This is a genomic window from Streptomyces sp. NPDC037273 (assembly GCF_055603625.1).
In genome coordinates this window covers 1-54,922 of record NZ_JBVJVO010000003.1, presented here as the reverse complement: position 1 = coordinate 54,922, position 54,922 = coordinate 1, and the positions used below count along the sequence as shown (strand labels likewise).

General features: G+C 72.8%; 53 protein-coding genes and 3 pseudogenes (1 of these 56 cut by a window edge). 25 read left to right on the top strand and 31 right to left on the bottom strand.

Going from position 1 to position 54,922, the window contains the following annotated elements; all coding sequences use genetic code 11:
* Positions 1 to 2,234: the 3' portion of a tetratricopeptide repeat protein gene (locus ACZ7G1_RS09575; protein ID WP_470877884.1), read on the top strand. Its footprint begins 328 nt before the window's first position; 2,234 of the gene's 2,562 nt are visible here — the last part of the coding sequence; its start codon lies beyond the left edge, outside the window; its stop codon occupies positions 2,232 to 2,234.
* 125 nt (positions 2,235 to 2,359) lie between these two features.
* Here the strand turns inward: ACZ7G1_RS09575 and ACZ7G1_RS09570 are convergent, their stop codons facing one another.
* The 13 genes and pseudogenes from ACZ7G1_RS09570 to ACZ7G1_RS09510 all read right to left on the bottom strand — a co-directional run bounded on the left by ACZ7G1_RS09570 (position 2,360) and on the right by ACZ7G1_RS09510 (position 11,503).
* Positions 2,360 to 2,968 carry an OmpA family protein gene (locus ACZ7G1_RS09570; protein WP_470877883.1) on the bottom strand — a complete coding sequence of 203 codons (609 nt, stop codon included), beginning with the start codon at positions 2,966 to 2,968 and terminating at the stop codon, positions 2,360 to 2,362.
* Between the two features lie 9 nt (positions 2,969 to 2,977).
* Entirely contained in the window at positions 2,978 to 3,550 is a 573-nt protein-coding gene (locus tag ACZ7G1_RS09565; RefSeq protein WP_470877882.1) for a hypothetical protein, read from the bottom strand.
* Between the two features lie 14 nt (positions 3,551 to 3,564).
* Positions 3,565 to 3,834, bottom strand: a complete 270-nt coding sequence (locus ACZ7G1_RS09560) for a hypothetical protein (protein WP_470877895.1) — start codon at positions 3,832 to 3,834, stop codon at positions 3,565 to 3,567.
* A gap of 228 nt (positions 3,835 to 4,062) precedes the next feature.
* A pseudogene (locus ACZ7G1_RS09555) lies at positions 4,063 to 4,236 on the bottom strand (pilus assembly protein TadG-related protein); the annotation flags it as partial.
* Positions 4,224 to 4,430: a Flp family type IVb pilin gene (locus ACZ7G1_RS09550; RefSeq protein ID WP_470877881.1), complete on the bottom strand. Its 207-nt coding sequence runs from the start codon at positions 4,428 to 4,430 to the stop codon at positions 4,224 to 4,226. The pseudogene ACZ7G1_RS09555 and the gene ACZ7G1_RS09550, both read right to left, overlap by 13 nt.
* A gap of 138 nt (positions 4,431 to 4,568) precedes the next feature.
* On the bottom strand, positions 4,569 to 5,456 hold the full coding sequence (locus ACZ7G1_RS09545; protein ID WP_470877880.1) for a DUF5936 domain-containing protein: 888 nt from the start codon (positions 5,454 to 5,456) through the stop codon (positions 4,569 to 4,571).
* An 11-nt stretch (positions 5,457 to 5,467) separates the two neighbouring features.
* The gene (locus ACZ7G1_RS09540; protein WP_470877879.1) at positions 5,468 to 6,409 is read right to left on the bottom strand and encodes a type II secretion system F family protein; all 942 of its coding nucleotides are present in this window, start codon (positions 6,407 to 6,409) and stop codon (positions 5,468 to 5,470) included.
* Positions 6,406 to 7,755 carry a CpaF family protein gene (locus ACZ7G1_RS09535; RefSeq protein WP_470877878.1) on the bottom strand — a complete coding sequence of 450 codons (1,350 nt, stop codon included), beginning with the start codon at positions 7,753 to 7,755 and terminating at the stop codon, positions 6,406 to 6,408. Before ACZ7G1_RS09535 ends, ACZ7G1_RS09540 begins: the two co-directional genes overlap by 4 nt.
* Positions 7,752 to 8,207 (bottom strand): TadE/TadG family type IV pilus assembly protein, encoded by a 456-nt coding sequence (locus tag ACZ7G1_RS09530; protein ID WP_470877877.1) that lies wholly within the window; start codon positions 8,205 to 8,207, stop codon positions 7,752 to 7,754. The genes ACZ7G1_RS09535 and ACZ7G1_RS09530 overlap by 4 nt, the downstream gene beginning before the upstream one ends.
* Positions 8,204 to 8,593: a TadE/TadG family type IV pilus assembly protein gene (locus ACZ7G1_RS09525; protein ID WP_470877876.1), complete on the bottom strand. Its 390-nt coding sequence runs from the start codon at positions 8,591 to 8,593 to the stop codon at positions 8,204 to 8,206. The genes ACZ7G1_RS09530 and ACZ7G1_RS09525 overlap by 4 nt, the downstream gene beginning before the upstream one ends.
* A 3-nt stretch (positions 8,594 to 8,596) precedes the next feature.
* A complete protein-coding gene (locus ACZ7G1_RS09520) occupies positions 8,597 to 9,862 on the bottom strand; it encodes an AAA family ATPase (RefSeq protein ID WP_470877875.1) in 1,266 nt (421 codons plus the stop codon).
* Between the two features lie 7 nt (positions 9,863 to 9,869).
* Complete coding sequence (cpaB, locus tag ACZ7G1_RS09515) at positions 9,870 to 10,583, bottom strand: Flp pilus assembly protein CpaB (protein ID WP_470877874.1); 714 nt, start codon at positions 10,581 to 10,583, stop codon at positions 9,870 to 9,872.
* Positions 10,580 to 11,503, bottom strand: a complete 924-nt coding sequence (locus ACZ7G1_RS09510; protein ID WP_470877873.1) for a hypothetical protein — start codon at positions 11,501 to 11,503, stop codon at positions 10,580 to 10,582. Before ACZ7G1_RS09510 ends, cpaB begins: the two co-directional genes overlap by 4 nt.
* Before the next feature lie 411 nt (positions 11,504 to 11,914).
* Between ACZ7G1_RS09510 and ACZ7G1_RS09505 the strand changes: the two genes are divergently transcribed.
* Positions 11,915 to 13,636: a chitinase gene (locus ACZ7G1_RS09505; protein ID WP_470877872.1), complete on the top strand. Its 1,722-nt coding sequence runs from the start codon at positions 11,915 to 11,917 to the stop codon at positions 13,634 to 13,636.
* 58 nt (positions 13,637 to 13,694) lie between these two features.
* On the opposite strand, the gene ACZ7G1_RS09500 is transcribed toward ACZ7G1_RS09505, so the two are convergent.
* Positions 13,695 to 15,200 carry a serine/threonine-protein kinase gene (locus ACZ7G1_RS09500; RefSeq protein ID WP_470877871.1) on the bottom strand — a complete coding sequence of 502 codons (1,506 nt, stop codon included), beginning with the start codon at positions 15,198 to 15,200 and terminating at the stop codon, positions 13,695 to 13,697.
* 90 nt (positions 15,201 to 15,290) lie between these two features.
* Between ACZ7G1_RS09500 and ACZ7G1_RS09495 the strand changes: the two genes are divergently transcribed.
* Positions 15,291 to 16,646 (top strand): M14 family metallopeptidase, encoded by a 1,356-nt coding sequence (locus tag ACZ7G1_RS09495; RefSeq protein ID WP_470877870.1) that lies wholly within the window; start codon positions 15,291 to 15,293, stop codon positions 16,644 to 16,646.
* Positions 16,647 to 16,702: 56 nt separating this feature from the next.
* Here the strand turns inward: ACZ7G1_RS09495 and ACZ7G1_RS09490 are convergent, their stop codons facing one another.
* From ACZ7G1_RS09490 to ACZ7G1_RS09480, 3 genes are read right to left on the bottom strand one after another with little or no spacing between them, the layout of a single operon-like run.
* Entirely contained in the window at positions 16,703 to 17,113 is a 411-nt protein-coding gene (locus ACZ7G1_RS09490) for a RidA family protein (RefSeq protein ID WP_470877869.1), read from the bottom strand.
* Positions 17,110 to 17,883: an IclR family transcriptional regulator gene (locus ACZ7G1_RS09485; protein ID WP_470877868.1), complete on the bottom strand. Its 774-nt coding sequence runs from the start codon at positions 17,881 to 17,883 to the stop codon at positions 17,110 to 17,112. Before ACZ7G1_RS09485 ends, ACZ7G1_RS09490 begins: the two co-directional genes overlap by 4 nt.
* Positions 17,880 to 18,959 (bottom strand): sugar kinase, encoded by a 1,080-nt coding sequence (locus ACZ7G1_RS09480; protein ID WP_470877867.1) that lies wholly within the window; start codon positions 18,957 to 18,959, stop codon positions 17,880 to 17,882. Before ACZ7G1_RS09480 ends, ACZ7G1_RS09485 begins: the two co-directional genes overlap by 4 nt.
* A 122-nt stretch (positions 18,960 to 19,081) precedes the next feature.
* On the opposite strand from ACZ7G1_RS09480, the gene ACZ7G1_RS09475 reads away from it, so the two are divergent.
* Together ACZ7G1_RS09475 and ACZ7G1_RS09470 are read left to right on the top strand one after the other, a co-directional pair.
* Positions 19,082 to 20,410, top strand: a complete 1,329-nt coding sequence (locus tag ACZ7G1_RS09475) for an alanine racemase (protein WP_470877866.1) — start codon at positions 19,082 to 19,084, stop codon at positions 20,408 to 20,410.
* Positions 20,411 to 20,425: 15 nt separating this feature from the next.
* Positions 20,426 to 22,024, top strand: a complete 1,599-nt coding sequence (locus tag ACZ7G1_RS09470; protein ID WP_470877865.1) for an N-acyl-D-amino-acid deacylase family protein — start codon at positions 20,426 to 20,428, stop codon at positions 22,022 to 22,024.
* On the opposite strand, the gene mptB is transcribed toward ACZ7G1_RS09470, so the two are convergent.
* Both mptB and ACZ7G1_RS09460 read right to left on the bottom strand, forming a co-directional pair.
* The gene (gene mptB, locus ACZ7G1_RS09465; RefSeq protein WP_470877864.1) at positions 21,986 to 23,446 is read right to left on the bottom strand and encodes a polyprenol phosphomannose-dependent alpha 1,6 mannosyltransferase MptB; all 1,461 of its coding nucleotides are present in this window, start codon (positions 23,444 to 23,446) and stop codon (positions 21,986 to 21,988) included. The two genes, ACZ7G1_RS09470 and mptB, sit on opposite strands and share 39 nt — an antisense overlap.
* Positions 23,447 to 23,509: 63 nt before the next feature.
* Positions 23,510 to 23,971, bottom strand: coding sequence for a hypothetical protein (locus ACZ7G1_RS09460; protein ID WP_470877863.1), 462 nt, complete (start codon positions 23,969 to 23,971; stop codon positions 23,510 to 23,512).
* Positions 23,972 to 24,094: 123 nt separating this feature from the next.
* On the opposite strand from ACZ7G1_RS09460, the gene ACZ7G1_RS09455 reads away from it, so the two are divergent.
* Entirely contained in the window at positions 24,095 to 25,306 is a 1,212-nt protein-coding gene (locus ACZ7G1_RS09455) for a pyridoxal phosphate-dependent aminotransferase (protein WP_470877862.1), read from the top strand.
* 93 nt (positions 25,307 to 25,399) lie between these two features.
* The gene (locus tag ACZ7G1_RS09450; protein ID WP_470877861.1) at positions 25,400 to 25,789 is read left to right on the top strand and encodes an SCO4983 family protein; all 390 of its coding nucleotides are present in this window, start codon (positions 25,400 to 25,402) and stop codon (positions 25,787 to 25,789) included.
* A 59-nt stretch (positions 25,790 to 25,848) separates the two neighbouring features.
* Here ACZ7G1_RS09450 and ACZ7G1_RS09445 read toward each other — a convergent pair whose 3' ends face one another.
* Positions 25,849 to 26,307, bottom strand: a complete 459-nt coding sequence (locus tag ACZ7G1_RS09445; RefSeq protein WP_470877860.1) for a hypothetical protein — start codon at positions 26,305 to 26,307, stop codon at positions 25,849 to 25,851.
* 100 nt (positions 26,308 to 26,407) lie between these two features.
* Between ACZ7G1_RS09445 and ACZ7G1_RS09440 the strand changes: the two genes are divergently transcribed.
* Genes ACZ7G1_RS09440 through ACZ7G1_RS09420 form a run of 5 tightly spaced genes read left to right on the top strand, consistent with a single transcriptional unit; the run spans position 26,408 to position 31,932 of the window.
* Entirely contained in the window at positions 26,408 to 27,544 is a 1,137-nt protein-coding gene (locus ACZ7G1_RS09440) for a hypothetical protein (protein WP_470877859.1), read from the top strand.
* Complete coding sequence (locus ACZ7G1_RS09435; RefSeq protein ID WP_470877858.1) at positions 27,541 to 28,755, top strand: toxic anion resistance protein; 1,215 nt, start codon at positions 27,541 to 27,543, stop codon at positions 28,753 to 28,755. Before ACZ7G1_RS09440 ends, ACZ7G1_RS09435 begins: the two co-directional genes overlap by 4 nt.
* The gene (locus tag ACZ7G1_RS09430; RefSeq protein ID WP_470877857.1) at positions 28,752 to 30,386 is read left to right on the top strand and encodes a substrate-binding and vWA domain-containing protein; all 1,635 of its coding nucleotides are present in this window, start codon (positions 28,752 to 28,754) and stop codon (positions 30,384 to 30,386) included. Before ACZ7G1_RS09435 ends, ACZ7G1_RS09430 begins: the two co-directional genes overlap by 4 nt.
* Positions 30,373 to 30,963, top strand: a complete 591-nt coding sequence (locus ACZ7G1_RS09425) for a hypothetical protein (RefSeq protein ID WP_470877856.1) — start codon at positions 30,373 to 30,375, stop codon at positions 30,961 to 30,963. Before ACZ7G1_RS09430 ends, ACZ7G1_RS09425 begins: the two co-directional genes overlap by 14 nt.
* Positions 30,964 to 30,996: 33 nt before the next feature.
* Positions 30,997 to 31,932, top strand: coding sequence for a poly-gamma-glutamate hydrolase family protein (locus ACZ7G1_RS09420; RefSeq protein WP_470877855.1), 936 nt, complete (start codon positions 30,997 to 30,999; stop codon positions 31,930 to 31,932).
* A gap of 164 nt (positions 31,933 to 32,096) precedes the next feature.
* On the opposite strand, the gene ACZ7G1_RS09415 is transcribed toward ACZ7G1_RS09420, so the two are convergent.
* Complete coding sequence (locus ACZ7G1_RS09415; protein ID WP_470877854.1) at positions 32,097 to 33,920, bottom strand: phosphoenolpyruvate carboxykinase (GTP); 1,824 nt, start codon at positions 33,918 to 33,920, stop codon at positions 32,097 to 32,099.
* Positions 33,921 to 34,117: 197 nt separating this feature from the next.
* On the opposite strand from ACZ7G1_RS09415, the gene trhA reads away from it, so the two are divergent.
* Both trhA and ACZ7G1_RS09405 read left to right on the top strand, forming a co-directional pair.
* Complete coding sequence (gene trhA, locus ACZ7G1_RS09410) at positions 34,118 to 34,804, top strand: PAQR family membrane homeostasis protein TrhA (RefSeq protein ID WP_470877853.1); 687 nt, start codon at positions 34,118 to 34,120, stop codon at positions 34,802 to 34,804.
* Positions 34,805 to 34,833: 29 nt separating this feature from the next.
* Positions 34,834 to 35,439, top strand: a complete 606-nt coding sequence (locus ACZ7G1_RS09405; RefSeq protein WP_470877852.1) for a TetR/AcrR family transcriptional regulator — start codon at positions 34,834 to 34,836, stop codon at positions 35,437 to 35,439.
* Here ACZ7G1_RS09405 and ACZ7G1_RS09400 read toward each other — a convergent pair.
* The 3 genes from ACZ7G1_RS09400 to ACZ7G1_RS09390 are packed head-to-tail and all read right to left on the bottom strand — an operon-like array spanning position 35,402 to position 37,604.
* Positions 35,402 to 36,427 carry a glycoside hydrolase family 26 protein gene (locus ACZ7G1_RS09400; RefSeq protein ID WP_470877851.1) on the bottom strand — a complete coding sequence of 342 codons (1,026 nt, stop codon included), beginning with the start codon at positions 36,425 to 36,427 and terminating at the stop codon, positions 35,402 to 35,404. The two genes, ACZ7G1_RS09405 and ACZ7G1_RS09400, sit on opposite strands and share 38 nt — an antisense overlap.
* 1 nt (position 36,428) lies before the next feature.
* Complete coding sequence (locus tag ACZ7G1_RS09395; RefSeq protein WP_470877850.1) at positions 36,429 to 37,082, bottom strand: vitamin K epoxide reductase family protein; 654 nt, start codon at positions 37,080 to 37,082, stop codon at positions 36,429 to 36,431.
* Between the two features lie 18 nt (positions 37,083 to 37,100).
* Complete coding sequence (locus tag ACZ7G1_RS09390) at positions 37,101 to 37,604, bottom strand: DUF5949 family protein (protein ID WP_470877849.1); 504 nt, start codon at positions 37,602 to 37,604, stop codon at positions 37,101 to 37,103.
* A 177-nt stretch (positions 37,605 to 37,781) separates the two neighbouring features.
* Here ACZ7G1_RS09390 and ACZ7G1_RS09385 point away from each other — a divergent pair, with 177 nt between their 5' ends.
* Together ACZ7G1_RS09385 and ACZ7G1_RS09380 are read left to right on the top strand one after the other, a co-directional pair.
* Positions 37,782 to 38,183: a tyrosinase family oxidase copper chaperone gene (locus ACZ7G1_RS09385; protein WP_470877848.1), complete on the top strand. Its 402-nt coding sequence runs from the start codon at positions 37,782 to 37,784 to the stop codon at positions 38,181 to 38,183.
* Positions 38,167 to 39,033, top strand: a complete 867-nt coding sequence (locus ACZ7G1_RS09380) for a tyrosinase family protein (RefSeq protein ID WP_470877847.1) — start codon at positions 38,167 to 38,169, stop codon at positions 39,031 to 39,033. Before ACZ7G1_RS09385 ends, ACZ7G1_RS09380 begins: the two co-directional genes overlap by 17 nt.
* Positions 39,034 to 39,098: 65 nt before the next feature.
* On the opposite strand, the gene ACZ7G1_RS09375 is transcribed toward ACZ7G1_RS09380, so the two are convergent.
* The 6 genes from ACZ7G1_RS09375 to ACZ7G1_RS09350 all read right to left on the bottom strand — a co-directional run bounded on the left by ACZ7G1_RS09375 (position 39,099) and on the right by ACZ7G1_RS09350 (position 43,366).
* Complete coding sequence (locus ACZ7G1_RS09375; protein WP_470877846.1) at positions 39,099 to 39,377, bottom strand: chaplin; 279 nt, start codon at positions 39,375 to 39,377, stop codon at positions 39,099 to 39,101.
* 277 nt (positions 39,378 to 39,654) lie between these two features.
* Positions 39,655 to 40,167, bottom strand: coding sequence for a hypothetical protein (locus ACZ7G1_RS09370; protein WP_470877845.1), 513 nt, complete (start codon positions 40,165 to 40,167; stop codon positions 39,655 to 39,657).
* A 113-nt stretch (positions 40,168 to 40,280) separates the two neighbouring features.
* Entirely contained in the window at positions 40,281 to 41,273 is a 993-nt protein-coding gene (locus ACZ7G1_RS09365; RefSeq protein ID WP_470877844.1) for a hypothetical protein, read from the bottom strand.
* A gap of 236 nt (positions 41,274 to 41,509) precedes the next feature.
* Positions 41,510 to 41,791, bottom strand: a complete 282-nt coding sequence (locus ACZ7G1_RS09360; protein WP_470877843.1) for a hypothetical protein — start codon at positions 41,789 to 41,791, stop codon at positions 41,510 to 41,512.
* Positions 41,792 to 42,015: 224 nt separating this feature from the next.
* Positions 42,016 to 42,846 carry a hypothetical protein gene (locus ACZ7G1_RS09355; protein ID WP_470877842.1) on the bottom strand — a complete coding sequence of 277 codons (831 nt, stop codon included), beginning with the start codon at positions 42,844 to 42,846 and terminating at the stop codon, positions 42,016 to 42,018.
* A 280-nt stretch (positions 42,847 to 43,126) separates the two neighbouring features.
* Positions 43,127 to 43,366, bottom strand: coding sequence for a chaplin family protein (locus ACZ7G1_RS09350; RefSeq protein WP_470877841.1), 240 nt, complete (start codon positions 43,364 to 43,366; stop codon positions 43,127 to 43,129).
* A 379-nt stretch (positions 43,367 to 43,745) separates the two neighbouring features.
* Here ACZ7G1_RS09350 and ACZ7G1_RS09345 point away from each other — a divergent pair, with 379 nt between their 5' ends.
* The 9 genes and pseudogenes from ACZ7G1_RS09345 to ACZ7G1_RS09305 all read left to right on the top strand — a co-directional run.
* Positions 43,746 to 44,807, top strand: a complete 1,062-nt coding sequence (locus ACZ7G1_RS09345) for a DUF3344 domain-containing protein (RefSeq protein WP_470877840.1) — start codon at positions 43,746 to 43,748, stop codon at positions 44,805 to 44,807.
* A gap of 1 nt (position 44,808) precedes the next feature.
* Complete coding sequence (locus ACZ7G1_RS09340; protein ID WP_470877839.1) at positions 44,809 to 45,945, top strand: glycosyltransferase family 4 protein; 1,137 nt, start codon at positions 44,809 to 44,811, stop codon at positions 45,943 to 45,945.
* A complete protein-coding gene (locus ACZ7G1_RS09335) occupies positions 45,942 to 47,393 on the top strand; it encodes an exopolysaccharide biosynthesis polyprenyl glycosylphosphotransferase (protein WP_470877838.1) in 1,452 nt (483 codons plus the stop codon). The genes ACZ7G1_RS09340 and ACZ7G1_RS09335 overlap by 4 nt, the downstream gene beginning before the upstream one ends.
* Before the next feature lie 2 nt (positions 47,394 to 47,395).
* A complete protein-coding gene (locus tag ACZ7G1_RS09330) occupies positions 47,396 to 48,724 on the top strand; it encodes an O-antigen ligase family protein (RefSeq protein ID WP_470877837.1) in 1,329 nt (442 codons plus the stop codon).
* A gap of 139 nt (positions 48,725 to 48,863) precedes the next feature.
* Positions 48,864 to 50,696: a lipid II flippase MurJ gene (locus ACZ7G1_RS09325; RefSeq protein ID WP_470877894.1), complete on the top strand. Its 1,833-nt coding sequence runs from the start codon at positions 48,864 to 48,866 to the stop codon at positions 50,694 to 50,696.
* Positions 50,593 to 51,393 (top strand): polysaccharide deacetylase family protein, encoded by an 801-nt coding sequence (locus ACZ7G1_RS09320; RefSeq protein WP_470877836.1) that lies wholly within the window; start codon positions 50,593 to 50,595, stop codon positions 51,391 to 51,393. The genes ACZ7G1_RS09325 and ACZ7G1_RS09320 overlap by 104 nt, the downstream gene beginning before the upstream one ends.
* Entirely contained in the window at positions 51,390 to 52,523 is a 1,134-nt protein-coding gene (locus tag ACZ7G1_RS09315; RefSeq protein ID WP_470877835.1) for a glycosyltransferase, read from the top strand. Before ACZ7G1_RS09320 ends, ACZ7G1_RS09315 begins: the two co-directional genes overlap by 4 nt.
* Before the next feature lie 14 nt (positions 52,524 to 52,537).
* Positions 52,538 to 53,215, top strand: coding sequence for a YveK family protein (locus ACZ7G1_RS09310; protein ID WP_470877834.1), 678 nt, complete (start codon positions 52,538 to 52,540; stop codon positions 53,213 to 53,215).
* A pseudogene (locus tag ACZ7G1_RS09305) lies at positions 53,212 to 54,342 on the top strand (GNAT family N-acetyltransferase); the annotation flags it as partial. The gene ACZ7G1_RS09310 and the pseudogene ACZ7G1_RS09305, both read left to right, overlap by 4 nt.
* A 181-nt stretch (positions 54,343 to 54,523) precedes the next feature.
* On the opposite strand, the pseudogene ACZ7G1_RS09300 reads toward ACZ7G1_RS09305, so the two are convergent.
* Positions 54,524 to 54,922: pseudogene (locus ACZ7G1_RS09300) on the bottom strand (glycoside hydrolase family 26 protein); the annotation flags it as partial.

Below are 54,922 nucleotides of genomic sequence, written 5' to 3'. Positions count from 1 at the left end.
CGGGGACAGCCGTCACGGTGGTGACGGGACTCCCGGGCGTCGGCAAGACCGCCCTGTCCCTGCACGCCGCCCAGCAGGCCGTCGCCCTCGGCCACTTCCCCGGCGGCACGCTCTTCGTACACCTCCGGGGCTACGCCCCCACCGGCGCGGTCGGCCCCGAGCAGGCCCTCGAGTCCTTGCTGCGGGCGCTGGGCGTACGGACCGATGACCTGCCGCCGACGGTCGAGGAGCAGGCCGGCCTGTACCAGTCGGAACTGGCCCGCCGCGCCAGGGACCACGGCCCCGTCCTGATCCTCGCCGACGACGCCTCCGCCGCCGGCCAGCTCCTCCCCCTGCTCCCCGCACACCCCTCCCACCACCTCCTCGCCACCTCCCGCGACGCCCTGACCGCCCCCGACTTCCGGCCCCGCCTCGTCCACCTCGACGAACTCGACACCGCCGCGGCCACCACACTCATCGCCACCGCTCTCACCGAGGTCCGCCCCGACGACCCCCGCGCCGGGGCGGAGCCCGAGGCCCTGGAGCGGGTGGCCGGCCACTGCGGCCGCCTCCCCCTGGCCCTGACGATCGCCGCCGCCCTCCTCACGGACGACCCCGGCCTTCCCATCGCCACGCTGGCGGACGACCTGGCCGACACCCGCACCCGTCTGGAGTCCCTCCGGTACGAAGCCGGCGACGGCCGGACCCTCGCGGTCCGCACCGCCTTCGACCTCTCCTATCGGCGCCTGCAGGAGCGCGACGCCCGCCTCTTCACGCTGCTCCCCCTCAACCCGGGCCCCGACCTCTCCACCGAGGCCGCCGCCGCCCTGAGCGGCTGGTCCGCCCGGGAGACCCGGTCCCGCCTGGCCGCCCTCGCCAGAGCCTGCCTGATCAGTGAGCAGCCGGTCGGGTCAGGCCGCTGGCGCATGCACGACCTGATCCGCCTGTACGCCGCCGCCGAACTCCCCCCGGAACAGGACGAGAACCGACCCCTGGAACAACTCGAGGAGTACTACCTCACCCACTGCGAGGCAGCCGGCGACCACCTGCACACCCTGCGCGGCCACCCCGCGCCCGAGACCTCGACCGGCGGGGCCGCCGCCCTGGCCTGGCTGGACGCAGAGCACGTCAACCTCCTCGCGACAGTCCCCGGCACCGTCACCGACCGCCCCCGCACGACCCTGCGCCTCGTCGACTGCCTGAACCCCTATCTGAACCAACGTCGCCAGTTCCACGACGTGATCACCATCAACGAGTACGCACTCGCCGCAGCACGCCAACTCGACGACCGTGACGGCCAATGCCGGGCACTCAGCTGGATCGGAAACGCCCTCCACGGGGTACGGCACTTCGACGAAGCCATCGCCGCCCACACCCAGGACCTGACGATCAGCCGCGAACTCGGCAACCGCCACAGCGAAGGCCGAGCACTCAACAACCTCGGCAACGCCCTCTCCGGAATGCGACGCTTCGACGAAGCCATCGCCGCCCACACCCAGGACCTGACGATCAGCCGCGAACTCGGCAACCGCCACGGCGAAGCCCACGCACTCATCAACCTCGGCGCCGTCTTCGGCGAGTTGCGACGCTTCGACGAAACCATCACCACCAACAACCAAGCCATCGCCATCTACCGCGAACTCGGCAACCGCCACGGCGAAGGCAAGGCACTCAACAACCTCGGCATCGCCCTCCGCGAAGTACGACGCTTCGACGAAGCCTTCACCGCCCAAACCGAAGACCTGACGATCTGCCGCGAACTAGGCGACCGCCACGGCGAAGCTCAGACCCTCAACAACCTCGGCAACACCCTCCGCGAACTACGACGCTTCGACGAAGCCATCACCGCCCAAACCCACGCCATCGCCATCCACCGCGAACTCGGTGACCGCCACAGCGAAGGCAGGGCGCTCAACAACCTCGGCAACACCCTCCACGAAGTACGACGCTTCGACGAAGCCATCACCGCCCAAACCCACGCCATCGCCATCCACCGCGAGCTCGGTGACCGCTACAGCGAAGGCAAGGCACTCAACAACCTCGCCAACGCCCTCCACGAAGTACGACGCTTCGACGAAGCCGTCACCAACCTCACAGAGGCCGTCGACATCTTCCGAGAGTTCGGCAACCAGTACTACGAAGACACCGCCCGCAGAAACCTCGACGTGGCCCAGCGCGAGCTACTGCGCTCACGCGACAAGCGGACGTGGCGCCGCTGGTTCCGTCGTGCCGGCGCTCGACGGCCCCAAGCCTGAGCCGCAAGCCCCGGGCCCGTCCGTGTACCCGTACCCGGCTGCCACCAGGGCAAGGCCACCCAGGACTTCGCCCCCCGACGAGGCCTCGCTGGACGTCCGGTCCGACCCGCTCAGTACCGGGCGCGTCAGCCGGTAACGCGGGGGAACGACACCTCCACCCGCCGGTTCTTCTTCCGCCCCTCCTCGGTCCCGTTGTCCGCGATCGGGTAGTCCTCGCTGTATCCCCGGATGTCGAACGTCGTCGACGGCCCCAGGCTCCGCGCCAGCACCGTCTGCACGGCCACCGCCCGCTCCTTCGACAGCTTCAACCCGTGCTCGTACGTCCCCAGGTTGTCCGTGAACCCGAACACCCTGACCCGCCCCGAGCCCATCTTGTTGATCTCGGCCGCGATCGCCCCGATCCGCGCCGTCGCCGACGCCGACAACTTCGCGCTGTTCTTCGGGAACAGCACCTCCGCCTGCAGCGCGAACGTCACATCCACATTCGTGTCCTGCCTCCGCTGCTCACCCCCCTCCTCCTCCACGATCTGCTTGATGTCCAACACCTTCGCCGGCGCCAACGTCGCCCCATCCGGCAACATCAACCCCGGCGCCTTCCCGTCGATCACCGGCCCCGGCGCCGCCACCCCCGCCGCCCCCGGCGGATCCTCCGCCCGCGCCGTCGACACCACCACCGGCCACAGCGCCACCGAAGCGACGACCACCACCGCGATCCTTCGTTTCCTCGTCGTCATCACGTCGCCTCAGGAGAGTTTGAGGGTGGCGGGTTCAAAGGTGGGCAGTTGGAAGGAGACTTCGGTGGTGGAGGCGGGGGGTGCGGGGAATTGCATGAAGACCGGGACCGACTTCCCTCCGCCGAGAATCCCCAGACCGGTTGTGGTCAGTGGCCGCCCGTCCGTGTCGCGCAGAACGTAGTAGCGCTTCTTCCCTACCGAGTCGAGCAGCGTGGCACCACCCAGCGAGTTGCCGTGCTCCAGCACTTCGGTCTCATCCCCCCTGATACGGAGAGGGACAGCCCGACTCTTGTCGGAGGAGTTCTTCAGCGACCCCTTCACAGTCAGGAAGCCACCGGCGTCTCGCTCGACCGAGGTCAGCGTGAGCTCGAAACCGTCCTCACCTCTGAGTACGGCGAGCGTCGAGGTCGGCTCCTCAGCCGGCTGCGACTCCGTGGTCGTCTTGCTTCCCTGGGGAGCGGGAGTCGTCGCCGCTGCCTTGTCTGCGGTCGGCTTCTCCTCGGCTCCGCAGCCGACCGCAAGGAGAGCGACCGACACGACCGCGAGGGAGGCCAGCCCCTTTCGTGCGTACCGAACGTTCATGAAGCGGGATTCCTTTACTCGTTGTCGCCGATCAGTCGGACGGTGAAGAGGTCAATGGCGCTGGGTAGCGTCGGGGATTCGGGATCGATCTCCCATGGTTCGCCATCGCAGGTGAGCCCGAGAATCGGCTCGTCCTCCTCACCCTGGTCTTCGTCAGGCCCCGGCGGGCTGGAATCCGGAGAGGGCTCCTGCGGCGGAGCAAAGCGGCAATTCGGCTCGATCACGGCCTTCGCGGATGCCGAGACGTGTTGCGACTCCGTGCCGGGGACGATGGAGTCCCCCACCGTTCCGATCGTACGTACCGTGACAGCAAAGCCCTCGCCCCCCAGAGGCAGACGGCGGCAGCCTCCTCCCGAGAGTTCCGCACCATTCCTGCCCGCGAACACGGCAGCGGCCTGGCACGCGGGAGCGTCTTCATACTCCCTTCCCACAAGGAAGGCGTCCCATTGCTCAGGATCAGCAAGCACCTCCAACCATCCCGTACGCAGCTGCTCGCGCGCATCCTGAGCCGCCGCCAAGGCCGCAGCATCCGCCGCGGTTTGAGCGCCGTTACGCGTGGCCGCCGCCTGACCTACGGCGAAGTAGACGAAAGCAAGAAACAGCAGTCCCGCGATGGTTGCGATGTAGACCGGAAACGCCTGACCCGCGTCCCCGCCTCGGCTGCCGAGCGCGGCTAGTCGGCCAATTCCGCGATCTTGTTCGTGATCGCCGTCATGATCGTGGTCCCGATGTCCGTACCCGTGATCGCCACCACGATCGCCACCACCACCACGATGATGCCCAGGTACTCGACGGCGGTCTGGCCGCGGTCGGTTCGTGGACGGCGGGAGGTGAGGTGGAGTTTGGTGATGGTCAGGGCTTTGAGAAGCGCGTCGTGCATCGTGGTCCCCTCCGCGTTGAGACGCTTGCGTGGGGGGGTGGGTCATGGGAGCACCTCCCTCACGCTCAGTCCGCACTGTGGCACATGGGGTTGTCCGGGCGAAGGGGTTTCGGCGGAATATGTCAGTGGGGGGAGGGGTCATTCGCCGGTCACGGAGCCGAAGTCGGTGCCGGTGCCGAGGAAGAGGCCGGCGGCGAGGAGGAGGATGGTGGCGGGGACCATGAGGGTGGTGATGACCATGGTGGCCTTGGGGACGGCTTTGGCGGCTTTGCGGCGGGCGTTCTGGGCGTCGGTGCGGCGCATGTCGTTGGCGATCTGTATGAGGGTGTCGACGATGGGGGCGCCGAGCTCCTCGCCTTGTTGAAGGGCGGTGACGAACTGGGCGACCTGTTCGGAGTCGTTGCGGCGGCGGAGTTCGTCGAAGGCTTGGCGGCGGCTGACGCCCATGTCCATCTGGCGGAGGGTGATGCGGAGTTCGTCGGCCCAGGGGCCTTCGTATTTCTCGGCGACGCGCTCGAGGGCCTGGCGGAAGCCGAGGCCGGCGGAGACGACGACGGCGAGGACGTCGAGGAAGTCGGGGAGGGTGCGTTCGATCTGGTCCTTGCGGATGCGGACGGCGGACCAGATGCCGACTTCGGTCCAGAACGCGCCGAAGGCGAGGAGGAGGAGCGCGACGACGTACGAGCCCTTGCTGATCATGACGAGCGCGCCGAGGGCGCCGAGGAAGCCGTAGACGGCCCGGCGGGCACCGTAACGGTCGATGGTGAGGCCGCCGGGGTTGCCGGCGAGGTCGATGCGGCGGCGGACGGCGTTGACGCGCTTGGGGCCCATGAGCCGGAGCACGGCGGGTGACCAGCGCATGCCGAGGCGGTCGACGGCGGAGTCGACGGCGCCGGTGCGGGTGGCGCCGACTTCGAGGGCGAGCCGGAGGTCGTCGGGGAGGCGGGCGTCGGCGCGGTAGAGGCGCAGGCCGTAGGTGAGGCCGGCGACGGCGAGGCCGGCGAGGAGGGCGAGGAGGAGGTCCACGGCGGCCGGTCCTATACGTCGATCTTCGAGAAGCGGCGGATGACGGCGAAGCCGACGACGTACAGGGCGAAGGCGGCGACGACGGCGGCCTGTCCCATGCCGGAGCCGGTCATGCGGTCGAGGGCGCCGGGCTGCATGTTGTCGATGAGGAGGAGGGAGCCGACGCCGATGACGGGTACGGCGTACGCGGTCATGCTGACCTGGGAGAGCTGGGTGCGGACCTCGCGCCGGGTCTCCTTGCGTTCCTCCAGGGTCTCGGTGAGGTTGCGCAGGGAGGAGACGACGGTGCCACCGGCGCGGTTGGCGAGGACGAGGGTGGTGACGAGGACGACGAGTTCGCGGGAGGGGAGGCGTTCGGCGAGCTCGCCGAGTGCGTCGTCGAGGGAGGTGCCGACGGCCAGCTGCTGGGCGACCTTCTCCAGTTCGTCGCCGGCCGGGGCTTCGAGTTCGTCGGCGGCGAGGCTGAGGGCCATGCGCAGGGCGAGGCCGGCCTGGGTGGCGTTGGCCAGGATGCGGGACAGTTCGGGGAGTTGGTTGATGAACTTCTCGATGCGCTTCTGACGCTGCCAGTTGAGGAATCCCATGGCGATCCAGATGCCGAGGATGCCGCAGATGGGGCCGAAGAACGGGGAGAGTGCGGCCTGTCCGAGAATCCACAGGATGGCGACGGTGGCGGCGAGGGCGACGGTGAACTCGCCGGGTGTGACGTCGAGTCCGGTGGCCGCGATGCGGAGTTCCAGCTTGCGTCCGAGGGCGGTTCGGCGGACGCGCCGGTCGATGCCCCGGAAGCGGCGCCTGCGGCGTCCGGTGGCCTCGGGTTCGCCGGAGTCGTCGAGCCGGGCGACGAGGGCGGCGTGCCGGCGGGCCCCGCTCGCGTACAGCTGGACACCGGTGATGCCCAGGACGCAGGCGAGCAGGGTGACCCCCGTCGTCAGCCAGAAGGGGTCGGTCATCGTTCCGCCTCTCGGGTGGCCAGGTGGGCGTCGGTGGCGGCGACGCCGAAGGCTTGCGGGATGGGCTGTCCGGCCATGTAGAGGCGTTCGGCGACGCGGCGGGGCAGCGGGTGGTAGGTGAAGCGTCCGTGGACGCGTCCGTCGGCGGCGAGCGGCTCGGCCTGGAAGCGGCAGATCGTGGCGAGGAGGAACCGTTCGCGTCCGTGCGAGGCGAGGACGGAGATCTCGGTGATCCTGCGGGTGCCGTCGGGGTGCCGGGTGAGCTGGACGAGGACGTCGACGGCGCTGTTGATCTGGTCGCGCAGCGCTTCGAAGGGGACCTTGACCTCGGACATGGAGGCGAGGGTCTGGAGGCGCATGAGGGCGTCCTCGGCCGAGTTGGCGTGGACGGTGGCGAGCGAACCGTCGTGGCCGGTGGACATCGCCTGGAGCATGTCGAGGGTCTCGCCGCCGCGGACCTCGCCGACGATGATCCGGTCGGGCCGCATGCGGAGGGAGTTGCGGACGAGGTCGCGGATGGTGATGGCGCCGCGGCCCTCGATGTTCGGCGGGCGGGCTTCGAGCCGGATGACGTGGGACTGCTGGAGCTGGAGTTCGGCCGAGTCCTCGATGGTGATGATCCGCTCGCCGTCGGGGACGAGTCCGGAGAGGGCGTTGAGCAGGGTGGTCTTCCCGGTGCCGGTGGCGCCGGAGACGATCAGGTTGAACCTGGCCTGGACGAGTCCGGAGAGCAGCAGCAGCATCTGCTCGTCGAGCGAGCCGAGGCCGAGCATCTCGTGGAGCGTGTACGCGCGGGGGAAGCGCCGGATGGTGAGGGTCGCCCCGGTGAGGCTGAGCGGCGGGATGATGACGTTCACGCGCTCGCCGGAGGGGAGCCGGGCGTCGACCATCGGGTTCGACTCGTCGACGCGCCGGTTGACCGTCGACACGATCCGTTCGATGGTCTGCATCAGCTGGTCGTGGGAGGCGAAGCGGAGCGGCAGCAGTTCGACGCGTCCGCCGCGCTCGATGAAGATCTGGTCGGGCCCGTTGACCATGATCTCGGTGATGGAGGCGTCTTCGAGGAGCGGTTCGAGTACGCCGAGCCCGAGCGCCTCGTCGACGACCCGGCGGATCAGCTGGGCCCGCTCGGCGGTGGAGAGGACCGGGCCCTCACGGCTGATGATGTGCCCGAGGACCCGTTCGAGCCTGGCCCGCCGCTCGGCCGCCGCGAGCGCCGACATCTCGGTGAGGTCGATCTCCTCCAGGAGCTTGGCGCGGAATGCGGCCACCAGGTGGCCGTCCTCCCTGGCCGCCGCGCCGCCGCCCTTGTCCTCGGGGGCGTTGATCCGGGCGCGCAGACTCATGGCAGGTCCTCCTCTTCGGGCATCGGCATGGTGGCGGTCTTCGTGAGCGGGTCGAAGCTCCAGAAGGGGACGACCGAGGGGATGCGTACGGTGACGGTGGCGACGGCCTGGCCGCCGGACGCGGCGACGTCGACTCCGGTGACCCAGTCGGCGGCCGCCCGGGCCGCGGCGTCGGGGGCGGGGCCGTCCTGGGCGTCGCTGCTCGCCGCCCGCGCGGCCGCCCGCGCCGCCGTGCCCGCCTGCTGGGCGGCGTAGGCGGCGACGCCGAGCTGGAGCCCGGCGAGCCCGACGAGCAGGAGGACGGGCAGGAAGCCGAGGTACTCGACGGCTGCCTGGCCCCGGTCGCGTCGCGCGCCGGGCCGCTCGCGCCAGGACGGGCGTCGTTCGCGTCGCGCGCCGGGCCGCTCGCACCAGGACGGGCGTCGTTCGCGTCGGCGTCGGTCGCCCGTCATGGCCGTAGGCCTTCCTCGTCCACCGCGGCGGCCTTCGCCTTCACCGGGAAGAGTCCGCCGATGCCGGGGAAGAGCACGGGAACGTCGATCGTGACGACGGCGGTGACCAGGCTTCCGTCCGTGGAGCAGCTGGGGCTCGCCCCGCTCTTCCACGCCCCGTCGAGGTGCCGCAGGGCGGCCTCCCCGCAGTCGTCGCCGACGGCGGCGGCCCGGGCGGCCTCGTCGGCGGCGTTGCCGGCGAGGGTGTAGGTGTAGCCGACCAGGACGATCTGCCAGAGGAGGGCGAGGGTCAGCAGGATCAGGGGCACCATGCCGACGAACTCGACGGCCACCTGTCCGCGGTCGCCCCGTTCCCGCTGTCCGTCGTCGCCCTGGGTGGTCCGCATGGGTCAGCGGCCTCCGGTGCGGCGGCGCAGGCCGAGGGAGCCGCGGTCGCCGACGCGGGCGAGCTGTTTGCCGGGGGCGCCGGGGGTGGCGGTCGCGGGGGCGCCGACGAGGCCGAGTTCGCCGGCGAGGGTCCACAGGGCCTGTTTGACGGTCGATCTGGCGTCGAGTTCGTGGAGGCGGCCGGCGTCGACGACGGCGGAGAGTTCCTTGAAGTTGGCGGGGACGGAGACGCCGGTGACGCGGGTGCCGGTGATCTTCTGGACGAGGGGTGGCTGGATCTCGGTGGAGCGGTGGTGGCGGTTGACGAGGGTGACGGTCTCCTCGGCCTTGCGGACCTGGAGCCGTTCCCACATGCGGACGGTCCGCTTGGCGGCGCGGACGGCGACGACGTCGGGGGTGGTGACGAGGAGCGCGGTGTCGGCCATTTCGATGGCGGCGGCGTTGGCGCTGTCGAGGCGGGAGCCGCAGTCGAGGACGACGACCTCGTGGCGGCCGCGGAGGGCGCTGACGATCTGGCGGGCGGCGCGGTCGGTGACCTCTTCGCCGCGTTCGCCTTCGCCGGGGGCGAGGAGGAGGGAGAGGCCGGTCTCGTGGACGTAGACGGCGTCCTGGAGGACGCGGGGGGAGATGTCGGCGATGGTGGCGAGGTCGGCGACGGAGCGGCGGAACTGGACGTCGAGGTAGGAGGCGATGTCGCCGCTCTGGAGGTCCATGTCGACGAGGGCGACGGTCCGTCCGGCGGCGCGGGCGGCGAGGGCGAGGTGGACGGCGGTGACGGTGGTGCCGACGCCGCCCTTGGCGCCGCTGACGGTGACGACGGTGCCGCCGGGGCCGGTGGGGCGGTCGGCGCCGGCGCCGAGGTGGCGGCGGACGCCGATGGACCACTGGGCGGCGGCTTGGACGCGGCTGGCGAGTTCCTCGTATCCGAGGGGCAGGGTGACGAGGCCGCGGGCGCCGGAGTCCATGGCGGCGGAGAAGAGGACGGGGCTGGCGTCGGCGCTGATGAGGACGGTGCCGACGGCGGGGAAGCGGAGGGCGACGTCGCGGACGAGTTCGAGCGCGGGGACGGGGCCGATCCGCTCGTGGACCAGGACGACCTCGGGGAGTTCGTCGACGGAGACGGCGGCGAGGCGGGCGAGGGCGTCGACGAGTTGGGTGGAGTCGGTGACCGGAGGGGCGGGTTCGGCGTCGGGGAGCTGGCTGAGCAGCGTCATGACGGACCGGGCCGCGTCGGGGTCGCCGACGGCGGGCAGGATCCTGGTGGTCATACCGGCCTCACTTGTCCTTGTCGAGCGTGTAGGTGCGGTCGCGCTCGTCGGCGGGGGCGCCGCCGGTGGTGCCGGGCGCGACGAGGGCGAGGCGGACGTGCTCGGCGAACGACTCGGCGTACGCGACGCGCTGGGTGTCGAGGGTGGAGAGGGCGAAGCTGATGGGGACGGCGGCGGTGCCGGCGCGGCCGCTGCTGCCGTTCTGGTCGCGGATGGCGGTGAGTTTGCCGACGTCGAGGACGCGGGCGCCGGCGACGATCATCCGGGACTGGGCGGGGTCGCCCTTCTTCTCGCCCGCGAAGGTGGCGTAGATGTTGACGGTGGCGCCCGCGGTGATCTTGCCGGCGACGCCGGTGGCCGCGTCGATCATGATGGCGATCTCCTGCTGGCCGGGCCGGAGTTCGGGCCGGTCGACGATCATGTCCTCCTGGAGCAGGGAGCCTTCCCGCAGCTGGGTGACGGCGATCTTCCCCTGGATCTTCCGCAGATCGGTGACGGCGGTCTCGGGGAGCCAGCGCTTCGGCATGCTGATCTTCTCGAACTGCCCGGCGTTCAGGGGTGTGTACGGCTCCACCCCCTGCGCGATCCGGTACGCGGTGACCTCCGGCCCGACCTTCGAGTTCACGTCGCTGATGACCGCGAGCACACCGGCGAACGCGCCGAGCGCGCACAGGACGGACAGCAGCAGCAGGATGACGCCGCGGCGCTGGCGGGAGTTCATGGCCGTACTACCTCGATCGCTGACGTGGGTCCGGACGGACGGAGCTGGCGGGTGGGCTGACCGGCGGGGAGGGCGCCGGCGGGCGGGGCGGGCTGAGCGGGGCGGAGGGGGGAGCCGCAGAAGCCGCAGCGGTCGCCGATGAGGTCCATGGCGCACCAGTGGCAGGTCTCGCGGCGGACGGAGGAGACGAGTTGGTGGAGGACGGGGAGGTCGGGGAGGTAGGCGGCGAATTCGACGAGTTTGGGGGTGCCCCACCAGGCGGGTGAGGTGTCGGGGAGGGGGGCCTCGTGGACGGGGCCGACGGTCCGCCATTGGGGGGCGAGGGTGGTGGTGGGCCAGTCGGTCTGGAGGTGGCCGCGGGCGAGGAGGAGCGTGGTGCTGAACTCGGGTCCGGGGAGGGGGGTTTCGCCGCTGCCGACGCGCACCATCTGCGGGGTGGGTCCGGCGAGGACGGCGAAGTGGGCGCCGGGGAGCCAGCCCTTGAGGTGGGAGCCGAGGCCGACGGGGACGCGGTCGAGCCGGGCGACGGAGCCGAGGACGGCGCCGGCGTAGATGTAGTGGGCGAGGAGCCGGGCGGCGGAGGCGAGGACTCCGGGGCTGAAGTCGCAGCCGGCGAGCTGGCGGAGCTGCCGGACGAGCACGGCCGTGCCGAGGGGTGGCAGTTCGCTCCTGACCAGGGCGATCCGGTCGCTTTCGAGGAGGCCGCGGACGGCCCGCAGGCGCTGCTCGACGGCGGGGGGCGCGGCGGCGGGGCAGACGACGACCACGTGTCCGTAGCGGGCGAGGAGTTGCTGCATGTCGGCGACGGAGGCGTCGAGCGGGCGGGTCTCGGGGGGTGGCAGGACGGCGGCGTTCGGGGTTCCGGGGTCGGTCGGCGGCAGCACCAGGTCGGCGCCGGTGACCGCGATCGCTGTCGGCACGTCAGGCTCCCCCGTCCCCTCCGGCCTCCGGAGCACCGGGGGCCGCGGTTCGCTTTCCGCGTTCACGGCGTCACCGCAGGGTGCGACCGTCTCTGCACCCTATCCACGTCCCCCGGGGTGGTGAACACACAATCCGCCAAGCGGTCTCCGTGAATTCGGGGGCGGGCCCCGGGGCCGTGGACCGCTCTCACCCCGGCGTTTCCCCTCGCGGGCGCCTCGGGGCGGGGGCGGGGCCGAACACCGGGCTCTGCCAGAGGTCTTGACAACACGATTGGTCTGGACCAGCTTGTTGCGACAGCGGTGGCCACCGTCGAACCTCCCGCACAGCCTCGTACCCCCGTACGAGTCACTGGCGGATCCTCCGTACGACGACGTACGGCACCTCCACATCCCCAACTCCCCCACCGGAGGATGCACGTGGACCGCACCACCACCCGCCCGCACGGACGCCGCTGGCTCGGCGGAGCCCTCGCGCTCGCCGTCGGCTCCGGGCTCATCCTCGTCAACGGAGCCGGCACCGCGCAGGCGGCCGACGTCAACGTCGCCAAGAACGCCGGGTTCGAGAACGGCCTGGCCAACTGGTCCTGTTCCGCCGGAAGCGGCGCCGCCGTCTCCTCGCCGGTCCGCACCGGGGCCGGCGCCCTCAAGGCCACCCCCGCCGGTCTCGACAACGCCAAATGCGTGCAGACCGTGGCCGTCAAGCCCAACTCGACGTACACGCTGAGCGCCTGGGTCCAGGGCGGCTACGCCTACCTCGGCGCGAACAACACCGGCACCGGCAGCGGCTCCGTCTCCACCTGGACGCCCGACAGCCCGTCCTGGAAGCAGCTCACGACCACCTTCACCACCGGCGCGAGCACCACCTCCGTCGAGATCTACACCCACGGCTGGTACGGCACCTCGCCCTACTCCGTCGACGACGTGAGCGTGTACGGCCCCGACGGGGGCGGCGGCCAGGACCCCGACCCGGTCGTCCCGGCCACGCCCGCCGGCCTCGCCGCGGGCACCGTCACCACCTCCTCCGTCTCCCTGAGCTGGGGCGCGGTCTCCGGCGCCACCAGCTACAAGGTGTACCGGGACGGCGCCAACCCGCAGACGGTGACCGGCACGTCCGCCACCGTCACCGGGCTCACCGCCGACACCGCGTACCAGTTCCAGGTCTCCGCGGCGAACAGCGCGGGCGAGTCCGCGAAGTCGGCCGCCGTCAGCGCGCGCACCGCCAAGGTCACGGACCCGGGCCCCGGCCCGGCCGTCCCGAAGCACGCCGTCACCGGCTACTGGCAGAACTTCGACAACGGCGCGGCCAAGCAGAAGATCCGCGACGTCCAGTCGCAGTACGACATCATCGCCGTCTCCTTCGCCGACTCGACGACCACGCCGGGCCAGATCACCTTCAACCTCGACCCGGCCGTCGGCTACACCTCCGCCGCCGACTTCAAGGCCGACATCGCGGCCAAGAAGGCCGCCGGCAAGTCCGTGATCATCTCGGTCGGCGGCGAGAAGGGCAACGTCACGATCAACAGTGACGCGAGCGCCACCGCCTTCGCCAACAGCGCCTACGCCCTGATGCAGGAGTACGGCTTCAACGGCGTCGACATCGACCTCGAACACGGCATCAACTCCACCTACCTCTCCAAGGCGCTGCGCCAGCTGTCCGCCAAGGCGGGGTCGAGCCTGGTGATCACGATGGCCCCGCAGACCATCGACATGCAGTCCACCGGCACCGAGTACTTCAAGACCGCGCTCGCCGTGAAGGACATCCTCACGGTCGTCAACACCCAGTACTACAACAGCGGTTCGATGCTCGGCTGCGACGGCAAGGTCTACAGCCAGGGCTCGGTGGACTTCCTCACCGCGCTCGCCTGCATCCAGATCCAGGGCGGCCTCGACCCCTCGCAGGTCGGCCTCGGCGTCCCCGCCTCCACCCGGGGCGCGGGCAGCGGCTACGTCGACCCGCAGGTCGTGAAGAACGCGCTCGACTGCCTCACCAAGCTCACCGGCTGCGGCACCTACAAGCCCGCCCAGGCCTGGCCCACCCTCCGCGGTGCCATGACCTGGTCGACCAACTGGGACGCGACGGCCGGCAACGCCTGGTCGAACGCGGTCGGACCGCACGTCCACAACCTGCCGTAACGGCGGGCACCCGCACGCGCAGCGCCGCCGCTCCCCCGGCGGCGCTGCGCCGTTCCCGTCAGCGGGCCGGCGGCAGGTAGTGCGCGAGCACCGGGGCGAGCCGGGCGGCCCACTCGTCGATCCGGACGGCGCGGCGCCCGTCGAGCTCGCAGACGTACGCGCCACCGGCCCGGAGCGACACCGCGATCCGCAGCCCCCGGCCGCGCCGGGTGGGCCAGTACTCCACCCCCGCGATTTCCGGCCACGCGAACTCCGCCTCCTCGCCGAACAGCTGCAGGTGCACCCCGCCCCCGTCCACCACGATCCCCGACGCCTTGTCCGCCGCCACGAACTCCGGCCCCGGCAACGGCGGCGCGGCCGGCGGCGGCGGCGGCATCACGAACCCCGGCGCGGGCGGCTGCGCGGGCCCGAACCCCGGATAGGCCACGGGCCCGGGCGCGGGCTGTACGGGAACGACGGGCGCGACCGGCCCAGGCGTCGCGGGCACGGGCGCGGGTGTCGCCGGCACCGGCGCGACCGGCACGGGCGCCCCCTGCCCAGGCGTGCCCTGCCCAGGCGTGCCCGGCCCGGGCATCCCCTGCCCAGGCGTGCCCAGCCCCGGCGTCCCCTGCCCCGGCGCCCCCTGCCCAGGCGTCCCTTGCCCAGGCGTGCCCGGCCCGGGCGCCGCCTGTACGGGACTAACGGGCGCGACCGACACGGGCGTCCCGGGCGCGTCGACGACCGTCGCCGGCCAGGTCTCGGGTGCGGGCGCGGCGGGCCGGCTGTCGGTGCCGAGCGCGTCGAGGATCTCGTCGGGGGTGGGGCGTTCGTACGGGTTCTTGGCGAGGCAGCGGGCCACGAGGCCGCGGAGGGACTCGGGGACGGTGGCGAGGTCGGGGGCCTCGTGCACGGACCGGTACATGAGGCCCATCGGGGTGCCCTCGCCGAAGGGGCGCCCGCCGGTCGCGGCGACGAGGACGGCGCCGAGGGCGAAGACGTCGGCGGCTCCCGTCACCTCCTCGCCGAGGGCCTGTTCGGGGGCGAGGTAGCCGGGTGTGCCGAAGGCGTTGCCGGTGGCGGTGAGCCGGGTGGACTCCAGGGCGCGGGCGATGCCGAAGTCGAGGACGCGGGGGCCGTCGGGGGCCATCACGATGTTGCCGGGCTTGAGGTCGCGGTGGACGAGCCCGCAGGCGTGGATGGCTTCGAGGGCCTCGGCGAGCGCGGCGCCGAGCGAGCGCAGCCGGGCCTCGTCCATCGGGCCCTCGGCGGTGAGGAGTCCGGAGAGGGTGGGGCCGGGGATGTAGGCGGTGGCGAGCCAGGGCGCCTCGGCGTCGGGGTCGGCGTCGACGACCTGCGCGGTGTGGAAGCCGCCGACCTGGCGGGCGGCGGCGACCTCGGCGCGGAAGCGGGCGCGGAAGGACGGGTCGGAGGCGAGTTCCGGCCGGGCCACCTTGACGGCCACGGCGCGCCCGCCGCGCGATCGGGCCAGATAGACGGTGCCCATGCCGCCTTCGCCTAGCTTGTGCTCGATGACGTATCTGCCGATGAGAGTCCCCACGCGGGACAGTATGGCCGAACTCGCCATCTTGACCCGTCCATGACACGGGCTCACCATGTGCCCGGACACCCGCACGAGTTTGTCGCACTCCCCCACACTCCCCACCCAGGAGACAGCATGCGACGTCCCATCCGCGGCAGAAGGTCCGCCACCCTCGCGGCCCTCGTGGCGCTCGCCCTCGCGGCGCCCCTCTCCGCCCTCTCCACGCCCGCCGGGGCCGACCCGGCGCCGGCCGCCGCCCGTATCGCGTCGGGCGCCGAGGAGGTGATCCGGCAGTACGAGGTCGCCGGACCGTCCACCCCGGCCGCCCGCACCGCGCTCACCGCCACCGGCGTCTCGATCGACGAGGTCGACGCCCGCTCGGTCGTGGTCAGCGCCAACACCCAGCAGTTGGCGAACCTCAAGGCACTCGGCTACAAGCCGGTGGCGCTGCCCGGACCGCCCGACCGCACCGCCGAGGGCGGCAAGGCCGCCGGCCCGCTCGACTTCCCCTCCGCCGACGCGAAGTACCACAACTACGCGGAGGCGAACGCGGAGATCGACCAGCGCCTCGCCGCGTACCCCTCGATCATGCGCAAGCAGGTCATCGGCAAGTCGTACCAGGGCCGGGACATCGTCGCCATCAAGATCAGCGACAACGTCGCCACCGACGAGAACGAGCCCGAGGTCCTCTTCACCCACCACCAGCACGCCCGCGAGCACCTGACCGTCGAGATGGCGCTCTACCTGCTCCGCGAGCTCGGCGCGGGCTACGGCACCGACGCCCGGATCACCAACGCGGTGAACGGCCGCGAGATCTGGATCGTCCCGGACCTCAACCCGGACGGCGGCGAGTACGACATCGCCTCCGGCTCGTACCGCAGCTGGCGCAAGAACCGCCAGCCCAACTCCGGTTCCTCGTACATCGGCACCGACATGAACCGGAACTGGGACTACAAGTGGGGCTGCTGCGGCGGCTCCTCCGGCTCCAAGAGCTCCGAGACCTACCGCGGCGCGGCCCCCGAGTCCGCCCCCGAGGTGAAGGTCGTGGCGGACTTCGTCCGCTCCCGGGTGGTCGGCGGCAAGCAGCAGATCACCGCGGCCATCGACTTCCACACCTACAGCGAACTGGTCCTGTGGCCCTTCGGCTGGACCACGGCCGACACCGCCACCGGCATGACGAAGGACGACCGGGACGCCTTCGCGGCCGTCGGCGGCAAGATGGCCGCGAGCAACCGCTACACGCCGGAGCAGTCGAGCGACCTCTACATCACCGACGGTTCCATCGACGACTACCTCTGGGGCGCCCAGCGGATCTTCGCCTACACCTTCGAGATGTACCCGACCTCGTCCTCCGGCGGCGGCTTCTACCCGCCCGACGAGGTGATCGAGCGCGAGACCTCCCGCAACCGCGACGCCGTCCTCCAGCTCCTGGAGAACGCCGACTGCATGTACCGCTCGATCGGCAAGCAGGCCCAGTACTGCGCTGCCTGACATACACACGGGCGCCCCGGCGGATCCACCGCCGGGGCGCCCCGTCGTGCGCGGGATCAGCCGAGGACGGCCAGCGCGTCGATCTCGATCAGCAGGCCGGCGGGGAGGCCGACGTAGACGGTGGTGCGGGCGGAGGCGGGGGCCTTGAGGCCCTGCTCCTCGAAGTACTGGTTGTAGATCGCGTTCATCTCGGCGAAGTGGTCGACGTCGGTCAGGTAGACGCGCATCATCATGACGTCGTCCCAGCTCGCGCCGCCCTCCTCCAGGATCGCCTTGACGTTGGCGAAGGTCTGGAGGGTCTGCTCGCGCAGCGTGGGGCCCGCGACGGTCGGGGCCTGGCCCTCGACGGCGGGGAGGAAGCCGACCTGGCCGGCGACCTGCAGGATGTTGCCCTTCTTCACGCCGTGCGAGAACTTCGCGGGCGGCGCGGTGTGGGTGGCGGGGGTGAGCGCGGTCTTCTCGGTCATGCGGTCGGTTCCTCGGTTTCCTTCGTCGGGGCGGTGCCGGAGTACTCGCGGCTGATGGCGTCCGCGGTGCGGCGCACCTGCGGGAGCAGGGAGAGCAGTTCCTCGGCCGTGACCACCACGTTGGGCGCCGAGACCGACATGGCGGCGACGACCCGGCCGTCGGCGCCGCGGATGGGCGCGCCGACGCAGTTGATGGACTCCTCGTGGCCGCCGAGGTCGGTGGCCCAGCCCTGTTCGCGTACGGTCGCCAGCTCCTTGAGGAAGGCGGCGGCGTTCGGCGTCGAACGGGGGGTGTACGGCGGGTAGTCGAGCCTGGCGGCGACGGCGCGGCGCTCGGGCTCGGGCAGGTCGGCGAGGAGCAGCTTGGCGACGGCGGCGACGGTGATCGCGACCGGCTTGCCGATGCGCGAGTACATGCGGACCGGGTAGCGGCTCTCGACCTTGTCGATGTAGAGGACCTCGCCCTCCTCGTACACGGCGAGGTGGACGGTGTGCCCGATCCGCTCGTTGAGGGCGAGGAGGTAGGGGTGGGCGATGTCGCGGACGTCGAGGTTCTCGACGGCCTCCTGCGCGAGGGCGAAGAGGCGGGCGCCGAGGCGGTAGCGCTGGTCCTGCTGCCGGTGCACGAGGCCGTGCTCGTGAAGGGTGCGGAGCAGGCGCAGGGCCGTGGACTTGTGGACGCCGAGCCGCTCGGCGACCTGCCCGAGGTCGGCGGGGCCCTGGGCGAGCAGCGGCAGGATGCTGAGCGCCCGGTCGACGGTCTGGCTCATGGCGTACGTACCTCCTGGTCGTCCCCCGTCCGGCCGGGGCCCTTCTGGTCGGCCTCCGTCCAGCCGGGGCCGAGGTGCAGTGTCCCCCAGGCGGCGGCGTCGAGCGCGGCCAGCCGGTCGGCGTGGGCGCGGCGGGGCGGTGGCGCCAGGTCGCCGGGGACGGTGAGGGCGGCGGCGGCCATGAGGTGGCCGTGCCGGAGCCGGGTCGGCATGTCGAGGTCGCGGAGGGTGGCGGAGAGGAATCCGGCGGCGAAGGCGTCGCCGGCGCCGACGGTGGAGACGACGTCGACGCGGGGCGGGCGCTGGAGGTGTGCCACGCCGTCGGCGTCCTCGATGTCCGCGAAGGACGCGGGGCGGCGGTCGGTGACGTGCGCGCCGCCCTTGCCGAGTTTGAGGACGACGGTCTCGGGTCCGTCGATGAGTTCGGTGACGGCCCCGATGCCCTTCAGGCCCCACAGGGCCTTCGCCTCGTCGGCGCCGACGAACACCAGGTCGGCGCGGCGGGCCAGTTCGAGGAGGACCTCGGGTGCGCTGCCGTCGCGCCACAGGCCCGGCCGGTGGTTGACGTCGAAGGAGACGAGCGGGCGGCCGGGGCGGGGCGCGGTGAGTTCCCTGACCAGGGCGAGGCAGTCGGCGGAGAGGGCGGCGGTGATGCCGGTGAGGTGGAGGACGCGGGCGCCGGCGACGGTGTCGTACGGGACGGTGGCGGGCGACATGGCGGAGGCGGCCGAGCCGGCGCGGTAGTAGACGACCTCGTGGGCGTCGGTGGCCCGGTCGTCGTCGGTGCGGAAGTAGACGCCGGTCGGCCGGTGTGGATCGCGGGTGACGGAGGTGACGTCGACGCCGTGTCCGCCGATGGTCTCGACGAGGTGGTCGCCGAAGCCGTCGCGGCCGACGCGGCCGACCCACCGCACGCGGTGCCCGGCGGCGGCGAGGGCGCAGGCGACGTTGGACTCGGCGCCGCCGATCGCGCGCGCGAAGGAGGGGACATCGGCGAGGCGGCCCGGCCGGGAGGGCAGGAAGGTGACCATGGACTCGCCAAGGCAGACGACCTCCGGGGGCGCGTGTCCGCTCACTCTCGGGCTCCCTGGGACTCCTACGGGTCCATTGACCCGGCCTTGGCCCGGATGTTAGACAGCCATGAGCAATATGCGCAATGAGTGTTGCACAGAACGCAACGCCACGATGAGGAGGCCTCATGCCCGACGCGGTGAACGACTCGCGCGACCCGGCGAAGCACACCGGCCCGACAGCGGCCACGGACAAGCCCGACCTCGCGAGCGAGCGCGTCGACGACCGCTTCAAGGGCCTGCCCCCGGACGCCGAGGGCCTCACCGTCGGCGAGCTCGCCGCCCAGCGCCGCTCCCTCTTCACCGGCGGCTTCACCACCCCGGTCCTCGCCCTCTCCGCCGAGTCCGTCGAGCACAACCTGCGCCTCCTGGAGGTGTACGCGGAGCGCCACGGCCTCGCCTTCGCACCGCACGGCAAGACGTCCATGGCCCCGCAGCTCTTCGACCGGCAGATCGAGCACGGCGCCTGGGGCATCACCGCCGCCGTGCCCCACCAGGCCCGCGTCTACCGCGCCCACGGGATCTCCCGGATCTTCCTCGCCAACGAGCTCGTCGACGCCGTCGCCCTGCGCTGGCTCGCCGCCGAGCTCGACGCCGACCCGGACCTCCGCTTCGTCTGCTACGTCGACTCCGCGCGCGGCGTCGAGCTGATGGACGAGGCCCTGCGCGCGGCCGGCGCCGGCCGCCCGGTGGACGTCGTCGTCGAGCTGGGCGCCGGCGAGGGAGCCCGTACCGGCGTCCGCACGGAGGCCGAGTGCGCCGCCGTCGCCGACGCGGTCGCCGCGACCCGCACGCTCCGGCTCGTCGGCGTCGCCGGCTACGAGGGCGAGGTGCCGGACGCCACCCCCGGGCGGGTCGACGCGTGGCTGCGCCGACTGACCGCGCTGGCCGTCGAGTTCGACAAGGCGGGCCGGTTCGCGGACGCGGACGAGATCATCGTGAGCGCGGGCGGCAGCGCCTGGTTCGACGCGGTCGCCGAGGTGTTCGCCGAGATCCCCGAACTCTCCCTGCCGACCCTGAAGTTGCTGCGCTCGGGGGCGTACGTCTCGCACGACGACGGCCAGTACCGCAACCTGACCCCCTTCAACCGGGTCCCCGAAGAGGGCGCGCTGCAGCCCGCGTTCCGCCTCTGGTCGCAGGTCGTGTCCCGCCCCACCGACGAGCAGGCCTTCACCAACGCGGGCAAGCGCGACGCCGCCCACGACCTCCACCTCCCCGAGGCGCAGGTGGTCCGCGACGCCCGCACCGGCGCGATCCGCCCCGCCGAGGACATCACCGTCACCAAGCTCTCCGACCAGCACGCCTGGCTCCACACCGGACCCGGGGCGGACGTGGAGGTCGGCGACTGGGTGGGCATGGGCCTCTCGCACCCCTGCACCTCCTTCGACAAGTGGCAGCTCATCCCGCTCGTCGAGGCGGACGGCACGGTCGTCGACTACATCCGCACCTACTTCTAGGAGCCGGGAGCACCCATGGAACTCGTCTTCCGTGACGCGGAGGTCGTCGACGGCGGCGGCGGCCCCTCCTACCGGGCCGACGTGGCGGTCGACCGCGGCCGGATCGCCGCGATCGTCAAGGAGGGCGCGGCGGCCGGCTGCCAGCGCCCCACCGCCCGCCGCGTCATGGACGCCGAGGGCCTCGTCCTCTCCCCCGGCTTCATCGACATGCACGCCCACAGCGACCTCGCGCTGCTCCGCGACCCGGACCACAGCGCGAAGGCCGCCCAGGGCGTCACCCTCGAAGTCCTGGGCCAGGACGGCCTGTCGTACGCCCCCGTCGACGACCGCACCCGCGAGGAGGTACGCCGGGCCATCACCGGCTGGAACGGCGACGGTTCCGACCTCGACCTCGACTGGCGCACGGTCGGCGAGTACCTGGACCGCCTCGACGGCGCCCACGGGGGCCGGGGCATCGCGGTCAACGCCGCCTACCTGGTCCCCCAGGGCACGGTCCGGATGTACGCCATGGGCTGGGAGGACCGCCCCGCCACCGCGGCCGAGCTCGACCACATGCGCCGGCTCGTCGCCGAGGGCCTCGAACAGGGCGCGGTCGGCATGTCGTCCGGTCTCACCTACACCCCCGGCATGTACGCCCCCGACGCCGAGCTCACCGAACTCTGCCGGGTCGTGGCCCGCTACGGCGGCTACTACTGCCCGCACCACCGTTCGTACGGCGCCGGCGCCCTCCGCGCCTACCAGGAGATGGTCACCCTCACCCGCGAGGCCGGCTGCCCGCTCCACCTGGCCCACGCCACCATGAACTTCGGCGTCAACCGGGGCCGGGCGTCCGAGCTCCTCGCCCTCCTCGACGAGGCCCTCGACGCGGGCGCGGACATCACCCTCGACACGTACCCGTACACCCCCGGCTGCACCACCCTCGTCGCCCTCCTCCCCGGCTGGGCGAGCGAAGGCGGCCCCGAAGCGGTCCTGGCGCGCCTCCGCGACGACGCCACGGCGGAGCGGATCCGGCACCACCTGGAAGAGCTCGGCTCCGACGGCTGCCACGGCGTCCCCGTCGAATGGCACACCGTCGAGATCTCCGGCGTCTCCGACCCCGCCCTCGCCCACCTCGTCGGCCGGCGCGTCGACGGCTGGCCCACCGCCCGCCGCCTCCTCGTCGACGACAGGCTCGGCACGACCATCCTCCAGCACGTCGGCCACGAGGAGAACGTCCGCGCGATCATGCGCCACCGCGTCCACACCGGCGGCTCCGACGGCATCCTCCAGGGCCTCAAGCCCCACCCCCGCGCCTACGGCACCTTCCCCGAATACCTCGGCCGCTACGTCCGCGAGCTCGGCGTCCTCACCCTCGAAGAGTGCGTCGCCCACCTCACCGGCCGCCCCGCAGCCCGCCTCCGGCTCCCCGACCGCGGTCTCGTCCGCGAGGGCTATCGGGCCGACCTCGTCCTCTTCGACCCGGCCACCGTCGCCTCCGGCGCCACCTACGCCTCCCCCCGCACCCTCCCCACCGGCATCCCCCACGTCCTCGTCGACGGCACCTTCACCATCGAGGACGGCAAGCGCACCGACGCCCTACCGGGCCGCGCCGTCCGCCGTACCCCGACCGGCTGAACCCTCGCGGGGCCCCACCGCGGGCCCCGCACCCCACGGCTCCCGCCGCACCCACAGGACCCCGAGCGCCAGCGCCCCGGCCGCCAGCACGAAGCCGTACCACGGTGTGTGCCCCGACGGCGCCGTCTCGTAGACGAGCGCCGCCGACACCACCGCCAGCACCTGCCCCGCCCGCCCCCGCCAGGCGACGGCGGCGACGACCACGGTCCCCCACAGCAGGTACCAGGGCTGCACCATCGGCGAGAGGACGACCAGGGCGACCAGCGAGAGCCCCAGCCCGAGGACGGGATCGATCCGCCCCCGCCACGCCCGCCAGGCGAGCACCGCGATGACCGCGAGCGCCACGAGCAGCCCGAGCTTCTGCACGACGCCCTTGACCGGCTCGGGGCCGTCGCCGAACAGCGTCCCCAGCGCCAGCCCGAGGTCACTGCTAAGGGACAACGGCGTGTGGATCGCCCCCGCCACGCTCTGCGTCCCCAGCCATCCGAACCCGGTCCCGGCCAGCACGCTCGCCCCGACCGCCACCGCGCCGGCGACGGCCCCGGGCAGCACGAGCCCCTTCACGACCCCCTTCACGTCCCCCCGGCCGCCGCCGCTCCGCCGCGCGATCATCACCCCGATGAACAGCAGCGCGACCGCGGCCGGCGACTTGACCATCATCGCGAGCCCGACCAGCACGCACCCGAGCACCCAGCGCCCCCGGACGGCGAGCAGCACGCCGCCGAGCATCAGGCCGATCATCAGGCCGTCGTTGTGCGCACCTCCGACGACGTGCACGAGCAGCAGCGGGTTGAGCGCGGCGAGCCAGAGCGCGCCGCCCGGACCGCCCGGCCCACCGCCCAGCCCCCGTACCGCCCACACGATCAGGGCGAGCGCGCCGACGGCGATCAGCCGCATGCCGAAAACGGCGGGCACGATCGCCCCGCCGGTCAGCTTCACCACGGCCTCGGCGAGCAGCAGGAACACGGGCCCGTACGGCGCCGGGGTGTCGGTCCAGTTACCGCCGACGCTCGCGGCGGCGTCCGCGCCGAGTTCGCCGGGGACGAGGACGGAGGGGCCCGCGCCGTAGACGTCGTGGCCTTCGAGGACCATCCCGCCCTGGGCGATGTAGCTGTACACGTCCGCGCTGTGCAGCGGCGGCGCGAGGAGCAGGGGGGCGGCCCAGCAGACGAGCGTGGCGAGCACGCCGTGCACGGGGCCGCGGGCGAGCAGGACGCCGTAACGCCACCAGGCGGCGACGAGCAGGGTCAGCCCGAGGTAGGCGAGGACGGCCCCGGCGACGGCCACCGCGGAACCGCGCGGCTGCCACAGCGGCCCCCCGCCGAGCACCGGCAGACTCCCGGCCGCGTAGCCGCCGACGGCGATCGCGAGCGACCCGCCCGCACCCAGCCACCGGCATCCGGAGGCACTCAGAACCCACATGACGTGCCAACCTATCCCGCCGGGCCCGATCCCCCCATGCCGGTCGCTCCCCGGACCGGGGGCCTACCGCGGGCGCTTGGTCAGGCCCCGGCCGCGTCCCGGGTGGTCCGTCGAGCCGCCGCCGGCGGTGCTCTCCGGGGTGGCGTCCGACGCGCCCCCGGTCGGAGCAGCGGTCGGTGCCGCGTCGTCGGGGGTCGCCGAGGCCGAGGGGGTCGCGCCCGGTGAGGCCGGCCGGGTCGGCGCGCCGCTTGCCGGATCCGAGGGCCCGGAGGAGGCGGAGGGCCCGGACGGATCAGTCGCACCGGACGGGTCCGCCTGGATCAGCGCGGGCGGTCCACCGGGCTCGCCCTGGGAAGGGGCGCCCGAGCCGGGGCGGGACCCGCCGGTGAGCAGGACGGCGGCGGTGCCGAGCAGGCCGACCGCGCCCGCGGCGATCAACCACGCGGGCCTGGGCCCCCGGCGTGCGGGGGCATGGCGGCGGCGGCCGCGCCGGGAGCGGGCGGCTGCGGGGTCCTGCTGGCTCATGGGCCCGAATTGTAGGGAGCACGACACCGCGCATGCGATCCGGGTCACACGGGGCGGGGGCCGGGTGTCCGACGTGTCCCAAAACACGAGGCGTCCCGCCGCACCCCGCCGTAAGCTCTCGTCATGCAGGTGATCCAGTCCACGAAGCTCGCCAACGTCTGTTACGAAATCCGGGGTCCGGTGCTCGAAGAGGCGATGCGGCTCGAAGCCGCGGGTCATCGCATCCTCAAGCTGAACACGGGCAACCCGGCGGCGTTCGGCTTCGAGTGTCCGCCCGCCATCCTGGAGGACGTCCTCCGGAACCTCTCCGAGGCGCACGGGTACGGGGACGCGAAGGGCCTGCTGTCGGCCCGCCGCGCGGTGATGAGCCACTACGAGACCAAGGGCATCCCGCTCTCCGTCGAGGACATCTACCTCGGCAACGGCGTCTCCGAGCTGATCCAGATGGCGATGCAGGCGCTGCTCGACGACGGCGACGAGGTCCTCGTCCCGGCGCCGGACTACCCGCTGTGGACGGCCTCGGTGTCGCTGGCGGGCGGTACGGCGGTGCACTACCGCTGTGACGAGCAGGCGGACTGGATGCCGGACCTCGCCGACATCGAGCGGAAGATCACCGACCGCACGAAGGCGATCGTGATCATCAACCCGAACAACCCGACCGGCGCGGTCTACGACGACGAGATGCTCCGCGGGCTCACCGAGATCGCCCGCCGTCACGGCCTGGTCGTCTGTTCGGACGAGATCTACGACAAGATCCTCTACGACGGCACGACGCACACGCCGACCGCCGCGATCGCCCCCGACCTGCTCTGCCTGACGTTCAACGGCATGAGCAAGAACTACCGGGTGGCGGGTTTCCGCTCCGGCTGGCTCGCGGTCTGCGGCCCGAAGCACCACGCCTCCTCGTACATCGAGGGCCTCACGATCCTCGCCAACATGCGCCTCTGCGCGAACATGCCGGCGCAGCACGCGGTGGCCGCCGCCCTCCAGGGCCGGCAGTCGATCGAGGACCTGGTGCAGCCGGGCGGGCGGCTCCTGGAGCAGCGGGACACGGCGTACGAGCTGCTGACGCAGATCCCGGGCGTGACGTGCGTGAAGCCGAAGGGCGCGCTGTACCTCTTCCCGCGGCTCGACCCGAACGTCTACAAGATCAAGGACGACCGGCAGATGGTCCTGGACCTGCTGCGGGCCGAGAAGATCATGGTGGTGCACGGGACGGGCTTCAACTGGCACGAGCCCGACCACTTCCGGATCGTCACGCTGCCCGCGGCGGCCGACCTGGCGGACGCGGTGACCCGGATCGGCCGGTTCCTGGACGGTTACAGCCAGCCCTGAGAAGCCACACCGAGACAAGCCACACCGAGACAAGGCTCAACTTTAGACCGGATCTAAGCTAGGATGCTTCCAGAGCAATCAGGAGGCCATCCCATGTACGAACCGATCCGCACCAAGTCGGTCCACCGGATGGCCGACGACCGACACGCGTATCCGCACCGCTCCCGCGAGGAGGAGCTGGACATCCAGCTCGCCGGACACCTCGCCGCCCTGCTCGCCGTCACCGACGAGCTCGGCGACACGGAGGCCGGCGAGCTCATCGCCCGGCAGGTGGCGCGGCTGCGCGGCGCACCGCCCGCACGTCACGCGGGTCTGAGCGGCTCGCCCGCGCAGGACCTGCACCGCAAGGCGCACGCCCTCGCGGGCCGCGCGCTGGTCGTCGCGGCCTCCCGGGCCGACACGGCCGCCGCGATCCTGGCCGCCGGCCGGATGGACGCGCACACCGCGGCGCTGACCGGGGACACCCTGGTCACCGCCCCCTGAACGGCCCCGGTCCGCGCGGCACGAACCGCGCGGACCGGGCGCCACCCAGACCGGGCCCCCTAACGCGTCGCGGACCCCACCGGCTCGGGCTCCGTCGGCTCCGGTTCCGTCTCCTCGGGCTCGGTCGACGCGAAATCGGCGCCGTAGACCACACACACCGGCGCACCCCCCTCGTACGCCTTCGCGCCCACGGCCTTCCCGCGACCCGTGGCCCCGACCGCGAGGTCCTTGACGACGCCGGTCGCCTGGCCGACGGCCTTCTCCTTCTCGTCCTGGAACTCCACGGTCACGGTGTACGTGCCCCGGCGGGCCGCCTGACTCGTCACCGAGAATTCGGCGGACGGTCGCTTCGTCACCGGGTCGAGCCCGCATTTCGCCACCGTCACGTCGTCGGACGGGAACCGCATGTCCTCGTGGTTCTTCCCGTACACGTGGAGGAAGGCGACGAAGCCGCCGAGCGGCACCAGCACCACGAGCACCCCTGTCACCACCAGCGTCACGATCGCCCAGCGCGACATGTCCACCACCCCCCTATCGGCGCGGCTCACGGTACACATCGCTCCGGTTCGGTACCGGGATCGGCACTTCACCCGCCGTCCACCCGACTCCCCCTGGAATGTGGGTTTCCGCGAGCACGCTGCCCGCGTGAGACGCATCCTGGGAATCGTCCTGGCCGTCCTGCTCCTCGGCGGCGTGGCCGCCGTCCTCATGACGGGCGGCGACAAGGACACGGGCACGGCAACGAAGACCGTGCGAGGAGTGATCGGGTCGGAGAAGGCGGAGTTCTTCGCCGACCCGCAGGTGGTGAAGGCCCTGGCCGCGAAGGGCTTCACCGTGGGGACCGAGACCTCCGGGTCCTGGGACATGGAGGAACTGCCGCTCGACGGCTACGACTTCGCCTTCCCGTCCTCCAAGGGCCCGGCCGACGAGCTGCGCGCCAAGGCCGACAAGCAGGCGAAGGACAAGGCGGCGACGGCCCCGCTGCGGCCGTTCTACTCGCCGCTCGTGGTCGTCGCGCACAGCGCCGCCGCCCGCGTCCTCGCCGACAACGGCCTGGCCGCGCTCGGCCCGCGGGGCACGAGCGGCACCCTGCGGATGGACGCCTACCTGGCCGCGGCCCGCGCCGACCGGACCTGGCAGCAGCTCAAGGGGGCGAACGGCCACGCGGAGCTCAGCGGCACCCTCTTCATCACCTCCACCGATCCGGTCGCCTCCAACTCCGGCGCCCTCTACCTCGCCGCCGCGAGCTATGTCGCCGACGGCGGACGGGTCGCGGGCGACAAGGCCGCCGTCACCCGCACCGCGCCCCTGCTGCACAAACTGGTCCAGGTGCAGGGCGCCCAGCAGTCCGGATCCGACGCCCCCTTCAGGGACTTCATCAGCGGCGTCGGCAACCCGCTCGTCCTCGTGTACGAGTCCCAGGTCGCCGCCCAGCTGCTCGCGGGCCGCCCCATGGGCGACCTCGTCGTCCTCTACCCGGACACCACGGTCAACAGCGACCACACCCTCGTACCGCTCACCGAGAACGGCCGGGCGCTCGGCGAACTCCTCGCGAACGACCCCGAGTTGCGCAGGCTCGCGGTCCGCCACGGCTTCCGCCCGCAAGGTGCGGCGAGCGAGTTCACCGCCGCCACCAACGGCCACACCGCCTACCTCAACCAGACACTCAGCGGAGTCCGCCAGGCGCCCGTGCCCACCAGCGCGGTGCTGCACGAGATGGCGCTGCGGGCCCGCGACCAGGGGGACACCGCATGAGCACGCCCGACGACCCGAGAAGGACGATGGCCCTGACCCCGCCCGAGCAGGACGCCCCGCTCGTCCTCACCCCGCCCGAGCCCGTGCCGGCGGTCCGCGCCGAGCAGGCCTCCGGCCTCGTACCGCTCGACGAGTCCGTCCGTACGGAGATGTCCCGCCGGGCCGTCGAGTACGTCGGCTCGCTCTCCGGACTCGACCCTCGCTCCCCCGAGTTCGCCGGCCGCATCGGCGAGATCGCGGCGCTCGGCGCGGGCGAGATGCGCGCCGCCGCCCAGCAGTCCAACCGGATGCTGGACCGCACGGTCCGCTCGCTCGGCCAGGGCGGCGGCGACGCCCAGGCCCGGGTCGGCGGCTCGCTGGTCGAACTCCGGCGCACGGTCGAGGACCTGGACCCCCGGGACACCCCCGGCAAGGGCGCCCGCCGCCTCCTCGCCAAGCTGCCCGGCGGCAACAGGTTCCGCGACCACGTCGCCAAGTACGCCTCCTCGCAGGCCACGTTGAACCGGATCGTCGGTTCGCTCCGCGGCGGCCAGGACGAACTGCGCCGCGACAACGCCGCGTTGCAGACCGAGCGCGGCCGCCTGTGGGAGACCATGGGCAAGCTCCAGGAGTACGCGGTGCTCACCGAGGCCCTCGACGGGGCCGTGGCGGAGCGCATCGCACTCACCCCCGACCCGGCCCAGGCGGACGCGCTCCGCGCCGACGTCCTCTTCCCGGTCCGGCAGAAGCACCAGGACCTGCTCACCCAACTCGCCGTCTGCGCGCAGGGATACCTGGCGATGGACGTGGTCCGCCGCAACAACGAAGAGCTGATCAAGGGCGTGGACCGGGCCGCGACGACGACCCTGTCGGCGCTGCGGATCGCCGTGATGCTCGCCTCGGCGCTGGAGAACCAGCGGAAGGTCACCGAGCAGATCGACGTGCTGCGTTCGACGACGGAGGACCTGATCCGCGGCAACGCCGAGATGCTCGCGACCCAGGCCGGCGAGATCCAGCGGATCGCGGCCGACCCCGCGGTGGGCGCCGAGACCCTCCGCACCGCCTTCCAGCAGATCTACCGGACGCTCGACGCCATCGACACGTACAAGGTCCGGGCGACCGAGTCCATGGCGGCCACCGTGGAGTCCCTCACCTCCGAACTCCAGGAGGCGAGCGCCCACTTGGCGCGCAGCCGCCGCACCGGCGCCCTGGAAGGCGGTGGCCCCGCATGACGCCCCCCACCGGCCCCAAGGCCCGCACCCGTCCCCGTCCCCGCTTCCTCTCCCGCGCCCTCGCCGGCCTCGCCCTCACCCTCCTGGTGACGGCGACCGGCAGCTCCTGCTCGACCGTCGACAACAGCGCGGCCGGCGGCCAGGGCGACCCCGTCGACCGGCACGGCCAGGCGTTCGCACCCGGCACCCTGCGGGTCCTGGCTTCCTCGGAGCTGGCCGACATGGCGCCGGTGCTCGAAGAGGCCAGGAAGGCCACCGGGATCACCGTCCGCCCCACGTACGCGGGGACCCTGGACGCGGTGGAGCGGATCGCGTCCGGCGAGGCGGACAAGTCCTTCGACGCGGTGTGGCTCTCCTCCAACGACTACCTCCGGCTGCGCCCGGACACCGCGGGGAAGATCACCGGCGAGACGCCGGTGATGGCCTCGCCGGTGGCCCTCGGCGTGCGGCCCGCGGCCGTGACGCGGCTCGGCTGGGATCCGGCGAAGGTCACCTGGTCGCAGCTGCACCGGGCGGTGGCCGACGGGAAGCTGACGTACGGCATGACCGACCCGAAGCGCTCCAACTCCGGTTTCTCCGCGCTGGTCTCGGTCGCCTCCGGCCTGTCCGGCGCCCAGTCGGCGCTCACCGCGCAGGACGTCACCAAGGCCACGCCCCGCCTGAAGGAGTTCTTCGCGGGCCAGCAGCTGACCTCGGGCTCCTCGGGCTGGCTGGCCACCGCGTACGCCCGCCGCACCGACGTCGACGCGCTGGTCAACTACGAGTCCGTGCTGCTCTCGGCGCCCGGGAACCTGACCGTGATCCGGCCGTCCGACGGGGTCGTGACCGCCGACTACCCGTTCACGCTGCTGACCGCCGCCCGCCCGGAGGCCAAGGAGGCGGCCGGCCGGCTCACCACGTATCTGCGCACCCCGGACGCCCAGCGGCGGATCACCGAGACGACCCGCCGCCGCCCGGTCGTCGCCGGTGTGGAGCCGGCCGCCCCGCTCGCCCGTGACCAGCGGCGCGAGCTGCCGTTCCCGGGCAGCCGGGCGGTCGCCGACGGCCTGCTCGACGCCTACGACAACACCCTGCGCAGGCCGTCCCGCACGGTGTACGTGCTCGACACCTCGGGCTCGATGGGCGGCGAGCGGCTCACCCGGCTGAAGTCCGCGCTCACCGAGCTGACCGGCGACTTCCGGGACCGCGAGGAGGTGACGCTGATGCCCTTCGGCTCGTCCGTGAAGCAGGGCGAGGTCCGTACGCACACGGTCGACCCGGCCGCGCCGAAGGCCGCGCTCGACGCCATCAGGTCCGACGCCCGGGGCCTCACCGCCTCCGGCGGCACCGCGATCTACTCCAGCCTCCAGGAGGCGTACCGCTACCTGGGCAAGACGCCCGGCGACACGTTCACGTCGGTCGTCCTCATGACGGACGGCGAGAACACGGACGGCGATCCCGCCTCCGCCTTCGACGCCTTCTACCGTTCGCTGCCCGCCGGGCAGCGGCGCACCCCGGTGTTCCCGATCCTCTTCGGCGACTCCGACCGCGGCGAGCTCGGCCACATCGCGGAGCTCACCGGCGGCAAGCTCTTCGACGCCACCAAGGGGCCGCTGGACGGTGCTTTCGAGGAGATCCGTGGCTACCAGTGACCGCCTCCTGCGGTACGCCGAGTCCCGCAAGAACCTGACCGGCTGCGCCTGCGGCCTGGCCGGCCTCGGTCTCGCCCTCACGGGCGCGGCGGGCGCGCTGTGGCCGCTCGTGGTCGCCGCCCTGTACACGGCGGGCGCCCTGATCGCCCCGCCCGAACGCCCCGGCACCCCGGACTTCCCCAGCGCGGACGAGCAACTCGGCGCCCTGCGGGACGACTTCGCGACCCTGCGCGACTATCTCGCCGAGGTCGAACTGCCGCAGGCCGTACGCGACCGGGTCACCGCCCTCGAAGAGCTCCTCGAAGCGCTTCTCGCGCCGGGCTGGGTGAGCGACCCGGAGCAGCTGCACGTCCTGGCCCGCGCGGTCCGCCAGGACGTCCCCGAGGCCGTGGACGCCTTCGTACGGACCCGCTGGTGGTCCCGGGTGACCCCGGGCGCGGAGCCGCCCGAGCGCCATCTGGAGCGCCAGCTGTCGGCGCTGCACGACGAGGCCTCGGTGATCGCCGACGAGCTCCACGAGGCCGAAGCGCTGCGACAGGAGACACATACGCGTTACCTTGAAGAGAGAGGGCATTGACCAAGAGGCCCCAAGATCAATTAAGTTCCGCGCATGACATTCTCACAGCGCAAAGCATCCCGCCGATCGGTCCTGACCGCCTTCGCCGCGGCCGCCACCGCCGGCGGCCCGGTCCTCGGCCAGCTCGCCGCCGCCTCTCCGGCCGCCGGGGCCACCGCGGGGGTGGACCCGGCGGACCCGGTCGGCCCCCAGGAGTACCCCTCCAACACCGCGCTCTACCAGGACCCGAGCCTGACCGAGGGCACCTCGTACAGCCGCCGCTTCCGCAGACACGAGTCCTTCGACCCCGACCTGATAGTGAAGGGCGGTTACCCGCGCACCGCGATCCTCGCCCTGCACGGCGGCGGCATCGAGATCGGCACGAGCGAGCTCGCCCTGGGCATCGCCGGCTACGACCCGGGGAACATCACCGCGCCCCGGATCGTCGATCCCGTGTACGACTACTTCCTGTTCGAGGGCCTGCTCCCCTCGGGCAACAAGGCGCTGCACGTCACCTCGAAGAACTGTGACGACCACGTGGCGCTCTCGCTCGTCCGCAGCCACCTCAACGTGCTGTCGCTGCACGGCTGCACCTTCGACCAGATCAAGCTGCCCACCGGCGAGTTCCCGACGAACGGCAACCGCTCCGTCGCCGTCGTCGGCGGCCTCAACAAGGCGTTCCGCGAGGCCCTGGTGATCGAGATCAAGAACGCGGGCTTCCAGGCGGTCGACGCCTACGACCCCAAGTACTCGGGCACCCTGGGCGAGTTCAACGGCAGCCACGTCACCAACCCGTGCAACCTCACGATGCTCTCCATGGGCGCGCAGATCGAGATGACCACGGAGCTGCGCGAGAGCCTCTTCGGCGACCCCTCCTCGCGCGGCGCCCGCGCGCGCACCTGGGACGAGTCGGAGGGCCGCTTCGAGTCCTTCCGCAACGCCTGCCGCCGCGCGATCGCGACCGTCGAGTCGGGCCAGCCGATCCTCTAGGTCCTCCGGGTCCTCCGGGTCCTCCGGGTCCTCCGGGGGCCGGACGTGCGCCGGCCCCCGGAGCCTGAGGGGGCTCCGGGGGCCGGATGCGTCGTGGTGGGCCGTCGTGACCCCACTGGTCAGGGCGGTGTTTCGGGGCAACCCACCACGAGTCTCGGAGGGGACTAGCCGAGGCGCTCCACGAGCGCGTTGTACTGGTCCCACAGCTCCTTCGGCGTGTGGTCGCCGAAGGTGTTCAGGTGGTCCGGGACGAGGGCGGCCTCTTCGCGCCACACGTCACGGTCGACCTTGAGGAGGAACTCCAGGTCCTCGGCCGGCAGATCCAGGCCCTCGGTGTCCAGGGACTCCGGGGTCGGCAGGATGCCGATCGGGGTCTCGACGCCCTCGGCCTTGCCGTCGAGGCGCTCGACGATCCACTTCAGGACGCGGCTGTTCTCGCCGAAGCCGGGCCACACGAACTTGCCCGCGTCGTTCTTGCGGAACCAGTTCACGTAGTAGATCTTCGGCAGCTTCGTCGCGTCGGCCTCGGCGCCCACCTTGACCCAGTGGGCCATGTAGTCGCCCATGTTGTAGCCGCAGAACGGCAGCATGGCGAAGGGGTCGCGGCGGAGTTCGCCGACCTTGCCCTCGGCGGCGGCGGTCTTCTCGGAGGCGACGTTCGCGCCGAGGAAGACGCCGTGGTTCCAGTCGAAGGACTCGGTGACCAGCGGGACGGCGGTGGCGCGGCGGCCGCCGAAGAGGATCGCCGAGATCGGCACGCCCTTCGGGTCCTCCCACTCCGGCGCGATGATCGGGCACTGCCCGGCCGGCACGGTGAAGCGGGCGTTGGGGTGGGCGGCCGGCGTCTCGGACGCGGGCGTCCAGTCGTTGCCCTTCCAGTCCGTGAGGTGCGCGGGGGCCGTCTCGGTCATCCCCTCCCACCACACGTCGCCGTCGTCCGTGAGGGCGACGTTGGTGAAGACGGAGTTGCCCCACATGGTCTTCATGGCGTTGGCGTTGGTGTGCTCGCCGGTGCCGGGCGCGACGCCGAAGAAGCCGGCCTCGGGGTTGATCGCGTAGAGGCGGCCGTCCTCGCCGAAGCGCATCCAGGCGATGTCGTCGCCGATGGTCTCGACCGTCCAGCCGGAGATCGTGGGCTCCAGCATGGCGAGGTTGGTCTTGCCACAGGCCGACGGGAACGCGGCGGCGACGTACTTCGCCTCGCCCTGCGGCGGGGTCAGCTTCAGGATGAGCATGTGCTCGGCGAGCCAGCCCTCGTCACGCGCCATGACGGACGCGATGCGGAGCGCGTAGCACTTCTTGCCGAGCAGGGCGTTGCCGCCGTAGCCGGAGCCATACGACCAGATCTCGCGGGTCTCGGGGAAGTGCGAGATGTACTTGGTGGAGTTGCAGGGCCACGGCACGTCCTCCTGGCCCTCCTCCAGGGGGGCGCCGAGGGTGTGGACGGCCTTGACGAAGAAGCCGTCGGTGCCGAGCTCGTCGAGGACGGCCTGGCCCATGCGGGTCATGGTGCGCATCGACACGGCGACGTACGCGGAGTCGGTGATCTCGACGCCGATGGCGGAGAGCGGGGAGCCGACCGGGCCCATACAGAAGGGCACGACGTACATGGTGCGGCCGCGCATCGAGCCGCGGAAGATGCCCTCGGAGCCCGCGAAGAGCTCCTTCATCTCGGCCGGGGCCTTCCAGTGGTTGGTCGGGCCCGCGTCCTCCTCCTTCTCGGAGCAGATGAAGGTCCGGTCCTCGACGCGCGCGACGTCGGTCGGGTCGGAGGCGGCGTAGTACGAGTTCGGGCGCTTGACCGGGTCGAGCTTCGTGAAGGTCCCCTTGGCGACGAGCTCCTCGCACAGGCGCTCGTACTCGGCCTCGGACCCGTCGCACCAGACGATGTCGTCCGGCTGGGTGATCTCGGCGATCTCGTTCACCCAGGAGACGAGCTCCTGGTGCTGGGTGGGGACGGTGGTGGGAGCCGCGTTGTCGCGCGCCACGATTGCTCCTTGTTGAGGGGTTTTTTAGATGTATGCCCCGTGGGGGCCGCGACCCGGATGCTTCGTAGCTGCTCATCCGGTGCCGACCGCACTCATTTGATCATCCGATGGATCCGCCCATATGTCCAGGGGGGTGCACACGTGAGCATCGCCACTCATATCCGGGACCTACGGGGGCGTAGGTACGATTCGGTTCCATGACTGCAGCCACGCCGGAAGTGACCCCGATCGAGCGACCGCAGTCGCTCCCGACGAAGCCCCGGCTCAGAGGATGGCTGCACGCGGGCATGTTCCCCGCCGTGATCGTCGCGGGCCTCGTCCTCGTCGCCTTCTCGGACTCGCCCCGCGCCCGCGTCGCCTGCGGGATCTACGCCCTCACCGCCTGCCTGCTCTTCGGCATCAGCGCGCTCTACCACCGCGGCAACTGGGGCCCGCGCGGCGAGGCCGTCCTCCGGCGCCTCGACCACGCCAACATCTTCCTGATCATCGCGGGCACCTACACCCCGCTCACCCTGCTGCTGCTCCCCGACTCCACGGCGAAGCCGCTCATGTGGGCGGTCTGGGCGGCGGCCCTGGCCGGCATCGCCTTCCGCGTCTTCTGGGTCGGCGCCCCCCGCTGGCTGTACACGCCCTGCTACATCGCGATGGGCTGGGCCGCCGTCTTCTTCCTGCCCGACTTCATGCGCGCCGGCGGCATCGCCGTCCTCATCCTCGTCATCGTCGGCGGACTGCTCTACAGCGCGGGCGGCGTCATCTACGGCATGAAGCGCCCGAACCCCTCCCCGCGCTGGTTCGGCTTCCACGAGGTCTTCCACTCACTGACCCTCGCGGCCTTCATCGTCCACTACGTCGGCATCTCGCTCGTCGCCTACCAGCACGCCTGACCCAGGGGGTGCCTTGCGACGATAAGGGCATGAACGACCGCCCGAGCCTGCGCGAACGCAAGAAGGCCTCGACCCGCGCGGCGATCCGGAAGGCCACCTACCGGCTCGCCGCCGAGCAGGGCTGGGACGCCGCCACCATCGACCGGATCGCCGAGGCGGCCGACGTCTCCCCCTCCACCGTGGTGCGGTACTTCCCGGTCCGCGAGGACATCGTCCTCACCGACGAGAACGACGCGCTCCTGGAGGCCAGGCTGCGCGCCCGCCCGGCCGGCGAGGAACCCCTCGAATCACTCCGCGCCATCGTCCTCGAAGCCGTCCGCACGTCCTTCGCCGAGGAACCCGAGACGGCCGGGCTGCGCGCCCGGCTGATGGTCGAGATCCCCTCCGTACGCGCCCGGCTCACCGAGACCACCGCCGCCACCGGCCGCCGCCTCGCCCGCGCGATCGCCGAGCGGACCGGCCGCGCCCCCGACGACCTCGAAGTGCGGATCTTCACCGCGGCCGCCCTCGGCGCCCTCCGCGAGGCCGCCGTCTACTGGGCCGAGCGCGACCGCGCCGACGACCTGCCGGCCCTGCTGCACCGCACGGTCGACACCCTCAGGAGCGGCCTGACGACGCCCCCAGGGCGCCCCTGACGATCCGCGCCGACTCCGGATTGTCCGCGCACCCCCACACTCCGTGCGGGCAGTAGTCCGTCACCGTCTGGTAGACCGGCCGGTGCGCAGCGAACCAGTCGAGCATCCCCCGGACGTACACCGGGTTGTCCCCGTTCCTGAAGAGCCCCCACTCCGGGTACGAGACGGGCTTCCCGTGCGCCGCCGCGAACCGCACGTGGTGCTCCAGCCCGTACTCCTCGGTCACCTGCTCCTCGAAGGAGACCCCCGCCGGCTGGTCGTAGGCGTCCATCCCGATGATGTCGACGACGTCGTCCCCCGGGTAGCAGCGCGGCCACGCCACGGCGTCCAGGCCGCGGCTCGGCGTGAAGTCGAACCGGAACCGCTGCCCCCGCACCTCCCGCAGCACCCCCACCACCCGCCGCCAGTACGCCTTCCAGGCCGTCGGGTCCGGGCCGCAGCGATGGCTGTACGTGGTCCCGTTCATCTCCCAGCCGAGGACGAGGACCGCGTCCCCGAGGCCGTGCTCCACGAGCCGCTCCCCCAGCACCCGGAAGTGCCGGTCGAAAGCGCCCGCCGCACCCCGCCGCAGCCCCGCCCGCACCTCGGCGTCGGCGAGGCCCTCCTCGTTGCGGTCGAGCATCGGCACGTTCAGCACGAAGAGCCGCCCGGGCCTCTCCCTCTTCCACCCGGCCCACGGCCCGAAGAGCGCCGGATGCCCCTCGATGTTCGACCACCGGTCGCCCGGCAGATAGGTGTGCCCGACGTTCAGCGCGTCCCCGCCGAGCCAGGCCTGCACCCGGGCGATCCGCCGCACCCCCGCCTCGTCGGAACCGGTGAAGAACCCCGAAGGCACGCCGGGCAGCGGCTCGGGCTCCGGTTCGGGGACGGCCCGCCCGCCGGTGTGCCGCGCCCCCGGCGCGATCCGGTCCGGCGCGAGGAGGAGTACGAGAACGGCCGCGAGCAGCACGGTCAGTGCGGCCCGCGGCCAGGAGAGGAAGCGGCTCACGTCAGCTCGTCCAGAAGTCCCACCACCGGGTCAGGATCAGCATCCCGATGATCCCGATGTGCAGGACGGGCAGGGCGAACGCGAACTCGCCGAAGAAGATCCGCAGCCCGGCCGGCGCGGGCAGCACGCCCTCGCGGACGTTGTGCGCGGTGACGTACCAGAACATGACGATGGTGGCGACCCACGCCAGGCAGCACCACAGGCAGAGCGCGTTGATCTCGTACAGCGACTGGTACATCAGCCAGCCGCAGAAGCCCACGCCGAACAGCGTCCCGGCGTTGAGGCCGAGCCAGAACCAGCCCCGGTAGCGGGCCCCGGCGAGCAGCCCGGCCCCGACGGCGACGACGACGGCGTACGTGACGAGCCCGAGCATCGGGTTGGGGAAGCCGAAGACGGCCGCCTGCTCGCTCTTCATGACGCTGCCGCAGGAGACGACCGGGTTCAGGCTGCACCCGGGCTGGAAGCCGGGGTCCTCGAGGAGCTTGAACTTGTCGATCGTGATCACCCAGCCGGCGAGCACGCCCGCCGCGCCGGTGACCATCAGCATCCAGGCGAAGGCCCGGCTCGCGCCGTACGCCGCCGCCCCCGCGGTCTCCCGCGGGGCCTCCTCCCGCCGCTGCCCCGGCACCCCGTCCCGTACGTTCACCGTCGCCATGGCCCGGCCCCTTCCCGCTCAGCCCTGGAGGCGGCGGACCGGCATCAGGACGTGGGCGCTGTCCGCGAGCATCTCCTCGTCGGAGACGAAGGCCCGCAGCCGTGCCTCGTCGACCGGCTGCCCCGGAACCGCCTCGGGCCAGGGGCGCACGGAGCAGATGAGATAGACCTGCCCGCGCTCGCGGGCGGCGTCCTGCCACTCGTCCGGCACCGGGCACTGCACCTTCAGGAAGGGCAGGTTGAGGACGGCCGAGCCGCCCTCGACGAGCAGCGAGGCGTTGATCCCGGCGTCCTTCTCCAGGTCGAAGAGCCGGTCGCCGACGGAGAGGCCCATGGACTCCAGGGCCGTCCGCATCGCCTGCTGACCGGCCTCCGGCCCGTCCCGGCCGTCGCCGAGCGAATACGCCATGAGGAACGGCGTGCCGGCCGAATCGGCGGAGGGCTCGCTGGACCACGGGATCACCGTGAGAGTTCCCAGCGGAGAGGCGCTGCGCGCCGAGGAAACGACGTTGGAAGTGGTCATGAATCCGGATGTTAGTGCTCCAACCACCCTTTCCCCGCGCCGAATTCACTCGAACGGCCGACATTCACGCCGCTGGCATTTCCGCCGCAACGAACGCGGGTTTTCATCGTTGTGCCCTGAGGGCTCCTCCCGCCCGATGCGGGGGACCCCCAGCCGCCGACCACCAGGAGATCACTCATGATCGTCCCGCGCCGCGTCGCCTTGCGGTCTCTTTTCGCTCTGGCCGTCACCGCCTTCACGGGCGGCGCCCTCGGCCGTATCGCGACCCGCCCGCCGTCGGGAGTCACGCGCGACCCGCACGCCTTCGACGAGATGTACGGCGGCCGCCGGCTGCTCGGCTTCTCCGGCCCGGACGGCGCTCCGGTCGCCTTCGTCGACGGCCGGCCGCTGCATCTGATGCGCTGCGCCGACGGCGGATACGTCACCCCGATCGACCACTACGAGTCCTGCCCGACGCCGCTGGCCGCCACCCGCGCCGCCGTGGACGAGCTGGGCACCGCCCGGCTCTCCCGGTTCGCCGGCGCCCACGGCGTCCTCACCGACCCGACGGGAGGGAGCCCGCGTGGTGTACACGCGTAAGAACCAGCGCGATCTGACCGGCGCCGAGCGCCGGAAGTTCGTCGCCGCCGTCCTGGAGCTCAAACGATCGGGTGCGTACGACGAGTTCGTCCGCACCCACATCGACTACTACTCGGCGGACGGGGAGGGCAAGCTCCGGATCGCCCACATGACGCCGAGCTTCCTGCCCTGGCACCGCAAGTTCCTCCTGGAGTTCGAGAGGGCCCTGCGCCGCGTCGACCCGACGGTCTCCGTCCCCTACTGGGACTGGACCAGGGACAACAGCCCGGCCTCGTCCATCTGGGGCGAGGACTTCATGGGCGGCAACGGCCGCCGCGCCGACCTCCAGGTGATGACCGGCCCCTTCGCCCACTCGGCCGGCCGCTGGAACATCACCTACGCCATGACCGACACCCGCTTCCTGACCAGGGACTTCGGCCGCCCCCGCGATCCGATCGCACTGCCGACCCAGGCCCAGCTCGACGAGGTGATGCGGGAGCGGGTGTACGACGTGGCGCCCTGGAACTCGACGAGCGCCTCCGGCTTCCGCAACCGTCTGGAGGGCTGGGCGCCGGGCCGGGGCAACGAGCGCTTCCGCGTCCACAACCGGGTGCACCGCTGGGTCGGCGGGCTGATGCTCGGCGGCGGCTCCGTGAACGACCCGGTGTTCTGGCTGCACCACTCCTTCGTCGACCTCGTCTGGTCGCGCTGGCAGCAGCGCAACCCGGGTGCCGCCTACCTCCCGGCGGAGCCGCCTCCACTGGGCGACGCCCAGTACCGGAAGGTCGCCTCCCGCCACCAGCCGATGGCGCCCTGGGGCGTGACCCCGGCGGAGATGTTCGACCACAGCCGGATCTACCGGTACGCGTGAGCCCCGCACGCACGTGTCCCCCCGGCCCGCTGGGGCCGGGGGGACACGAGTGGTGCGAGGGGGGATCAGCCGCCGTAGCCGCCGTCACCGTGCCCGTGGCCACCGTCGGCGTTGATGCAGGTGTTGCCGAACGCCGGGTTCAGCAGACCGATCACGTTGACGGTGTTGCCGCAGAGGTTCACCGGGACGTGGACCGGGACCTGGACGACGTTGCCGGAGACGACACCGGGCGAGTGGGCGGCGACGGCCTCGGCGCCCGAGTCGGCGACGGCCAGGCCGGCTCCGCTGAGGGCGACGGCACCCGTGCCGGCGAGAACTGCGGCAGCCTTCGCGATGCGAGACATCAAGAACTCCTTGGACGTGGAAAGCGACCGCAGGAATCACGGCCGTCACTCCCGTTCAACGCCCATCTCGTGGCCGGGTCACGGCCATTGGGCCGAACGGGAAGAAAGAAAATCGAAAGAATGGCCCGCGAACCGAAATTCCGTCCGCCGCCGGATACGACGGAACGGCTTCGGTCCGCGGGCCGCGGCCATGCGACAAGCCTCTTGTTGCAACGAGCGAAAGCCCGTGGGGTGGCGGGGAAGAATCGTGTCTTCACCCGCTCGGGGGGCGGTGTGCTCAGTGCGCGTCCTGCACCAGGCCCAGCTGGGGGTCGAGGGCTCCGCTGAGCACCGGGGTGAGCAGTCCGATCTGAGGCTTCGTCAAGTCGGGCAGCCCGTCGAGCCCGTTGCCGCTCGGGGCCTCCAGGGGGTTGCCGACGACGGCGCCGGGGGTGGACGCCTTCATCTCCGAGTGCGGGCTGCTGAGCAGCGCCCGGCCGGGCTCGCTGCCCTTGAGGAGCTCGGGCAGCGGCGCGTCGACGACCGTGCCCGGCAGGGTGCTGGTCAGCGGCACGCTGGGCAGCGCGAGGTCCGGCAGGGAGCCGAGGCCCTTCTGGAAGCCGGTGGGCGCCCCCGGCATCGGGACGGGAACGCCGGTCGCCACGGTCGGCGCGTCCATCGGCAGGACCGGCTCCAGGCCCTGGAGCGGGACGATCACCGGCGCCTCGACGGCGGCGGCGGGAGAGGCCAGGGCGGCGGAGGCGAATGCGGTCATGAGGAGTCCCATGCCCGCGTGAGAACGCAGAGTCATGTGAGGTGAACGAGCCCCTTGGCCGAAACGTGGCGGGACTAACCCATGTGCAGCAACGCGCGGGCCCTCACCGGTGAAGGAGAGGGCCCGCGTTGACGCCTTCGGCTTTCGGGTCAGTGGCGCCGGGTGATCCGTCCGCCCCGGAGGTAGACCACGCTTCCGCCGATGATCAGCGCGGCGCTGATCGCGGCCGCGCCCATGAGCGCGGGGTCGCTTCCGGTGTCGGGCAGCTCGGGGTGACCGGGCGGCGTCGACGGCCCGGTGGGCGGCTCGTCGGGGTTGGTCGGCGGCTCGTCCGGGTTGGTGGGCGGCGGCGTGGATCCCGGCGGGGTCGACGCGGGCGGCGTGGACGGTTCACAGCCGGGCTCGGGCTCCCCGCCGGGCGCGGGCTCCTCGCAGTCGCCGGGCTCGTCGGGGTTGGTGGGCGGCGGCGTGGAGGCCGGCGGGGTCGACGCGGGCGGCGTCGACGGCTCCTCGCAGCCGGGCTCCGGCTCCTCACCGGGCGCGGGCGCCTCGCACTCCCCCGGCTCGTCCGGGTTGGTCGGCGGAGGCGTGGAGGCCGGCGGGGTGGACGGCTCCTCGCAGCCGGGCTCGGGCTCCTCACCGGGCGCGGGCGCCTCGCACTCCCCGGGCTCGTCGGGGTTCGTGGGCGGCGGGGTCGACGCGGGCGGCGTCGACGGTTCGCAACCGGGCTCCGGCTCCCCGCCGGGCTCGGGATACTCGCACTCCCCGGGCTCGTCGGGGTTGGTGGGCGGCGGCGTCGACGGATGGGTGGGGGGCTCCGAGGGCTCGTCCGGGTTCGTCGGCGGCGGCGTCGACGGATGCGTGGGAGGTTCCGAGGGCTCGCCCGGCTCGTCGCCGTAGCCGCCGGGTTCCTCCGCGTGGGCGCAGAGGTCGCCGACGGCTGTCGCGACGAAGCCGCCGAGTTCCATGCTCTTGCCGCAGACGTCCGCCGGCAGGGGAGCCTGGGCGTGACCGGCGGTGGGGTTCGGCCCGTCGCCCGTGCCTGCGTGGGAGCCCGCGGCAAGGGCGAATCCGCCGCTCAGCGACAGGATGCCGGTCGCTGCCGCCGCGGTGAGTACTTTCCTGCTGATGATCGACCGCATACCGCTCTTCCTCTGGAAAAAGGGAGAGACCGGCGAGGATCCCCCCTCGCTCCGACCGGCCTGATCCACGTCGATGGGTCGCGTGGGAATGGCCAGAGGGTATGGGCCCGCGCATGGCGCACAGCGGGGGCCACACGGCAGCTGATCAGAAAATCATTCGATCAGCCGACCGTGGGGAGCGGCGGCACGGGGGGGGCGCCGTAAGTGCCCTTGGGGGCAGTGGTACTGATGTGGCGTCAGCCGCCGAGCGGGAGACCACCGGGGACCGGGAGGCCGCCGAGCAGCGGAGCACCCTTGGTGGCCTCGTTGAGCTGGCCGGCCGTGTCCGTGACGGCCTTGACCGGGGAGCCGTCCGTGGTGCTGCTCAGCACGTCCGTCTTCAGCCCATTGGCGGCGATCGCGTCGAGTCCACCGTTCAGGCTGGTGGGGGTCATCGCCTCCGCGGCCATGGCGGGCGCGGCGGCACCCAGCGCCATCAGCGAACCGGCGACAACCGCGGCGACCTTGGTGGGCTTCATGAGGTGAATCCTTCCTCTGTACTTTCAAGTCACGTTCCGTACAGGGTTCTTGGCCGAATCCTGTACATCGTTCTGCTTCTGTAACGAGGAGTGCGCTCCCCGGAAACTCCGGGAGGAAGGATTTCTCGACACTGCACCCGATCGGTGCGGGCCGGTGCTATTTGCCGATCGCACACGTCCGCGCCGGTCCGGCGGAGGCCGGACCGGCGCGGACGCGCGGGTGACTACCGGACCGGCAGCGGCGGCTTCACCGGCAGGTCGGGCACCGCGACCGGCGGTTTCACCGGCGGGTCGACGGGCAGCTGCGGCGGGTCCACCGGCAGCTCGGGCACGCCGACCGGGAGCGACGGCAGGGCGGGAAGACCGGCCAGGTCCGGCGCCGGAAGTCCGCTGCCCAGCACGGTGGCGACCGCCAGGTTGACCAGCGAGGTCAGGGTCGCGGTGACCTGCGGGACGACCCCGGCGGCGTCGCCGGAGGTGACGGCCGCGAGCAGGCCCGCGACCGCCTTCTCGACCGTGGCGAGGGCGTCGTCGACGACGTCCGCGGGGGCGGCCTTTCCGGCCTCCGCCTTCGCGCCGGCCGCGACGGGCAGCGTCACCGGCGGTTTCACCGGGAGGTCGACGGGGGTCTCCACCGCGGGCGGCGTCACCGGAAGTTCGGGCGCGGGCGGGGTGACGGGGAGCTCCGGCGGGGTGACCGGGACGTCGGGTGCGGGCGTGTCCGGCAGCGGGGCAGGGACGGCGTCCTTGGCCTGCTCGACGGCGGCCGCGATCTTGGCCTTGAGGGCGTCGGCGTCGGCCGCGGGGAGCTGGCCGGAGTCGGCCTTGAGGGCGGCGGTGACGAGCTCGGTCACCGGGGAGGTCACCGAACCCAGGTCTCCCAGGGCCTCTGCCTGGGTCAGCAGGGCGGCGGCTTCGGGGAGGGGTGCGTGGGCGGCCCGGTCGGCCGCGGTGGACGGATGGTGCTCGCCGGCGACGGCGGGTCCCGCCGCGCCGAGGGTGAGTACGGCGGATATCGCCAGGGCGCTGAGACGGGGTGTAGCGAGGGGACGCATATGTGTTCCTTTTCCTTATGCGTCGGACAACTTCCCTCTCACCGTGCCTGCGGTCATAGCGCTCCGCAACCGCAGAACTACCGAGCGCCACGTCTCCGTTCGAGTGAATCCGCCGCGCCACCCTGCCCCTCGAAGGGGCGTACGCCGTTGCACCGAACGGCGCACGAGCATGCGGCCGAACGAGTACCGGACCAGTGACCACAAGGAAAAAGCCGGTGCGCCCACCCCCGCGAGGGAGATGGGCGCACCGGCTTCGGAAGGACCGATCAGGCGTGGCCGATCAGGCGTTGACGCAGGTGTTGCCGAAGGTCGGGTTCAGCGCGCCGATGACGCTGACGGTGTTGCCGCAGACGTTGACCGGGACGTGGACCGGAACCTGGACGACGTTGCCGGAGCCGACACCGGGGGACTTCACGGCCGCGCCCTCGGCGCCGGCGTCGGCGGCGGCGGCACCGGCGGCACCGGCGACGGCGGCGGCGGCACCCACGGTCAGAACAACGGCCTTGGCGATACGGGACATGGAGAAGCTCTCCTCGATCGAAATTCAACTCGGACTGCGCGGACTGTTCGGCCCGGCTCTCTCAACAACGCTCCGGGTTTTCATCGGTTGCTCTCCCGAACGGGTGACGTTCAACCGATCTTTGGGCCATAAGAGGGCCATTGGGGCGACTGGGCGTGGAATGGCGCAACACGCACAACGAGGAACCTGCCACGTGGATACGGGAGTTAGCGTTTCCGAGCATCTAATGCTTACTATCGCCCCGCGTCGGGGTTATAACGTTCCCGAACGTTGCTTCCGGGCCGGCCGCGCGTTCACCCATTTCGTGCGGACGACACCTTCCTCCCGCCCGGCCATCTCGGGTCTTCCCTGTCTTCTCTCAGCAAAGCGGAGAACCTGTATGCGGAATTCTGCGATTCCTGCCGTGCGTCGCAGCGTGCTGTGCGCCCTGTCGTGTACGGCGCTGACCGCCGCGCTGCCGGTCGCCTCCGCCGCCGCCCCCCAGCCGCCCCGGGAGGCGGCCCGCGTTCCCTTCGCCGCGCGCTACGAGGCCGTGCAGCACGGCGGGGTCGTGCGCGCCGCCAACTCCTCGGCGAAGGGCGCGAAGGGCACCGAGACGGTGAACGACGGCGCGACGATCGCGTACGTCGACGTGGACGACGACCCCAACACGTACAACTCCAGCCGCGCCGAACTCCCGGTGCCCGCGGGCTCGCGGGTCAGCTGGGCCCGTCTCTACTGGGGCGGGAACCTGCGGGTGGGCGAGCAGAAGCCGGCCAAGGACAACGGGCGGGTGCTGATCGCCGAGCCCGGCGGCTCGTACAAGGCGCTGCTCGCCGACTCCCTGATCGGACACCGGACGGCGGACGGCGCCGACGCCTTCCAGGCCTCCGCCGACGTCACCGAGCTGGTCCGCTCGGCGCAGCGCGGGCAGTGGACGGTGGCCCAGGTGAACGTCGCCATGGGCCGCTCCGAGGTGGGCGGCTGGGGCGGCTGGACGCTCGTCGCCGCGTACGAGAAGGCATCGGAACCACTGCGCCGAATCGGTGTATGGGACGGTTTCGAAACCGTCGGCGGTGGTACCCGTGAGCTCCGTGTACCGGTCGACGGAAACCGTTTTCCCGAAGGCACCCGCGGACAGTTGGGGGTCATCGCCTATGACGGTGACCGGGGAACTTCCGGGGATTACCTGGCGGTGGATACGGGTCGCTCGAAGAGCGTCCGGCTCTCCGATTCCGCCAATTCCGCGGAAGACGTCATGAACTCCAGCATCACCGAATTCGGCGCCGGTCGTACAGTCCGCTTCCCCGATGGTACGAACACTCTGGGGTACGACTCCGACGTCTTCGATCTGCGGGGTGCGCTGCGCGAGGGGGGCGACCGTGTCGAGGTCCGGTTCGGCAGCGAGAAGGACACCGTCTGGCTCGGTGCGCTCTTCCTTCAGGCGGACGTCCGGCGCTGACGTGCTGTCACCACTTGATACGGACCCCGCGTCCGTCACCGTCCTGCACGCGGTCCAGCCGGGTGACGGCGGGGTCGCCCGGGTCGTCGTCGACCTGGTCCGCGCCCAGCGCGCCGCCGGCCTGAGGGTCGCGGTCGTCTGCCCGCCCGGCACCTCGCTGTCCGCCGCCGTCCGCGCCGAGGGCGCCGACACCCACGACTGGCGGGCCGGCCGGGATCCCGGACCCCGGCTGTTCAGCGAGACGAGGGAGCTGGCCCGGGTGATCCGCGCGGTCGGCCCCGGCATCGTCCACGCGCACAGCGCCAAGGCCGGTCTGTGCGCCCGACTCGCCCTGCGCGGACGGATTCCGACGGTGTATCAGCCGCACGCCTGGTCGTTCGAGGCGGTCGAGGGGACGACCGCGGCGCTCGCCCGCCGCTGGGAGCGGTTCGGCGCCCGCTGGACGGACCGGATCGTCTGCGTGAGCGAGGCGGAACGGCGTACCGGCGAGGCGGCCGGGGTGGCCGCGCGCTGGTCGGTCGTCCACAACGGTGTGGACGTGGCCAGGTTCGCGACCGACGGCCCGGCCGGGAACCCGGCGCCCACCGTCGTCTGCGTGGGCCGGCTCTGCCGCCAGAAGGGACAGGACGTCCTGCTCGCCGCCTGGCCCGCGGTCCTCGCCGAGGTGCCGACGGCCCGTCTCGTCCTGGTCGGCGACGGCCCGGACGGCGAACGGCTGCGGGCCGCCGCCGGTCCTTCGGTGCGATTCACCGGGGCCGTCGACGACACCGCCCCCTGGTACCGGGCGGCGGACGTGGTCGTCCTGCCGTCGCGCTGGGAGGGGATGGCGCTCGCGCCCCTGGAGGCCATGGCGAGCGGCCGGCCGGTCGTCGTCAGCGATGTGGACGGCGCCCGCGAGAGCCTGCCGCCCGCCCACGCACCCGAGTGCCTGGTCCCGCCCGAGGACCCGGCCGCGCTCGCCATCGCTCTGGGCCGCCTCCTGGGCCGGCCGGAGCTGCGGCACCGCCTGGGCCGCGAGGCCCACGAGCACGTACTCAGCAGATTCGATGTCCGGCGCACCGGCGCGGCGGTCGCGGACGTCTACCGCGAGCTTGCCGAAGTGCGGGGGGCCGAGCACAGAGAGCCGATTGCGCAGTGACCACGGAAAGTACCAGCGTTCCTTCCTCGCCGGGCCCCTGGCCCACGGCGGGCCAGGCCTTCGGCCTCGCCTCCCTCGCGCCGCGCCGCGGCACGACCGGCCGGCTCGCGCTGCCGCGCCACCGCCGGGTGCGGCAGCGCTCCGGCGTGGCGCCGCTCGTGGCCGTCGACGCCCTGGCCGTCCTGACGGCGGCGTCCCTCCTGGGCGCGGCCCACCACGACCCGCGGCTGCTGCTGCCGATCGCGGCGCTCGTCCTGCTCCTCGACGGCAGGGCGGGGCTCTACCGGCCGTCGGCGCACGTCCGGGCCCTCGACGAGCTGCCCGCGCTGGCCTCCCGCGCCGGGGTCGTGTGGTGTCTGGCGGCCGCCGGCGTCGCCGCGTACTCCCCGGCGCTCGCGATCGGTCCGCTGCGGCTCTGCGCCGCGTACGGCACGCACGTCGCCGTGGTGGTCCTGGTCCGCGCGCTGCTGCTCGCCCGGCGGCGCCGGATCGCGCGCGCCCATCCCCGGTCGGCGCTGGTCGTCGGCAGTGCGGGAGCGGCGCGCCGGTTCGCGGCGGCGGTCGCCCAGCATCCCGAGTACGGGGTGCGGGCGGTCGGGATCGTCGGCGTACCGGAGCAGGGCGGTGCGGACCGGACGACGGCCGAGGCCGGGCTTCCGGTGCTCACGACGACCGAGGAGATCCACCGGGCCGTCATCCAGAACGCGGTGTGCGACGCGCTGTTCCTGGACGACGACCCCGGTCTGATGACGCTCTTCCAGCACTACGGCTGCGCCACCTGGCGGGTCGGCGGACGGCACCAGGACGGGCCGATGTCCGAGCACCTGTGGGGACACGCCTGGCACCGGGTGACGCCGTCCGCCGAGCGTCGCGGGCTGACCGCCAAGCGGGCCCTGGACATCGTGCTCGCCGCGCCCGCTCTCGCGCTGGCCCTGCCGGTGCTGCTGCTGTGCGCGCTGGCCGTGCGGCTCGCGGACGGCCCCGGGGTCCTCTTCCGGCAGGAGCGGGTGGGCCAGCACGGCCGCCACTTCACGCTCCTGAAGTTCCGCACGCTGCGCCCCTCCGACGACACCGAGTCGGCGACCCGCTGGAACGTGGCGGGCGACCGGCGGATGAGCGCGGCCGGCAACTTCCTGCGGAAGTCCTCGCTCGACGAGCTTCCGCAGCTGTGGAACGTGCTCCGCGGCGACATGAGCCTGGTCGGGCCCCGCCCCGAACGCCCTTACTTCGTCGCCCAGTTCAGCAAGATCCACGCCGGTTACGCGGCCCGTCACCGGATGCCGGTGGGGCTGACGGGCCTGGCGCAGGTGCACGGGCTGCGCGGCGACACCTCCATCGAGGACCGCTGCCGCTTCGACAACCACTACATCGACCACTGGTCGCTCTGGCAGGACGTCTGCATCCTGCTGCGTACGGCGGCCGGGCTCGTCCGACCCACGGGGAGCTGAGGATGGCCACGGCCGTGACGACGGTGCCCGCGGTCCCCGCGATGCGGGAGACGGCGGACGTACGGGAGTGGGCGCGCCGGGCCGGCGCGCTGTCCCCGGTCCTCGCCGTGATCGCGCTGCTGCTCGTCCCGGGCGGCGGCGGGGCGCAGGGCGGCACCGGCGGTACCGGCACGGTCGCGGACGCGGCCTCCGGGCTCCTGGTGCTGATCTGTCTGGTGCGGGTGCTGCGCGGCGGCGCCCGGCCGCTGACCCGGGCGGCGGCCGTCGTCCTCGGCCTGCCGGTGCTCGGCATCTGTCTGGCCGCGATCACCTCGAACGACCCGGCGGCGAGCCTGCCGGGCGTCGCCCGTTACGTGCAGGTCTTCGTCCTCGTACCGGCCGCCGTGCTCCTGATGATCAAGGACCGGCGGGACTTCGCCGTGGTCGCCTGGGGCCTGGTCGCCTTCGCGCTGCTCCAGGGCGCGGTCGGGGTCGTGCAGTACCTGACCGGTACGGGTGCCTCGTACCAGGGTGCGGACATCCGGGCCGTCGGCACCTTCGGGGCGACCGACGTGATGGGCATGGCGACGGTGGTGGCGTACGGGCTGGTGGTCGTCACCGGGATCGCGCTCGGCAGCGCGCCGGGCCGGACGCGCACGGTGGCGCTGGTCTGTGCCGGTCTGCTGTTCGTGCCGCTGGTGCTGTCGTTCAGCCGGGGCGCGTGGATCGCGACCGTGCTCGCCTGCGGGATCCAGCTGCTGCTCTCGGGCCTTCGGCGGGCGGGCCGGGTCGCGCTCGCCGCGGGCGCGCTCGGGGTGGTGCTCGTGGGCGGTCTGGGGATCGGCTCGGACATGGTGAAGGAGCGGGTCACCAGCATCACGCAGGTGGCGGCCGCGCCCGACCAGTCGGTGACCGACCGGTACACGATGTGGGCGGCGGCCGGGCGGATGTGGCGGGCCGAGCCGGTCACCGGCGTCGGCCTGAAGGGCTTCCCCGCGTACCGCGACTCGAACGCCTCCCTCGCGCTCTCCTCCGGCAGCGACACGGCGGGCGCCGGTGCCGCCTTCGCGCGCCAGCCGCTGCTCTCCCCGCACAACATGTACCTCCTGGTGCTGAGCGAGCAGGGCCTGGTGGGGCTCCTCGCGCTGGCCGGCAGCTGGGTGGCGCTCCTCGTCGGCGCGCTGCGCCGCAGGCACCTCGGCGCGGACTGCGCGCTGGTCGCCGCGGGCCTGCTCGCCTGGCAGCTCATCGACTTCTTCTACGCGGACATCGGCGGCCCGTCGACCGTCCTGATGTCGGTCGTGCTGGGCCTCGCGGCCTGGTGGGCGCTGGCGGAGGTGAGGCGTGCGTGACCCGTGGGCGGGTGAACCGGAACCCACGGACACGCCGCGCCCCGCGCCCCGGCCTCCCTGCGGCGCGCCCCTGACCGACCCCTGGCCGACCGCGCCTCCGGGCCCCACGGACTCCCCGTGGGGCCCGGAGGCCGCGCTGCTGCCCGGGTCCGCCGCCGCCACGGCCGGCACGGCCGGCACGGTCACCGGGGCCGTACGAGGCCGCCCGACGGCCGGCCCCACGCGTCCGGCGGCTCCTCCGCGGCCGGCGCGTCCGGCCGGGCGGCGGGCGCACGCACGGGTCCGGGTGCCGCGCCCCGGCGGCGACCGGACGCAGGGGCGGGGGTTCCTGGCGAAGGCCGCGGCGGTGACGGCCGCGCTCACCGCGCTCGGCGCGCTGCTGGGGCTCGTACGGGACCAGATTCTGGCCGGCTACTTCGGGGCGGGCGCCGAGACCGACGCGTTCCTGGTGGCGTGGACGGTGCCCGAGTTCGCGTCGACGCTGCTGATCGAGGACGCGATGGCGCTGATCCTGGTGCCGGCCTTCTCGCGCGCCCTGGCCCGGCGTTCGGGAAGCCTGTTCGGCGATCCCGTACGGGCGCTGGTGCGCGGCACGCTGCCGCGCCTGACGCTCGCCGTGGGAAGCGCGGCCGCTCTCCTCGTGGCCGCCGCGCCGCTGCTCGTGTCCGCGCTGGCGCCCGGGCTGCCCGACCCGGGGATCGCGATCGACTGCACGCGGCTGACCGGCACGTGCGTGCTGTCGTTCGCGCTGGTCGGATACTGCTCGGCCGCGCTGCGCGCGCACGGCTGCTTCGTCCCCCCGGCGACCATCTACGTGGCGTACAACATCGGCATCATCGGCACGATCCTGCTGCTCCGCGAGCCGTGGGGGGTGCGGTCCGCCGCCGCCGGGGTCGCGGTCGGCGGGGTCCTGATGGTGCTCGTGCAGGCGCCGTCGCTGCTGCGCGAGCTGCGGACCCGGCCGGTGCCGGCGCGGGAGCCCGAGGCGCTCGCGCCGGGTGAGTCGGGCGAGGGCCGGATCGTGCTCCTGGGGCTGATCGCGCCCGTCGTCGCGTTCTCGCTGTGCCGCCAGTCACAGACGCTGATCGAACGGTTCCTCGCGTCCCCGCTGCCCGCCGGCGCCATCTCGCATCTGAACTACGCGCAGAAGGTCGCGCAGATGCCGATGATCCTCTCCCTGATGCTGTGCACGGTCAGCTTCCCGGTGGTCGCCAGGGCGCTCGCGGCGGGCGAGACCGAGGCGGCCCGCCGCCGGGTCGAGCGAGACCTGCTGCTCGCCGCCGTCGTGGTGCTCGTCGGCGCCTCTACGGTGATCGCGGCCGCCCCACGGATCGTCGAACTGCTCTTCGAGCGCGGCGAGTTCAGCGCCGCCGACACCACGTCCACCGCCGCCGTCATGCGGGTGTACGCCCTCGGGCTGCTGGGCCAGACCATGGTCGGCGCCCTCGTCCGCTGCTACTTCTCCGCCGCCCGCCCCCTCTGGTACCCGGCCGCCGCCATGGCCGCCGGCCTCGCCACCACCGCCGCCGCCGGCGTCCCCGGCGCCCACTACTGGGGCGCCGTCGGCATCGCCGCCGCCAACGCCCTCGGAATCACCCTCACCGCCGTCCTGCTGCTGCGCGGCGCCCACCGGCAGTCCGTGCCGGTCCGGGTCGACCGGCTCGGCGAGGGTCTCCTCCGGCTCGCCACCGCGGGCGCGTGGGCCACCGGAGCCGGCTGGCTCTGCCAGCTGGCGATCGGCCCCGCCGCCCTCGCCGTCGCCGTCGCCTGCCTGGCCGTCTGCGGCGTCTTCCTGCTCTTCATCGCCTGCGCCGCCAAGGCGCCGGAGATTCCGCCCCTGCCCCGCTCCGCCTCCCGGAGGACCCCCCATGCCCGCCGCCACCGCGCTGCGCCGTCTGCTGCCGAAGCCGCCCCTGTGGGTGAAACCGCCCCTGTGGGTGGCGATGTACCACTCGATCACGGACACCGCTGACGACCCGTACCGGGTGACCGTCTCCCCCGTGCGCTTCGCCCGGCAGCTGCACTGGCTGGGCGACCGCGGCCTGCGCGGGGTGTCCGTACGGGAGCTGCTCGACGCCACCGCGGCCGGACGCGCCAAGGGACTCGTCGGCCTCACCTTCGACGACGGCTACGCGGACTTCCTCGACTCGGCGCTGCCGCTGCTGCGCCGGCACGGCTTCACGGCGACGGTCTACGTCCTGCCGGGCCGGCTCGGCGGCGAGAACTCCTGGGACAGCGAGGGGCCGCGCAAGCCGCTGCTCACCGAGGACCAGATCCTGCGGATCGCCGACGCCGGCATGGAGATCGGCTCGCACGGCCTCACGCACGTCTCGCTCACCGACGCCGACGACACGACGCTCGCCGCCGAGACCCGGCGGAGCCGCGAACTCCTCGAGGAGATGACCGGCGGCCCCGTCGACGGCTTCTGCTACCCGTACGGGCAGGTCGACCCGCGCGCGATCCACGCCGTACGGAAGGCCGGTTACCGCTACGCCTGCGCGATCGACCCGGGGCAGCACACCGGCGCGTACGCCCTGCCCCGCGTGCACATCGGCGAGGACGACACCTCCTGGCGGCTCACCGCCAAGCGCGCCCTGCACCCGCTGCGCCGCCGCCACCCCGCCGATCTGATCCCCGCCCAGCACGCCCCCGCGGCCGGTGCGCCGTGAAGGTCCTGCACGTGATCACCGGACTCGGCATCGGCGGCGCCGAGCAGCAACTGCGGCTGCTGCTGCGCCACCTCCCGGTCCGCGGCGAGGTGGTCACCCTCACCAACCCGGGCGCCGTCGCCGCGGGCATCGAGGCGGACGGCACCCCCGTCACCCACCTCGGCATGACCGGCAACCGCGACCTCGGCGCCCTGCCCAGACTCGCCCGGTTCGTCCGCCAGGGCCGCTACGACCTCGTCCACACCCACCTCTACCGGGCCTGCGTGTACGGCAGGACGGCGGCGCGCCTCGCCGGGATCCGCCGGGTGATCGCCACCGAACACTCCCTGGGCGAGACGCAGATCGAGGGCCGCCCGCTCTCCCCGGGCACCCGCGCCCTGTACCTCGCCTCCGAGCGGCTCGGCACCTCCACGGTCGCCGTCTCGCCCAGCGTGGCCCGCCGGCTCGCCGACTGGGGCGTGCCCCAGGACCGCATCCACGTCGTGCCCAACGGCATCGAGACCGACCGCTTCGCCTTCGACGCGGCCGCCCGCCGCCGGGCCAGGGAAGCCCTCGGCATCCCCGCGGACGCCCATGTGGTGGGCGGGGTCGGGCGCCTCACGCCCGGCAAGCGGTTCGACCGGCTGGTACGGGCGGTGGCGTCGGTGCCGGACACCCGGCTGCTCCTCGTCGGCGAGGGCGGGCACCGCGAGGACCTGCTCCGGGTGGCCCGCGAATGCGGGGCCGCCGACCGGGTGCTGCTCGCCGGGGCCTGCGAGGACCCGCCGACCACCGCGGGGGAAGGCCCGTCACTGCCCGGACTGCTCGCCGCGATGGACGTCTTCGTGTCCACCTCGCCCGACGAGACCTTCGGGCTCGCCGTCGTCGAGGCCCTCGCCGCCGGACTGCCCGTGCTGTACGTGGCCTGCCCGGCGATCGACGACCTGCCACCGGACGCGGCACCGGGCGCCCGCCGGATCGGCAAATCCGTGCCCGAGCTGATCTCCGCGCTGCGCGGCATCCGGGACGCCCGGCTCGCCAGGCTGCCCGCGCCCGCGGCCGCCCGTCACTACGACATCGCGCACAGCGCCCGGAAGTTGATGTCCCTCTACGACCAGTCCGTCCACGGCACCCCGTCCCCCGCGAAGTGAGAGAGCCCGCGCCCATGAACAGCACCCCACCCCGCGCCTTCCTGCCCGCCGCCCTGCGGTCCCCCGGCCGCTGGGCCGTCCTGCCCGCCGCCGTCCTCGCCGGGGCCGCGCTCGGCGGCGGCTACGGAGCCCTGAAGACCCCGCAGTACGCGGCCGTCAGTTACGTCATCGTCGTACCGGCCGAGAAGTCGGACCCGGCGGCGGCGCTCGGCTTCGCGCAGGCGTACGGGCGGGTCGCCACCGACATCGCGGTGACCGGCGACGCCCAGGTGTGGGCGGGCGTCACCGCCGACACCCTGCGCAAGAGCGTGCAGGCGGCGACCTCCCCGGACGCCCCGATGATCTCGATCACGGCCCGCGCCGAACAGCCCTCCAAGGCCGTGTCCATGGCCGACGGCGTGGCCCGCGCGCTCGTCCTGAACAGCACGCACGTCGCGGGCAGCACCGGCGTGAAGGTCGTCCAGTTCTCCCGCGCGACCAAGCCCGTCGCCCCCGTCTCCCCCTCCGCGCCGCTCTCCGCGCTCGTCGGCGGCTGTGCCGGCGGCCTCCTCGGCGGCCTGGTCCTCCTGGTCCGCCCGAAGCGCGGCACCCCCCGGGGCGAAGCCCGGCACTCCCGGCAGGCCTCCGCCCCGGCCGCGTCCGCCGCGGTGCCCGCCCCGGCGGTCGCCACGCACCAGCCGGAGGCGGTGTGACCCCGAGAACCCTGCGGACGGAGATCTGCCGTGACCAGGAGGACTTCGGACGCCTGGCGGCCGAGTGGACGGCGCTGTACGCCCGCTGTTCCTCCGCGACGCCGTTCCAGTCCCACCCCTGGCTGCACTCCTGGTGGCTCTCGTACGGCCGTCCCGGCGCGCTCCGGGTGGTGCTCGTACGACGGGAGGACGGCGAACTCGTCGCCGCCGCGCCCCTGATGCGGGCCCGCGGACCGCTGCCCGTCCTCACCCAGCTCGGCGGCACCATCACCGACTTCACCGACGTCCTCCTCGACGACGACTGCCCCGAGGCCGCGCCCGCCCTGGCCCGGGGGCTCTCCCGGGCCGCCCGCGGCGCGGTCCTCGACCTGCGCGAGGTGCGGCCCGGGGCGGCCAGCGAACGCGTCTTCGCCCACTGGCGCGGGCCGCGCCGACGCCTCCCCGACTCGCTCTGCCTCGAACTGCCCGCCGTCCCGATGGAGGGCCTCCTCGAACGCATCCCCTCCGGGAAGGCCCAGCGGGTCCGCGCCAAGCTGCGCAAGCTCGACGCGCTCGGCATCGACGCCCGCATCGTCACCGGCGAGGAGGTCCCGGCCGCCCTCGACCGGCTCCTCACCCTCCACCGGCTCCAGTGGCAGGGCCGTGGCGTCACCGCCGAGCACACCAGCCACCGGTTCGCCCAGCACCTCACCCGGGCCGTCCGGCCCATGGTCGAGCACGGCGACGCGATGGTCACCGAGTTCCGGCTCGCCGGTGACGTGGTCGCCGCCGACCTCACCCTCATGTCACCCCGGCTCGCCGGCGGCTACCTCTACGGCGCCGACCCGGCCCTGCGCGCCCGCAAGGTCGACGTCGCCACCATGCTGCTGCGGCACGGCGCCCGCGAGACCAGCGCCGGCGGCCGCGCCACGCTCAGCATGCTGCGCGGCTCGGAGTCGTACAAACAGCACTGGCGCCCCGAGCCCGTCCGCAACCGGCGCCTCCTCCTCACCGGCCGCGGCACGGCCCCGCTGCTCTGGCTCCGCGCCGGCGCCGCCGACGCCCGCCGCTGGGCCGCCGCCCAGGCCCGCCGGCACGCCTGGCTCCGCCGCGCCCTCGACCACCTCCCCCGTGGGGGGGGGGGGGGGGGGGGGGGGGGGGGGGGGGGGGGAACCCCCAACGGAAAAAAAAAGCCCCCACACCCCCCTCCCCCCCCCCCCCACCCCACTTCCCTACCCCCTCCCCCCCCCCTTCCCCCCCCCCTCCCCCCCCCCCCCCCCCCCCCCCCTCCCCCACCACCCCCCCCCCCCCCCCCCCCCCGCGCCCCACTCAGAAGGGCCACACCCCCTTCAACGCGTCCTTCCAGTCCAGCTCCACCTCGTCCTTCCACGAGTCCTTCGGCACACACACCGGCCCACCGATCCAACTCTCCACCCACGAACCGAGATTCACGGTCCAGCAGTTGGGCTCGGGCTCGGGCTTCGGTTCCGGCTTGGGCTCGGGCTTCGGTTCCGGCTTCGGTTCCGGCTTGGGCTCCGGCTTCGGTTCCGGCTTCGGCTCGGGCTTCGGTTCCGGCTTGGGCTCGGGCTTCGGTTCCGGCTTGGGCTCCGGCTTGGGCTCGGGCTTCGGTTCCGGCTTCGGTTCCGGCTTGGGCTCGGGCTTCGGCTCGGGCTTCGGTTCCGGCTTGGGCTCGGGCTTCGGCTCGGGCTTCGGTTCCGGCTTGGGCTC

Bases quoted from the DNA above. Each gene is read 5' to 3' on its own strand.
- ACZ7G1_RS09570 (WP_470877883.1), bottom strand. From the start codon at position 2,968: ATGACGACGAGGAAACGAAGGATCGCGGTGGTGGTCGTCGCTTCGGTG.
- ACZ7G1_RS09565 (WP_470877882.1), bottom strand. From the start codon at position 3,550: ATGAACGTTCGGTACGCACGAAAGGGGCTGGCCTCCCTCGCGGTCGTG.
- ACZ7G1_RS09550 (WP_470877881.1), bottom strand. From the start codon at position 4,430: ATGCACGACGCGCTTCTCAAAGCCCTGACCATCACCAAACTCCACCTC.
- ACZ7G1_RS09540 (WP_470877879.1), bottom strand. From the start codon at position 6,409: ATGACCGACCCCTTCTGGCTGACGACGGGGGTCACCCTGCTCGCCTGC.
- ACZ7G1_RS09535 (WP_470877878.1), bottom strand. From the start codon at position 7,755: ATGAGTCTGCGCGCCCGGATCAACGCCCCCGAGGACAAGGGCGGCGGC.
- ACZ7G1_RS09530 (WP_470877877.1), bottom strand. From the start codon at position 8,207: ATGACGGGCGACCGACGCCGACGCGAACGACGCCCGTCCTGGTGCGAG.
- ACZ7G1_RS09525 (WP_470877876.1), bottom strand. From the start codon at position 8,593: ATGCGGACCACCCAGGGCGACGACGGACAGCGGGAACGGGGCGACCGC.
- ACZ7G1_RS09520 (WP_470877875.1), bottom strand. From the start codon at position 9,862: ATGACCACCAGGATCCTGCCCGCCGTCGGCGACCCCGACGCGGCCCGG.
- cpaB (WP_470877874.1), bottom strand. From the start codon at position 10,583: ATGAACTCCCGCCAGCGCCGCGGCGTCATCCTGCTGCTGCTGTCCGTC.
- ACZ7G1_RS09505 (WP_470877872.1), top strand. From the start codon at position 11,915: ATGCACGTGGACCGCACCACCACCCGCCCGCACGGACGCCGCTGGCTC.
- ACZ7G1_RS09500 (WP_470877871.1), bottom strand. From the start codon at position 15,200: ATGGCGAGTTCGGCCATACTGTCCCGCGTGGGGACTCTCATCGGCAGA.
- ACZ7G1_RS09495 (WP_470877870.1), top strand. From the start codon at position 15,291: ATGCGACGTCCCATCCGCGGCAGAAGGTCCGCCACCCTCGCGGCCCTC.
- ACZ7G1_RS09490 (WP_470877869.1), bottom strand. From the start codon at position 17,113: ATGACCGAGAAGACCGCGCTCACCCCCGCCACCCACACCGCGCCGCCC.
- ACZ7G1_RS09485 (WP_470877868.1), bottom strand. From the start codon at position 17,883: ATGAGCCAGACCGTCGACCGGGCGCTCAGCATCCTGCCGCTGCTCGCC.
- ACZ7G1_RS09475 (WP_470877866.1), top strand. From the start codon at position 19,082: ATGCCCGACGCGGTGAACGACTCGCGCGACCCGGCGAAGCACACCGGC.
- ACZ7G1_RS09470 (WP_470877865.1), top strand. From the start codon at position 20,426: ATGGAACTCGTCTTCCGTGACGCGGAGGTCGTCGACGGCGGCGGCGGC.
- mptB (WP_470877864.1), bottom strand. From the start codon at position 23,446: ATGTGGGTTCTGAGTGCCTCCGGATGCCGGTGGCTGGGTGCGGGCGGG.
- ACZ7G1_RS09460 (WP_470877863.1), bottom strand. From the start codon at position 23,971: ATGAGCCAGCAGGACCCCGCAGCCGCCCGCTCCCGGCGCGGCCGCCGC.
- ACZ7G1_RS09455 (WP_470877862.1), top strand. From the start codon at position 24,095: ATGCAGGTGATCCAGTCCACGAAGCTCGCCAACGTCTGTTACGAAATC.
- ACZ7G1_RS09450 (WP_470877861.1), top strand. From the start codon at position 25,400: ATGTACGAACCGATCCGCACCAAGTCGGTCCACCGGATGGCCGACGAC.
- ACZ7G1_RS09445 (WP_470877860.1), bottom strand. From the start codon at position 26,307: ATGTCGCGCTGGGCGATCGTGACGCTGGTGGTGACAGGGGTGCTCGTG.
- ACZ7G1_RS09435 (WP_470877858.1), top strand. From the start codon at position 27,541: ATGAGCACGCCCGACGACCCGAGAAGGACGATGGCCCTGACCCCGCCC.
- ACZ7G1_RS09430 (WP_470877857.1), top strand. From the start codon at position 28,752: ATGACGCCCCCCACCGGCCCCAAGGCCCGCACCCGTCCCCGTCCCCGC.
- ACZ7G1_RS09420 (WP_470877855.1), top strand. From the start codon at position 30,997: ATGACATTCTCACAGCGCAAAGCATCCCGCCGATCGGTCCTGACCGCC.
- trhA (WP_470877853.1), top strand. From the start codon at position 34,118: ATGACTGCAGCCACGCCGGAAGTGACCCCGATCGAGCGACCGCAGTCG.
- ACZ7G1_RS09405 (WP_470877852.1), top strand. From the start codon at position 34,834: ATGAACGACCGCCCGAGCCTGCGCGAACGCAAGAAGGCCTCGACCCGC.
- ACZ7G1_RS09395 (WP_470877850.1), bottom strand. From the start codon at position 37,082: ATGGCGACGGTGAACGTACGGGACGGGGTGCCGGGGCAGCGGCGGGAG.
- ACZ7G1_RS09390 (WP_470877849.1), bottom strand. From the start codon at position 37,604: ATGACCACTTCCAACGTCGTTTCCTCGGCGCGCAGCGCCTCTCCGCTG.
- ACZ7G1_RS09385 (WP_470877848.1), top strand. From the start codon at position 37,782: ATGATCGTCCCGCGCCGCGTCGCCTTGCGGTCTCTTTTCGCTCTGGCC.
- ACZ7G1_RS09375 (WP_470877846.1), bottom strand. From the start codon at position 39,377: ATGTCTCGCATCGCGAAGGCTGCCGCAGTTCTCGCCGGCACGGGTGCC.
- ACZ7G1_RS09370 (WP_470877845.1), bottom strand. From the start codon at position 40,167: ATGACTCTGCGTTCTCACGCGGGCATGGGACTCCTCATGACCGCATTC.
- ACZ7G1_RS09365 (WP_470877844.1), bottom strand. From the start codon at position 41,273: ATGCGGTCGATCATCAGCAGGAAAGTACTCACCGCGGCGGCAGCGACC.
- ACZ7G1_RS09360 (WP_470877843.1), bottom strand. From the start codon at position 41,791: ATGAAGCCCACCAAGGTCGCCGCGGTTGTCGCCGGTTCGCTGATGGCG.
- ACZ7G1_RS09355 (WP_470877842.1), bottom strand. From the start codon at position 42,846: ATGCGTCCCCTCGCTACACCCCGTCTCAGCGCCCTGGCGATATCCGCC.
- ACZ7G1_RS09350 (WP_470877841.1), bottom strand. From the start codon at position 43,366: ATGTCCCGTATCGCCAAGGCCGTTGTTCTGACCGTGGGTGCCGCCGCC.
- ACZ7G1_RS09345 (WP_470877840.1), top strand. From the start codon at position 43,746: ATGCGGAATTCTGCGATTCCTGCCGTGCGTCGCAGCGTGCTGTGCGCC.
- ACZ7G1_RS09330 (WP_470877837.1), top strand. From the start codon at position 47,396: ATGGCCACGGCCGTGACGACGGTGCCCGCGGTCCCCGCGATGCGGGAG.
- ACZ7G1_RS09320 (WP_470877836.1), top strand. From the start codon at position 50,593: ATGCCCGCCGCCACCGCGCTGCGCCGTCTGCTGCCGAAGCCGCCCCTG.
- ACZ7G1_RS09310 (WP_470877834.1), top strand. From the start codon at position 52,538: ATGAACAGCACCCCACCCCGCGCCTTCCTGCCCGCCGCCCTGCGGTCC.